Genomic DNA, 56,385 nt, shown 5'->3' with positions numbered 1-56,385 from the left:
TCACCCAGTCGCCCGGATACATCAGGTTGAAGCCGATCAGCCAGTACATGATGGCCGCGATCGAGAACAGCGCGATGTTCTTGGTCAGCTGCATGGTCACGTTCTTGGAACGCACCAGGCCCGCTTCCAGCATGGCAAAGCCTGCCGCCATCCAGAACACCAGGAAGCCGCCAATGAGGAACAGCAGGGTGGTGAAGATGTAGGGGTTGATATCCGGGGCTGCCGCAGCCGTGTCCTGGGCCAGCGCCAGGCCCGGCAGGGCGGCAAAGCCTGCAGCGGCAAGTGAGAGTTTCAGTTTACGCATCTGTATTTTCCTCCGAAACGGACGCTTAAAGCGCCTCGAGGTTGGTTTCGCCGGTGCGCACCCGCACGGCCTGTGCCACATCCAGGACAAAGATCTTCCCATCGCCGATCTTGCCCGTGCGCGCGGTCGAGGAGATGGTGTCCACCACCTGGTCGGCCAGTTCGCCCGGCACCACGATTTCCAGTTTGACCTTGGGGACGAAGTTCACTTCGTATTCCGCGCCACGGTAGATTTCCGTGTGGCCTGCCTGGGCTCCAAAGCCCTTGATTTCCGTTACCATCAGACCTGAAACGCCGATTTTGGTCAGCGCTTCGCGGACCTCCTCGAGTTTGAAGGGTTTGATGGCTGCTATGATCATTTTCATCTCGACACCCTTTCCTGGACCGTCTGTTCCGCTCCATTCGCACCTGCAGAAAAGCGGCGCCCCCGAGTCGGGGGAACCGGAGGGGCTGGTTTTGAAGGGGGGTGGAGCGGTCTCGGCCTAAATATTTTGCTTAAAAAGTGGTCAATGCCCGCTTTTTGTGCGCTGTGAGGAGGGAGTTTGCAGCAAAACTGCCCCTCAACAAAGCAGGGGCAAGGGACTATTGTGTCCAAAACGGGCAGATTGCGCAGCATCGGGTGGCATCGGGCCGCCGGGTGACAAGGCGCCGAGCAGGATACGGATATGGCACAAGGATCAGGGCGCAGGCCACTGGTGGCGGATAAACGCTATCCCAAGGGTGGATCCCGAAAGGGGGGCGGCTCGACGCGCCGCGCCTCTGCCAAGGCGAAGAAGCCGGAGGCGGGCGGTCTGCTGGCGCGTTTGTTTGGTGGCGGCAAGAAGCCTCCCTCCCAGAAACGGGCAGCTCCGCGCAAGCCGAAACCCGCGCCCAGGCGCTCTGGGCGCGCGAAGCGCGGTGTCCTGGGGGTAATGCTGGCGCCGTTCCGCTGGGCCTTCCGGCTGGTCTGGGGGTTTGCCTGGCGGGTCGGGCTGGTCTGTACCGGCATTGTCGTCCTGGCGGTCGGCTATCAATACGCAAAGCTGCCGGAGGTTGCCGAGCTTCTGGATGGCCGCGCCCGCGGATCGGTGACCTTGCTGGATGAAAAGGGCGAAGTCTTTGCCTGGCGCGGGGATCAGTTCGGCGGTGTCGTCACCACTGAAACCGTCTCGAAACACCTGAAGAACGCGGTGGTCGCCACCGAGGACAAGCGGTTTTACCGCCATTTCGGCATCTCCCCGCGCGGGATTGCCAGCGCCGTGCGCATCAACCTCAGCGAAGGGCGCGGTCCTCTGTCTGGCCATGGCGGTTCCACCATCACCCAGCAGACGGCGAAACTGCTGTGCCTCGGCCAGGTCTATGACCCGGACGTCTGGGAGAGCGAACGCGCCTATGAGGCCGACTGCCGCAAGGGGTCCCTGTGGCGCAAGGCGACCGAGGCCGTCTATGCCATGGCGATGGAGGCCAAATACTCCAAGGACGAGATCCTCTCGATCTATATGAACCGCGCCTATATGGGCGGTGGCGCCTATGGCGCCGAGGCCGCCGCGCAGCGCTATTTCGGCAAATCCGCAAACCAGCTGAGCGCGGCCGAGGGCGCGATGATCGCGGGTCTTCTGACCGCGCCGTCTTCCCTGGCGCCGACGAACAACCTCAAACGCTCGCAGGATCGCGCCGCCACGGTTCTGCGCCTGATGCATGAGCAGGGGTATCTGACGGCCGAGGAAACCCGCCTGGGTCAGACCAACCCGGCCGAGCTGAGCGAGGCGGCAGACGCGCGCGCGGGTGGCTATTTTGCCGATTGGGTGATGGATACGGTGCCGAGCTACTTTGGCGATCAGACCTCCGAGGACGTGGTGATCCGCACGACGCTGGATCAACGCCTGCAGACAGCGGTCGAGGAGGCGATGAAACATGTCTTCTCCACCAAGGTGCGCGAAGGCTCCAAGGCCCAGGCCGCCATCGTGGTGATGAGTGCCGATGGTGCCGTACGTGCCATGGTGGGCGGGCGCAAGACGCGGGTGTCGGGGGTCTTCAACCGGGCCACCCAGGCAAAACGGCAGACCGGGTCGGCCTTCAAGCCCTTTGTCTATGCCACCGCGCTGGAGCTGGGCTATTCGCCGCTCGATAAGGTGCTGGACGCGCCCTATTGCCTGGATATCCCCGGTTCGGGGGAATGGTGTCCGCAGAATTACACCCGCAAATACTATGGCGAAATCACCCTGACGCAGGCCTTGCGGGATTCGCTCAATGTCCCGGCGGTAAAGATCTCCGAAGCCGTTGGCCGTGATCTGGTGCGCCGTGTGGCGGGCGATTTCGGCATCGACAACGAGATGGCCGAGGGGCCGGCGCTGGCGCTTGGGGCCTCGGAAAGCACGCTTTTGGAGATGACAGGCGCCTATGCGGGGATCCTGAACGGTGGCTCTTCGGTGACGCCCTACGGGCTGACCTCGCTCAGCCTGGTGGGGGATAGCGAGCCTTTGATGGGATCCAGCGGCGGCATGGGGGAACGGGTGATCCGCCCCGAAGCGGCGCGACAACTGGTCTGGATGATGGAGAAGGTGATTGCCGAAGGCACCGGCCAACGCGCGCAGATCCCCGGTTGGCAGGCGGCGGGCAAGTCCGGCACCACCCAGGCGGCGCGGGATGCCTGGTTCATCGGGTTCACCGCCGATTATGTGGCGGGTGTCTGGATGGGCTATGATGACAATACGCCGCTGACCGGGGTGACGGGCGGCGGTCTTCCGGCCGAGATCTGGCACGAGGCCATGGTGCGGGTGCATGCGGGTCTGGAGCCGAAACCCTTGCCGTTGCAGGAGCCGGTACCGGTTGCGGTGCCGCAGCAGCCTACTTCGGAGCGGGGCAACAGGCCGCGCCTGGGGCAGGAGTTGGGCCGGGCCGTGGACGGCATCTTACGTGACCTCTTCGGGAATTGATCCCGGCTAAGGGGAGGGGGATCTCCCGCCCACCTCAGTTGTCCTGACGGACCACAGATGCGGTTGGGCCCGGCGCCGCGCTACGCACGGCGCTCCCGCTCTCCCAATTCAAGCAAAGCGTCCTTTCGCAAGACGGACAGCGCCGCGCGTCGCGCGGCGCCGGGCCCAACGGGAGAGAGGCATTTTCAAATGTCGCTCTCCGGGCGGGAGGCCTTCGGCCTCCAAGTGGGATCTAAGGCAGATCAGCTCAGGCGCTTCAGCTCCGAGATCATCTTGTCGATGTCCCCGCGGTTGCGATCCAGAAGGGCACCGATCTCGGTGCGCTCGGTCAGAAGCAGGTTCACGCCTTCGATGTACATGTTGAAGAACAGATCCTTGCCCGAGCGGTCGGAGACCAGGAAGGTCACCTCGAACGGTGATTGCCCCTGCAGGTAGGCGATGGTCGAAACCTCGTACCACTTCTTGACCCGTTTGACGCCGGTGACCTCCAGCCGACCACCGATGAATTCCCGGAAGCGCTGGCCATATTTGCGGGAGATGTAGCCCTGGAACGCGTCGGAGAAGGCCCGTTTCTGGGCGCTGCTGGCGCGACGTCCGTCCACGCCCATGGCATAGGCGGCGATATAGGAGGTGTCGCTGTAGCGCCCGAAGATACTTTCGAAATCCCGGTACATCGCGGTTTCCGACTTGCCGGAGGCGATCACCTTGTTGATGTCGGTCACCAGGTTGCCGATCAGGCGGCTGGCGGAGTTTTCATCCAGGGCAGACAGTGCCACCGGGGCCGTCAATGTTGCGGCGGCGGCGGCGGCGAGAAACATACGGCGGTGCATCGTTAAAACCCTTCGGTATCCAGTTCAAACGGATCGATCTCGGCAATCTCCGCGCTTTGTCCCAGTTCAAAGCGACGGTTCTGCAGGTAGATCAGGCGCGCCTGCGCATAGCTGTCGGCGCTTTCATAAAGAATGGAGTCGATCGTATCGGAGTATCTGCCACGATCGCCAAGCTGATCAACGATCTTCGCGTAGATCCCGATGTCATCGGCAGGACTATGCTTAGCATATGAGATCGGGTTGGTGAAAAAGTCGACAAAGACGCCGACCGCGTCGCGGGTCGTGGAGGGGCCGAAAACCGGCAGCTCGACATAGGCACCCTCTTTGACACCCCAGACATGCAGGGTTTCCCCGAAATCGGTATCGACCTCGGGGATGTGAAAGGCGCTGGCGGGGTCGGACAGGCCGCCAACCCCCACGACGGTGTTGATTGCAAACCGGGCCAGGGCAGTGCCCGCTTCCTTGAGGTTGCCTTGCAGCAGAGCGTTGACGGCCTGGCCGGGCATCGACAGGTTTTCGGCAAAATACGAGAAGCTGGTCACCATGGGATCGGGGACGATTGCCACATACCCCTTGGAGGCCGGGCGAAAGGCAATCCGGTCGACGCCGCGGTTGAAACTGTGAACGGCGCGGTTGGTGTTCTCATACGGATCGAAGATCTCACCCGCAGCCTTCGCCGCAGGATCCTGCGTTGCACAGCCGGAGACAAGGAGCCCCGAAATCAGCAGGGCGCACACGGAAAAATATGAACGAGAAGACAATGACATCGGATCCGGGTTTTCCTTGGTCCAGAATTGGTGCACACCTTGGGGAAATATTGGGAAAATTTCTGTATCCCACCCGTACAAGGTTTTGATTGAATGACTGTGGCAATTTTGAAACATGTATCCAGCGCACAGCCGCTTCCCCCGCTTTAATATGAACTTTGGCCGTTGAACAGGTATCGGATCCGGACATGAGCGAAAAACACATCAAATCTGGGTTAGATGAGCTGCGTGCCGTGCGGCGGCGCAGCCGTGGGTTGTACTGGTCCACCGGCATTTTCAGCTTTTTCGTGAATATGCTGATGCTGACCGGTCCTCTTTACATGATGCAGGTCTATGACCGGGTCCTGGGCAGCCGCTCCGAGGCCACCCTGGTGGCGCTGTCGCTTCTGGTGGTGTTCCTCTATGGCATGATGGGCCTGTTGGACTACGCCCGGGGCCGGATCCTGGCCCGCGCCGGGGCGCGGTTTCAGGCGGAACTGGATCAGCGGGTGTTCGACGCGATGATTCGTCGCTCGGCGGTGGCGCGCGATCCGGTGGCGCAGACCGGGCTCAATGACCTTGAATCGATCCAGCGGCTGATTTCCTCTCCGGTTCTGGGCGCCGCCTTCGATCTGCCCTGGACGCCGGTGTTCCTTGCGGGCATCGCCCTGTTCCACCCCTGGCTGGGCCTGCTGGCGCTGGGTGGCGGCTCGGTCCTGATCGTCATTGCGCTGCTCAACCAGCTGTTCAGCCGGGCGCCGCAGCAAAAGGCCAGCATGTCGGGTCACAAGGCGAACCTGATGTCCGAGGAAATCCGCACCGAGGCGGAGATGATCCAGGCCATGGGCATGCGCGAGGCTGCCTTTCGCCGCTGGAGCAAGGCGCGTGTGGCCGCCTTGCGCGACACTCTTTTGGCCAATGACACCGGTGGCAGTTTCACCACCCTGACCAAGACCCTGCGCCTGTTCCTGCAATCGGCGATGCTGGGGCTTGGGGCCTATCTGGTGCTGCAGGGCGAAATGACGCCCGGCGCGATGATTGCCGGGTCCATCCTGATGGGCCGTGCCCTGGCGCCGATCGAACTTGGCCTGGGGCAATGGCCGCTGGTGCAGCGCGCCATGAAGGGCTGGGACAACCTGGCAGAGCTGCTGGCCAAGGTCCCGCCCGAGCAGGAGCGCACCGCCCTGCCGCAACCCAAGGCGCTGCTTGAAGTGCAGGGTCTCGCGGTGGTGGCACCCGGCGAAAACCGCGCCTTGCTGCGCAACGTGAGCTTCCGGGTGCAACCGGGGCAGGCCATCGGGGTGATCGGGCCGTCGGGATCGGGCAAGTCCACCCTGGCCAAGGCCCTGACCGGGGCTTGGCGCCCGGCTGCCGGCACGGTGCGGCTGGATGGGGCCTCTATCGATCAATATGCGCCGGATGTCCTGGGGCGGCACATCGGCTACCTGCCGCAGCGGGTGCAGCTGTTCGATGGCACCATCGCCCAGAACATTGCCCGGCTCAGCCCGGAACCGGATTCCGAAAAGGTCGTGGCCGCCGCCAAGAAGGCCGCCGCCCATGACATGATCGTCAAGCTGCCCGAGGGCTATGATACGCCGGTCTCTGCCGGAGGCGGGCGCCTGTCGGGCGGGCAGATGCAGCGCATTGCGCTGGCGCGCGCCCTGTTCGACGATCCGGTGCTGGTGATCCTGGACGAGCCGAATTCCAACCTCGACAACGACGGCTCCGTGGCGCTCAACCAGGCGATCAAGCAGCTCAAGGCCGAGAACAAGGCGGTGATGATCATGGCGCACCGCCCGGCGGCGATCCAGGAGTGTGACCTGTTGCTGGTCGTGGATCAGGGCATGCAGACCGCCTTCGGTCCCAAGGACAAGGTGCTGAAGGAAATGGTGGCCAACCATCAGAACATTCAACAGGCGCGATCCGCCGGAGGTGTGCAATGAGCGTGGAACAGGACTGGTCCGCCCGCCGCCCCCTGATGATCGGCCTGCTGGGCCTTCTGGTCCTGGTCGGCGGTTTTGGAACCTGGGCGGTGATGTCCTCGATTGCGGGGGCGGTGATCGCCACCGGCCGGATCGAGGTGGATCGCAACCGACAGGTGGTACAGCATCTGGATGGCGGTATTGTCGCGGAGATCGGCGTCGACGAGGGCGATACCGTTGCCGCCGGCGATATCCTGTTGCGCCTGGATGCCACCGATCTCACCTCGCAGCTGATCATCACCGAAGGCCAGTTGTTTGAACTGATGGCGCGGCGCGGGCGGCTGGAGGCCGAGCGCGACGAAGCCGATGAGATCACCTTTGATCCCGAGCTTCTGGCGCTTGCCTCAGAGCGGGCCGAAGTGCGCGACCTGATGGACGGGCAGGAGCGGCTGTTTTTCGCCCGCCGCGAATCCACCGCCCGCGAGATCGAGCAGCTGGAAAAGCGCCGCGCACAGATCCAGGATCAGATCGTCGGCATCAAGGCCCAGCAGGATTCGATGCGGGTGCAGCTGGAGCTGATCGGGCAGGAACTGAAGAATCAGGAAACCCTGCTGGAGCGCGGATTGGCTCAGGCGGGCACGGTCCTGAACCTGCGCCGCACCGAGGCGAACCTGGGCGGCTCTTTGGGAGAGCTGTTGGCCAACCAGGCCCAGGCCGAGGGGCGCAGCACCGAGATCGACATCCAGATCCTGACCCTGGGCACCCAGCAGCGCGAAGAGGCGATCACCCGCCTGCGCGACCTGCGCTACCAGGAGCTGGAGCTGGCCGAGACCCGTCGCTCGATCCTGGAGCGGCTGAACCGGCTTCATATCACCGCGCCGGTGTCGGGCGTGGTCTACGGGATGCAGGTGCATACGCCGCGCTCGGTCATCCGCCCGGCGGAGCCGGTGCTGTACCTGGTGCCGCAGGATCGTCCGCTGGTGATCGCTGTGCAGGTGGCGCCGACGGATATCGACCAGATCTTTGTCGGGCAATCGGCGGCGCTGCGGTTCTCGGCGCTGGATCAGCGCCAGACGCCGGAATTGTTCGGCAAGGTCACCCAAGTTTCTGCCGATGCCTTTGAACAGGAGGGCACCGGCCTGTCCTATTACCGGGCCGAGGTGGAGCTGAACGAGGGCGAGCTGGAACGCCTGCCTGAAGGCGCGGTGCTGATCCCGGGCATGCCGGTGGAAAGCTATATCCGCACCAATGACCGCTCTCCCATGGGCTATCTGGTGAAGCCGCTTGCCGACTATTTCGTGAAGGCCTTCCGGGAAAGCTGATGCGTGCCGCTCTGGCGTGATGCCGGGGCGGTTTTGCTCTTTTCGCCCGGGCGCATCGGCGCTAGCGTCGCCTCCAGATACAGATCCGGAGGACATAGATCATGAGCATCGAAGCCAGACTTGCAGAATTGGGCGTCACCCTGCCCGAAGCCCCGGCACCGGCGGCGAACTACGTGCCTTACGTGGTGGCGGGCGATATGGTCTATGTCTCGGGTCAGATCTCGGCCGACGAAAACGGGCTGATCACCGGCACCTTGGGCGATGATATGGACGTAGAGGCCGGGCAGGCGGCGGCGAAACGCTGCGCCATTGCCTTGCTGGCGCAGCTGAAAGCGGCCTGTGGCGGCGATCTGGAACGCTTGGTGCGGGTGGTGAAACTGGGCGCCTTTGTAAACTCCACTGCCGATTTCACCCAGCAGCCGCAGGTGGTCAACGGGGCCTCCGATTTTCTGGTCGAAGCCCTGGGCGATGCAGGGCGTCACGCGCGCTCTGCCGTTAGCAGCCCCTCGCTTCCCTTGGGCGTCGCGGTGGAAATCGACGCGGTGTTCCAGATCAAATGAGGCCGTCCCTGCCGCAGTCCCTGCTGCGCCTGCCGGTGGCCCATCGTGCGCTGCATGACATCGCGAAGGGTCGCCCCGAGAACAGCCGCGCGGCGATCCGCGCGGCGATTGCCGCTGGCTATGCGATCGAGATCGACCTGCAGCTGTCGTCGGATGGCTGCGCGATGGTGTTCCACGACGATGACCTCGACCGGCTGACGGATGAGACCGGCCCGGTGCGCGCCCGCAGCCGGGAGGCGTTGCGCGCCATTGCCCTGAAAGGCGGCGATGGCGAGGGCATCCCGGATCTGGCCGAGGTGCTGGACCTGGTGGCCGGGCAGGTGCCGCTGCTGATCGAGGTGAAGGATCAGGACGGGCAGATGGGGCGCAAGATCGGCCCGCTGGAGGCTGCGGCGGTCAAGGGACTGGAAGGATACAGGGGCGATGTGGCGCTGATGTCCTTCAACCCTCATTCGGTGGAACGGCTGGCAGCGCTGGCGCCGCAGATCCCGCGCGGCATCGTCACCAGCGCCTATGTGCCGGAAGACTGGCCGGAACTGCCCCGCGCCGTGTGCCACGACCTGCGCAACATCCCCGATTTCGAACGCAGTGATGCCTGTTTCATCAGCCATGAGGCCGCGGATCTGGCTCGTCCCCGCGTGCAGGGCCTGCGGGATGCAGGCGTGCCGGTCCTGTGCTGGACGATCACCTCGCCCGCAGAAGAAGCAGCCGCGCGCGGCCTTGCCGACAATGTGACCTTTGAAGGTTATCTTTCCGCCCTGCCGACTTGATCCCTGCCCGCCAGGGGCCAGATACTGAGGCAAAACAGCAAGGGCCAAAACGGGCAGATGGAGCAGGCACAGATTGAAATCCGGGTGTTGGACAGCCTCGCGCAGATCGCGGGCCGCGACTGGGATGCCTGCGCCTGCCCCGAGGCCGCCGATGGCGGGCGGCCGCTCGATCCCTTCACCACCCACCGGTTTCTGCTGGCGCTGGAGCAAAGCGGATCTGTCGGGCGCGGCACCGGCTGGCAGCCGCAGTATCTGGCCGCCTATCAGGACGGGGTACTGATCGCCTGCGCGCCGCTTTTTGCCAAGTCGCACAGCCAGGGCGAATATATCTTCGATCACAACTGGGCCCATGCCTATGAGGGGGCAGGGGGGCGGTACTATCCCAAACTGCAGATCGCGGTGCCCTTCACCCCCGCCACCGGGCGGCGCTTCCTGGTGCGCCCCGGATATGAAGGCATCGGCCATTCCGCACTGGTGCAGGGCGCGGTGCAGCTGGCGGCGGACAATCGGCTGTCGTCGTTGCATGTGACCTTCTGCACGGAAGCGGAGGCTCAGATCGGCGAAGAAATGGGCCTTATGAGCCGCGCCACCCAGCAGTATCACTGGCTGAACGACGGCTATCGCGATTTCGAAGACTTCCTCGCGGCGCTGTCGTCGCGCAAGCGCAAGACCCTGCGCAAGGAACGGCGGGCGGCGCAGGATTTTGGCGGAGAGATCAGCTGTTATACGGGCGCCGATATCCGGGCCGAACACTGGGATGCCTTCTGGGCCTTCTACCAGGACACCGGCAGCCGCAAATGGGGCACGCCCTATCTCACGCGGCAGTTCTTCGATATCGCGCATGAGCTCATGGCCGAGGATATGCTGCTGGTCCTGGCCGAGCGGGACGGGTGCCCCATTGCGGGCGCGCTCAATTTCATCGGGCGCGAGACTCTGTTCGGCCGCTATTGGGGCTGCATCGAACATCACCCCTTCCTGCATTTCGAACTGTGCTACTATCAGGCTATCGAGAGGGCCATCGCCATGGGGTTGTCCCGTGTGGAGGCCGGGGCGCAAGGGGAGCACAAGCTTGCGCGCGGCTACCTGCCGACCCAGACGCATTCCCTGCACTGGATTGGCGATCCGGGCTTTGCCGATGCCGTCAGGCGCTATCTGGAGGCCGAACGCGCCGCCGTGGAAGAGGAGATCGAGATCCTGACGGACTATGGTCCCTTCAGAAAGGCCCAAGTGGAGGAACAGGAATGAGCGAGAAACTGTCAGATGCCGCCCGTGGTCCGCTGCTGGATCCACTGTTTCGGGCGGGCTGGAGCATGGTGGAGGGGCGCGACGCCATCACCAAGACCTATACGTTCTGCAGCTTTGATGCGGCTTTTGGCTGGATGACCCGCGCCGCGATCTGGGCCGAGAAGTGGAACCACCACCCCGAGTGGAGCAATATCTACAACCGGGTCGTGGTGGTGCTGGCCACCCATGATGTGGGCGGGCTGAGCGCGCTGGATGCAAAACTCGCCCGCAAGATGGACGGGCTGGCCGAAGCCTCTACCCGGCAGCCGGAGATGGCCTAGGGTTTGTGGGGCCCGGCCCTGGAACGAGCGGATACCTGCCTGAGACATGATTACCGGTTGAGCGCCACGGGCGTTGGCGACAAGATTGAATCGGTCGCCCGGATCCCCGGTGCCAGCATCTGTCTTGCCGGGGGAGAACTGCCAGCAATTGGAGATGGCAGGGGGCAGACCATATCGACCTGCATGAAGGAGGAATGACACATGAGGGTTTGGGCGACAGCAGCAACGGCTGTTCTGATGGCATCTCAGGCATTCGCAGGCTCATACGAGGTGAGATGCGAGACACGGAAGGTGCCGTATCAGGAAACCGTGAAGGGGGGCAGCCCCGAAAAGATCATCGGCGGCGCGATCGTGGGTGGCGTGATCGGCAGGGTGGTGACCGACAAGAACGCCGGTGCGGCCGTCGGGGCCATCGTTGGCGGCGCCGTGGCCAATGAGACCAGCAAAAGCACCGTCACCAAATACCGGGATGTCGAGACCTGCACCAATGTGTTCATTCCCGATCGCATCACCGATACCGCGCAGCTGCAAAAGGTTTTGGCCGATCTGAACGCGGGCACCCCCGTCAGCAAGGAACTGACTATGGACGCGCAGTATACGATCGGTGTCGCCCATGACGGGCAGTGGGGGCCGAAGTCGCGCCTGGCGGCCGAGAAATACCTGGCAAACCTGGCTCCCGATGCGCCCCTCTATTCGCTGGTGGTCAATGATGTGGTCGTCGTCAGCTCGGCCGACGTCAATGCAATCAATCAGATCAAGGACGCCCTGCTGGAAGCCGGAGTCGCCTCGCAGATCTTCGTCGATCTGGAGTAGCGTCCCGACCTGACCAAGGGGTATCTCTCTGCAGGTTTGGCCCGGTCCGCCTTCGGATGTATGCAGGACAAACAGGTCTATCCCAGCATGGCCGGGATAGGCTGTCAGCCAAACTTCCCCAGGATGAAAGCACGGGCTTTTTCATTTTGGGCAGCGGTGAACAACCTTTCGGTCGGTCCCAGCTCCAACAGTTCCCCCAGGTGGAAATAGGCGACCCGATCGGCAATGCGCCGGGCCTCCATCATCGAATGCGTCACCACGACGATTGAATGATCTCTCCTGAGGCTCAGGAGCAGCTCTTCGATTTTGGCGGTTGCAACCGGATCAATGGACCCCGTTGGTTCATCCATCAGCAGAACGTCGGGCTGCGTCGACAGGGCACGGGCAATGCACAACCGTTGTTGTTGCCCGCCTGACAGGTCGGTGCCGTTTTTCTTGTGCAGATCGTCCTTAACCTCGTCCCACAGATGCGCCCGGCGCAGGCAATCTTCGACATGGGTTTTCATCTCGGCGCGGCTGCGCACCAAGCCGTGGATGCGAGGCCCATAGGCGACGTTTTCCCAGATGGAAGACGGAAATGGGTTCGGTTTTTGTGCCACCCAGCCAAAGCGGCGGCGATGGAGAGGCGGGTCGATCCTGGCACTGTAAATGTCGCTGTCATCCATCACGATGGTGCCTTCGATGCGAACGCCCCGCGTGTCGTCATGCATCCTGTTCAGACATTTCAAGGCCGTGGACTTGCCGCATCCCGATGGGCCGATGAAGGCCAGGATCTCAGAGCGGTAAAGGTCGAAGTTCACCCCTTTCAGCGCATGTGTCTCATCGTACCAGAGGTTCAGATCACGGATCTCCATGATCGGTTCGCTATTAGAGTGGCTCCGCGACTTGTGCGAAACCGGTTTTGGCATGCCGTCCAGCATTCTGGCCTCCTGTTTCGGTGCACTTGAGGTACCAAAATCAGGTTCACCGCCCGGGAAATTGATCTGAACCCAAGGGCGGAGATTCTTCGCAAAAACTTCATCTGGCCGTTACAAACAAGGTCGGCATGCCAAGAAAAAAGGCCGCCCCATCGGAGCGGCCCTTCCTGTCTTTCATCGGAAACCGGATCAGTCGTTCGGACCCAGCGCCGACAGGCCCTTCAGGATGTCGATGGCATAGGCCAGCTGGTAATCCTGTTCGCGCAGCTCGGCGGCTTTTTCGGCCTTTTCGCGATCCTCTTCGATCTGGCGGATCTCGTCCTCGGTCAGGCTGTCATTGTTCAGACGACCGCGCAGATCCGCCTCGGACCGGGAGCGGTTCGCGGCCGAGGCGTCCTCTTCCTCTGCTCCGACGCGGCGGCGGGGCTGTTCCACGACGATATCGGGGCTGACACCCAGCGCCTGGATCGAGCGACCCGAGGGCGTGTAGTAGCGCGCCGTGGTCAGGCGCATGGCGCCATCGCCGCGCAGGGGCATCACGGTCTGCACCGAGCCCTTGCCGAAGCTCTTGGTCCCCACCACGATGGCGCGGCGGTGATCCTGCAGGGCGCCTGCGACGATTTCCGAGGCCGAAGCCGAGCCGCCGTTGATCAGCACCACGATGGGTTTGCCACCCGACAGATCGCCCGGCGTTGCATTGAAGCGTTCGCCATCTTCCGGGTTGCGGCCCCGGGTCGAGACGATCTCGCCACTGTCGAGGAAGCTGTCAGCCACCTGGATCGCCTCGGTCAGAAGGCCACCGGGGTTGTTGCGCAGATCCAGCACGATGCCGTTCACCTTGTCGATGCCGCCCGCGGCCTCGATCTGTTCCTTCAGGCCGCTTTCCAGGTTGGGCGTGGTCTGGCGGTTGAAGGTGGTGATGCGCATCACAACGGTGTCGCCCTCGGTGCGGGCGCGCACGGCAGTGAGCTTGATGGTGTCGCGGATGATGGACACATCAAAGGGCTCCGACTCGCCTTCGCGCACCACGGTGATGATGATCTCCGATCCCACCGGGCCGCGCATCATGTCCACCGCTTCGTCCAGCGACAGGCCAAGCACGCTTTCGCCATCCACATGGGTGATGAAATCGCCCGCCTCGATGCCGGCCTCATCCGCCGGGGTGCCATCGATGGGGGAGACCACCTTGACGAAGCCCTCTTCCTGGGTGACCTCGATCCCCAGGCCGCCGAATTCGCCCTTGGTCTGCACCTGCATGCTGGCCGCATCGTCGGGAGACAGGTAGCTGGAATGGGGATCCAGCGACGACAGCATGCCACCGATGGCCGCCTCGATCAGCTCTTTCTCGTCGACCTCTTCCACACATTGGGCGCGGATCCGCTCGAAGATATCGCCGAATAGATCCAGCTGCTCATAGACTGTCGCCTCGCGGGCGCCTTCCTGGGCCAGAAGAGGGCCTGCCACATATGTGGTTGCCACGATCCCTGCCAGCGTGCCGCCAAATGCGGCCATCGCAAATTTTTTCATGAAACCTTCATCCACCTTTTCCGGCGTCGAACCATGTTTCAGGATCCACCGGACTGTTGTCCATTCTGACTTCTATATAGAGCGTTTCTGTGCGGTCAGTTCCACCCCCTTCACCAATTGGTGACAAAATCGCGCTGACCTGGGGGTTTTGACCGCCCATCAGCCCGACCGGAGTGCCCTCGGGGATGACCTCACCTGCCGCGCCATAGACCTCGGCCAGGCCCGACAGGATGAACAATGTGTCGGGCTGTGGCTCCAGAATCATCACATTGCCGAGGTCCAGCAGAGGCCCGCGATAGCGGATCGTCGCCGCCGTGGGAGAGGTCACCAGAGCCCGTGGACGCGCCGCCACCAGGATGCCGGGGCGGGCAATCCCGGCTGCATCGCGCGCGCCATAGCTGCGCAGCACCAACCCTTCGACCGGCAGCGGCAGCGTGCCGCGCAGGTCGCTGACATCGGCCTGGCTTTCGATCACCTCCCCTTCGGCAATCTCCGCCAGACCGCTGGCAAAGCCGGTCAGCGTCTCGGTCGAGGAAATCAGTACCGCGGTGCGCATCGGGTCCTCGGTAAAGCGTTTCGGCAGATCGGTGCGGTCGGCAATGGCGGTAGAGAGGTCCGTGCGGGCGCTCTGAATGCCGCTGAGGCCCAGTCGCAGCTTGTCCGCCGCTGCCTGTTGCAACAGGCGCAGGGTCTGCACCTCTTCCAGGTCGCCGCGCAGGGCTTCGGCCCGGGCGTTCAATCCCGGTGTCACCTCGGCCAGCATCATCGCCGAGCGCGCCGCCCCCAGCGGCCCCGAGGGGTGTAGCATCAGCACAGGCGCGGAAGAGGTTTCGATGGTCTGGATGATGCCCAGGAGTTCGGCCACCTCATCTTCGCGGGCGCTGAGCTGCGCCAGAAGCTGGGATTCGCGCCGCGCCACGCCGCGCAAGCCGTCGCGCATGGCGGCCAGCCCCGCCTCATAGGCGCGGATGGTCTCGCTCAGCGCCTTGACCCGGTCGCGGGCGCTGCCGGCCTCTTCCAGTTGCAGGGTGGCCGCTTCCAACTGCTCTGCCGCCTGACGCGCCGCGCGCGCAGCCTCCGTTTCGGCCTGCGCCGACACGGCCAGTGCCAGGCAAAGCGCGAGACCACGGATGGGGCCGCGGCAAATGCTGGCGGCGCGCCGGATCATGCGAGCAGGCTCTCGCCGGTCATCTCTTCCGGCTTGGGCAGGCCCATCAGCGCCAGCAGGGTGGGGGCCAGATCCGCGAGGCGGCCATCGCGCAAGGTCGCCCCTTCGGGACCGCCCACCAGCGCCAGCGGCACCAGGTTGGTGGTATGGGCGGTATGGGCGCCGCCGGTGACGGGATCGACCATCACCTCGCAATTGCCGTGATCCGCCGTCACCAGCATGGCGCCGCCCGCCTTTTCCAGCGCGGCGACGACCTGTGTCAGCCCCTGATCCACTGCCTCGCAGGCCTTGATCGCGGCTTTGATGTCTCCGGTGTGGCCGACCATATCGGGGTTGGCGTAATTGGTGACGATCAGGTCATAGCCCTTCTCGATCGCCTCGACGAACTTCTCGGTTACCTCGGGGGCGGACATCTCGGGCTGCAGATCGTAGGTCGCGACCTTTGGCGATTTCGGCATGTAGCGGTCCTCGCCCACCTCCGGCTCTTCCTTGCCGCCGTTGAGGAAGAAGGTCACATGCGGATATTTTTCCGTCTCGGCCAGGCGGAACTGGGTCAGCCCCTGTTTCGCGACCCATTCCCCCAGGGTGTTGACGATGGGCGCCTTGGGATAGCAGGTGGTCATATAGGAGTTGTGACCGTCAGAGTATTCCACCATGCCCAGAAGCGCCGCCAGATCGGGCCGCGCGCCGGTGTCGAAATCGGCAAAGCCCGGCTCCCCGATGGCGCGCAGGATCTCGCGCGCACGATCCGCGCGGAAGTTGAGGCAGAAGAAGCCGTCGCCGTCCTTCACCCCCTCAAAGCCCGCCACCACGCTGGCGCCGATGAATTCATCGGTTTCGGACTGGTTATAGGCATGATCCACCGCGTCATGGGCACCGCGCACCCGGCGGCCCTCGCCCTTGATCATGGCATCATAGGCTTCTTTCACCCGCTCCCAGCGGTTGTCGCGGTCCATGGCGTAATAGCGCCCCGTCACCGTGGCGATGCGGGCGCCCTCGGGCATCTTCTCTTTCAGCTCTTCGAAATAGCCATAGGCGGATTTCGGCGCCACATCGCGCCCGTCGGTGACCGCATGCAGCCAGACCGGCACGCCCGCATCCCGGATCGCTTTGATCGCCGCCAGGATATGGATGATATGCCCGTGTACGCCGCCATCCGAGACCAGCCCCATCAGATGCGCGGCACCGCCTGTTTTCTTCAGCTTGGCGATGAAGTCCTGCAGGGCGCCGTTCTGAAAGAAGGAGCCATCCTCGATGGCAAGGTCGATCTGGCCCAGATCCATCGCCACCACCCGGCCCGCGCCGATATTGGTGTGGCCCACCTCGGAGTTGCCCATCTGCCCCGAGGGCAGCCCCACATCCGGCCCATGGGTGATCAGCCGCGCGGTGGGGCCCTTTTCCATGATCGCATCGAAGGTGGGCGTCTTGGCCATATGGGGCGCATTGGCCACCCCCGGCTCCCCTGTGCCCCAGCCGTCAAGAATGCAAAGAACAACGGGTTTGGGTCTGCTCATCGGTAGGTCTCCGCCATGATCGGGCTGTTTCAGCGTTGAGATGCCTTCTACAGGCTTGCCGCGGATTGGGAAACCGCCGTTAGCGCCAGATGCGGCAAAGCTGCGCTGCGGGAGGCCCCCCTTGGCCGCCTATGTAGGCACGTCTCCGCCCCGTTTCACCCCATGCGCGGCAAAAGCGGCACCCGGCGGGCCAGATCTGAACCCAAGGTTTCTGCCCCGTAAAGGGCCGACAGGGGAGCCGGAGCCAGAAGATCCGCATTGCCGTCCAGAAACGCCTCGGCAGTGTCGTAATTCCCATTGGCCATGCGCTCGGCTGTGAGGCTCAGAAAGCCCAACGTCACGGTGGCGTTGAACTTTTCCGGCACCCCGGCGGCGCTGGCCAGTTGCCGCAGTCCCCGGGCATAGATCGCCATCGCATCAAACACCTCGTGGGCCGACAGGATCTCATAGGCGACACCCAGATGCGCGCGATGGCTGAACCCCTCTGGCCCCAGGCGCCCTTCGGCCAGCTCCCGGGCCATCTGCGGATAATCGGTGCGTTCAAGGCTCATTCCGGATCCTCCGTCAGGCTGTGGCTGTCGGCGGCCGTCAGGTCCAGCTCGTATACTCCGCGCAGCGCGGCGATCTTTTTCAGCGTCGCATCTGAGAAGGGCGCCTTTCCCTCAAAGGCATGCAGCGCCATCCCCTCCACCAGCTCGGCCACCGAGATATCGAGATATTCCGCCAGCGCCTTCATGGTCTTCAAAAGCCGCGCCTCGATCCGCAGGCCGGTTTGTACACGTGTGACTGTCTTCATGGCGCTCTCCTTGCTCCTGAAGGGGGATATAAGAGAATGCATGGATGTTATCAAGGTACCAAGGTGTCAATCTTGGGGCGTCAGGATATGTCGTAGCAGCGCCACCGGATGGGCACGTAAGGAAAGGCGCAGGGCGACGTAATCCTCCACCACTTCTTCGCCGATGCTCATCTGCGGTAGGTGGGCGGCGGGCTCGTCTATCGCTTCGCCCTCCAACTCGCGCTCGAACAGGGGCAGCGGTTTCTTTGCGGTGATCGCCTTGGCCTGCCACAGCGCCTCGCGCCGCGACAGCCCCAACACGGCAAAGGCGTCGGCCTCGGCCAGCCGTTCGATCACCGGCGGCGGCAGGCCCGCCTTGCGCCAGACATCCTGTACCTCGGTGTAGCCATTGCCGCGTGCCGCGGTCAGCCAGCTGATGTCCTCGTCGCTGAGGCCCTTGATCTGTCGGAACCCGAGGCGCAGCGCCAGCCCGCCTTGCCCGTCCGGCTCCATCACATTGTCCCAGTAGCTGGCGTTGATGCAGATCGGGCGCACCTCGACCCCATGGGCGCGGGCGTCCCGCACGATCTGCGCAGGCGCGTAGAAGCCCATCGGCTGGGAGTTCAGGAGCGCGCAAGCAAAGATCCCCGGATGGTGGCATTTGATCCAGGCCGAGGCATAGACCAGAAGTGCGAAGCTGGCCGCGTGGCTTTCGGGAAACCCATAGGCGCCGAAGCCTTCGATCTGGGAAAAGCAGCGTTCGGAGAAATCGGCGTCATAGCCGTTGCGCGCCATGCCGCGCAGGAACAGGCTGCGGAACTCGGACACGTTGCCGTGCTTCTTGAAGGTCGCCAGCGAGCGGCGCAGCCGGTCTGCCTGTTCGGGGCTGAAGCCCGCCCCCACCATGGCGATCTGCATCGCCTGCTCCTGAAACAAAGGCACGCCCAGCGTCTTGCCCAGCACCTCTCCCAGGGCGTCGGAGGGGAACTCCACCGCCTCTTCTCCGTTGCGGCGGCGAATGTAAGGGTGGACCATGTCGCCCTGGATGGGGCCGGGGCGGATGATCGCCACCTCGATCACCAGATCGTAGAAATTGCGCGGCCGCATGCGCGGCAGAAAGTTCATCTGCGCCCGGCTTTCGACCTGAAAGACGCCAATACTGTCGGCGCGGCACAGCATGTCATAAACCGCCGGATCCTCGGGCGGCAGCGTCGCCAGAGTGTAGTCCAGCCGGTGATGCTGGCGCATCAGATCGAAGGCCTTGCGGATGCAGGTCAGCATACCAAGGCTCAGCACATCGACCTTGAGAATGCCCAGCGCGTCGATATCGTCCTTGTCCCATGAGATGACCGTACGCCCCTCCATGGTGGCGTTCTCGATCGGCACCAGCTCATCCAGACGGCCTGCGGTGATGATGAAGCCCCCCACATGTTGCGACAGGTGGCGGGGAAAGCCGATGATCTGCCCCACCAGATCCAGCGTCTGGCGCAGGCGCGGGGCGTTCGGGTCCAGGCCGATCTCGCGCAGGCGGGCGGCACTGGCGCCGCTGCGGTCGAAACTCCCCCAGAGCTGAGAGGACATGGCGGCGATGGTATCCTCGCTCAACCCCATGGCGCGGCCCACCTCGCGGATGGCGCGCTTGCCCCGGTAGTGGATCACCGTCGCACATAGCCCGGCCCGGTGGCGGCCGTAGCGCTCATAGATCCACTGGATCACCTCCTCGCGGCGCTCATGCTCGAAATCCACGTCGATGTCGGGTGGCTCGTCTCGTGCCTCGGAGACGAAGCGTTCAAAGACCATGGTTCCGGTCTCGGGGCTGACCGAGGTAACGCCCAGGCAGTAGCAGACCACCGAATTGGCCGCCGAGCCGCGCCCCTGACATAGGATCCCGCGCGAGCGCGCGAAATCGACGATGTCGTGGACGGTCAGGAAGTAAGGCTCGTATTTCAGCTTGGCGATCAGGGTCAGCTCATGCTCCAGCATGGCACGCACCTTTTTGGGGGCACCCGCCGGATAGCGCCAGATTAGCCCCTGTTCGGCCAGGCGGCGCAGGCGCTGGGGCGGGGTTTCACCTGCAAGCCCCTCATCCGGGTAGTCATAGCGCAGCTCGTCCAGCGAGAAGGTGAGCCGCGCCGCCAGATCCTGCGCGCGCATCAGGGCGTCTTCATGGCCCCGGAATATGCGCGCCATCTCTTCCGGCGCGCGCAGGCGCTGCTCTGCATTGGCAAGGGCGGCGCGGCCCAGATCCTCCACCCGGCAACGTAGGCGGATGGCGCTGAGCACATCCGCAAGGCGGCGGCGTGATCCGTGATGCATGTGCGGGGCGGCGCTGGCCACCGTGGGCAGGTTCAGTTCATCGGCAAGGGCAGCAAGCCGGGCAAAGCGGCGCTCATCCCGCCCGTCATAGGCAGGCGCCATCATCAGATGCATCCGTCCGGCAAAGCGGCGCGTCAGGTCTTCCATATGCGGCTGCCATCCCCCCGCGCCGCCCGGCCAATGCTCCGCCTGTGGCAACAGGAGCAGATGGAGACCTTCGGAAAACGCCAAGAGGTCGGACAGCTGCAGCAGGCAGGTGCCTTTCTCGGCCCGCAGCCGCCCGGTCGACAGCATGCGGCAGAGATTTCCCCAGCCGGTCCGATCCATGGGCAGGGCGATCACTGGCGGTGCATCGGTCAACGCCAGCCGCGCTGCCGGGATCAGACGTGGCACCGCATAGACCGGGAACGAGGGCGCGGGCGGGATATGCGCAGGTCGGGGCGGACCGATGGGGCTGTTGCGTCGGTCCCAGGCCTGCCGCTCAGCCACGCGGCGGGCAATGTCACGCGCCGCGCTATGGGCGCGCACGATCCCGGCGACTGAATTCTCATCCGCGATCGCCAGCGCTTCGATCCCCAGCTCCACCGCACGCGCCACATACTCCTCCGGGTGGGAGGCCCCGGTGAGAAAGGTGAAGTTGGAGAGAATCGCGAGTTCAACAGACATGACCGCATTTATATATTCATGTTTTGTTCTCATTTCGAGTCATCGCGCTCACCATGGAGCCCCCTCCCGCGGATCACGCCCGCAGGGGGATCCGCGCCACGCCCAACCGGGGAAAACCCGGCTCTGCCGGTTTTGACACGGGCGGGAGCTTCCCCCCCAACCAGATGCGCAGGATCCGGGTCGCTCGGCCCTGCCACCGCTGGCAATGTCGCGTCAAAACAGGAGACAGACATGCTGAAGATCACCGCCCTTGCCACCGACACCACCCGCGCCCTGCAGGCTGGAGGTCCGGATGCCAACGGCCAGACACCGGAGCGCAGCCTGTCGGATGGCGGCGGCAACCCCTGCCGCCATTGCCTGCGCTATATCCCCAAGGGCGCGGAGATGCTGATCCTCGCCCATCGTCCTTTTCCCGCGCCGCAGCCCTATGCGGAACTCGGCCCCATCTTCCTATGCGCCGAGGGTTGCCCGCGGCACGACGGGGAGGAGATGCCCGAGGTGCTGCAAGGTTCCCCCGACTACCTGATCAAGGGCTACAGTGCAGACGACCGCATCGTTTATGGCACCGGCATGGTGGTGGAGCGGGAGCACATGATGGCGCAGGCCAAGGAGATCTTCACCGATCCCCGCGTCGCCTATATCCACATCCGCTCCGCCCGCAACAACTGCTATCAGGCACGGATCGACCGGGGGTGAATGCAAATGGGGCTGCGCCTGGCCGAGGTGGGGGCGGGCGGGGCTGCCCGGCCTATCGGCCGGACACAGGCCTGTACCTACAGCGCCTTCCCCATGGCAAAGTTGTGCAAGACCACACCCGGCGCGGAAAATCGTGGCGGCCCCGATCGGTGATGCCCTCCCCCCGGGAAGAGGAGCCGTGAAATACTGGGCCTTAGCCTAGATAAACTCGATGGAAATCTCTCCCGGAGACAGGGTCACCCCTTCGAGGCGGATGGTGCCATTTCCATGTTCGATGATGGTGTCACCATCCTCGACGTAGATCGTGGGCGTCGCCTGGATCGGGTCCAGAAACTGCAGGGTGTCCTGGCTCGGGTCAAAGTCGGTGATCACATCCTGACCGGCGTAGGTTGGATCTCCGACATTGGTCCGAAAGACAAAAACATCGGCGCCCGGACCACCCGATAATGTGTCATTGCCCGAACCGCCATTCAGGGTGTCCTTTCCGGGCCCGCCGATCAAGATATCGTCGCCGCCTTTGCCTGACAGCGAGTCATCGCCTTTGTATCCCCAGAACTTGTTATTCTTGCTGTCACCCGTAAAGCTGTCGTCCCCCCCAGAGCCTCGGATGTGTTCAACACCGGAAATGGTGGTAATCTCGATGTAGCTACTCCCTGTCTCAAGCGCGGTCACCGTTGATTCAATGGTAGAGTTTCCCAGGTCCACAACATACTCAAGGCTGTAATACTCACTGTAGAACTGATCGAAATCATCGTTTTCCAAGATCAGCAAATCACGACGCCCGGCACCGCCGATGATGCTGTCGTCTGACGCTTCCTGCCTTGCGGAACTGGCCGTCGCATCGGGCTCCAGAAGGGTCGAGGCGTTGAAAATAAACCGGTCATTCCCCTTGCCACCCTTGAGCACATCCTGCGCCGCGGTGGTTTCCATGATGTCGGTGCCGTTTGAGCCAATGACCTTGTGAACGCCACGCGTCATTTCCGACATGAAGTCCGAGAATGTCCCGTCGCCATAATTGTATGCTGGAAAGAACTCGGAGCCTTCATTTGTGACCGCGCCCGCCGCCGCGATCAGGTTTTCCAGGCGAAACCTGACACCGGTGATTGACGTCAAGGGTGCGGAAAAGCTGGAGTCGTAAATCTCGATCCCGGTGACTTTTCCGGTGACGGCCCCGGTCACGCTATCCCGTTGCAAGTTCCGGCCCAGAAATTTTACGAATACGTCGCCGCCGAAATTGTCGCCGCGTGTCACGCTCTGCTGGTCAAACGAAAATGTCCAACTGTTGCTAGAGCCGTTCAGAACATCCAGAATAACGCGCTGATAGCTGGAATTGATCGTACCATTACCAAGAACCTTCATACCGTTTTCCTTTAACAAACTGGCGCTAAAGGATGTGTCTAGATGGACAGATATTCCCCTAGCAGATCAACTTGAAACCAATGCTACGCCCGTGTGTTGCTCCAGGCAAGCCTGAGGCCTGCCATCCCGAACCCTGCACGGACATGCGGCCAAGGCAGAGAGAGCCACAGTCGCCACCTATCAGGGTGACTTCTCCATGGCATAGTTGTGCATGGAAACGCCCCGGCGCAGGAAATCGCGGCGGCCCTGATCGGTGAAGCCTTGCCGCAGGAAGAAGCGGCGGGCGGCTTCGCTGGCCTCGACGTAGAGGCGGGCAAGACCAAGCCTGCGGGCCTCTTGTTCCAGCGCGGCATAGAGCGCGGCGCCATTCCCCGTGCCCGCGTGATCCGGTGAAATGTAGAAACAGTCGATATGGCCGTCGGGCTCCAACTCGATAAAGCCCTGCGCCACATCCGCCTGATCCGCCGCGACCCAAGTGGTCCGACCATCGCGGGCGCGCTGTCGGATCACATCGGCGGGGGCTTCCTCCGGGCTCCAGGCGGTGCATTGCGCGGGTGTGTAGTCGCGGGCGCCGATGCCGTGCACGGCGGCATGAAAGATGCGGCCCCACTCAGCCGCATCGCGGTCCTCGAAGGGGCGGATGCGCATCGGGGGTGCCCCTCAGGTGGATTTGGTGAGGGCGAGAAAGACATCCTCCAGATCGGCCTCTTCCGTCTTCACATCGCGGATGGTGATCCCGGCGGCGCGCACGGCGGCAAGCACCTCTTCGGCGCTGGTTTGCTGGCTGTGATAGCGCAGAACCACGGCACCATCGCCGCGCAACTCGGCCTCGATCCCGGCCCCCTGCGGCAGATCCGTCACCGCAGAGGCCGGATGCACCACGATCGCGCGGGCATCCAAGCGACCCAGGAGATTGCTGGTCGAATCCCGTGCCACCACCTCACCCTGGTTGATGATGGCGATCTCGTCGCACATCTCCTCGGCCTCTTCGAGGTAATGGGTGGTCAGGATGATGGTCATGCCCTGCTGGTTCAGCTTGCGCACATTGTCCCACAGCATCTGGCGCAGCTCGATATCCACCCCGGCGGTGGGTTCATCCAGCACCAGGATATTGGGGCGATGCACCAGCGCCTTACCCAAGAGGAGCCGTCGCCGCATGCCGCCCGACAGGGTGCGGGCATAGGCCTCGGCCTTGTCCTTGAGCCCGATCATCGCCAGGATCTCGTCGCTGTAGCGTTCGGATTTCGGCACGCCGTAAAGGCCCGCCTGTACCTCCAGCGCGCCGCGCGGGGTGAAGAAGGGATCCAGGTTCAGCTCCTGCGGCATCACCCCGATCGAGGCGCGGCTCTGGCGCGGGTTCTCGTCCTGATCGAACCCCCAGATGGTCACCTTGCCGCTGGTTTTCACCACCAGCCCGGCCAGGATATTGATCAGCGTGGACTTGCCCGCGCCATTGGGACCCAAGAGGCCAAAGACCGACCCGCGCGGCACCGTCAGGTCGATGCCCTTCAGCGCATGTTTCTCGGGCTGGCCCTTCGACCCTTTGTAGGTTTTGCGCAGGCTTTCGATCCGGATCGCATCATCAGTCATCGCGGCTCTTGCTCCCTTGGCTCTCCTGTCGGATAAAGCCCCTAACCCATCAGCAAGAGGATCGCCAGCCGATGACCATCGAAGCGCCAGAAACCAAGATCGTTGCCAGCTACCGTGTCGCCTGTGACGGCGGCGAAGGCGCGTTGGGGCATCCGCGGGTCTACCTGCAGATCCCCGAGGATACCGGCTGGGTCGAATGCCCCTATTGCGACTGCAAGTACATCCACAAGGACTTCGAGGACAAGGCGGCCTGAACCGCCACCCCGATCCAAATGACAAAGGCGCCCCGGCAATCCGGCGGCGCCTTTGTTGTTCCTGGCCGTGATGTCCGGCCGGATGCGGGGTCAGAGGAGGTCGATATCCTCTTCCTCGGGCATCGGATCATCCTCTGCCGGGCTGTCCGTGCCGGGCTCAAGGCTCAGAGCTGCCATCAGGTCAGACCCGTCGGTCGCGTCAGATGCGAGCGACGACATCCCGTCCTCAATCGCCGCATCATAGGCCGCCAGCAGATCATCCGCGGTTTCAAAGCCGCCCTCAGGCGCATCAAGCCGGAACTCCTCCACAAGGGAGCCATCCTCGGCGGTCTGGTAGAAGACAACGGATTGCAACGCGCTCACATCGCCACCGACCTCTTCGGATGTAAAATAGGACAGGTAGTTCTCGAAGGTCGGTTCGGTGCCTTCGGGCAGGGCCAGATTACCATAAGGGTTCGGGTCGGGTTCTTCACCCAGGATATAGATCCCGCCCAAGGGATCGCCCGCGTCCGAGAACTCCTCACCGAAGAAGACCTTTTCGTAAACGGGATCTTCTTCCGGCTCCTCCGGCTCTTCGGGATCATCGGAAACCGCCTTGATCGACCCCGCATCGGTGGTGGTCGAGGTGGCGCGGATTCCAAAGACGTCGATCTCATCGAGGCTGTCGACATCCAGCGTCAGGGTGAGCGTATCGCCCGCCTCAAGGTAGGTTTCCTTGTCGGCGCCCTCAGGCCCAAGCCCCGGGTCGCTCAACTTTACGGCCTCGTCCCACTGGATCGTCTCACCGTCCAGCCGCGCTCCGTTCATGTTCAGGGGGCCGCCAAGAGATGCGCTTGATCCCGAGAAGTCATCATCGCCGAAATAGATCGCGTTCACATCCATGGCCCCATCGGACACGGAAATATCAGCGAATATCTGTCCGTTCTGTTCATAGAGGGTGACGGTGTAAGACAGCCCCTCGACCGAATATGTGAACGCCTTTGCATGATCAGGCATGGTGCCCCCCTTTACGCAGCAGAATATTGCAGGGGCGCCCCTCTGCAGCTTTCGCCCCGACACGGAATTGGGTGAATTTAGCACAAATTCACGACAAAAGGGGGGCGGATGTGCGCTCAAACGGAAACAGAGCGTTTACGCTTGGGAAAGGGTGAACCCGAAAGAGACAGGTTCAGGTCCGGATCGCACCATCAGTCATCGCGGCTCTTGCTCCCTTGGCTCTCCTGCCGGATAAAGCCCTAACCATCTGCAAGAGGATCGTCAGCCGATGACCATTGAAGCGCCAGAAACCAAGATCGTTGCCAGCTACCGTGTCGCCTGTGACGGCGGCGAAGGCGCGCTGGGGCATCCGCGGGTCTACCTGCAGATCCCCGAGGATAGCGGCTGGGTCGAATGCCCCTATTGCGACTGCAAGTACATCCACAAGGATTTCGACGGCAAGGCGGCCGAGTGATCTGCCACATCTGATCCAGGCACCTGATCCCGGCAAGGTTTGGCAGGGCTGAAAACGCAACCGGGAAGGCGGGCGGCAGCAATGGCACAGCTCTTGATCGTGTATCACTCGCGCACCGGCGGCAGCCGTCAGATGGCAGAGGCGGCCGCCAAGGCTGCGCGCGCTGAGATCTCCACCACGCTGAAGGCGGCGGAGGGGGCCGAGCCCGAGGATCTATTGGCCCATGATGGCTATATCTTCTGCGCGCCCGAGAACCTGGCGGCCTTGTCCGGGATGATGAAGGAATTCTTTGATCGCTGTTACTACCCGGTGCTGGGGCGGATCGAGGGGCGGCCCTATGCGCAGATGATCTGCGCAGGATCTGACGGCGCCAATGCCGCCCGGCAATGCGCGCGGATTGCCACAGGCTGGCGCCTGAAGGAGGTGCAGCCGCCGCTGATCATCTGCACCGATGCCCAGACGCCGGAGGCGATCCTGGCCCCCAAGGCGATCCCGCAGGAGGCGCTGGAGCGCTGTCAGGAGCTGGGCCTGGCGATGGGAGCGGGAATGAGCATGGGGGTGTTTTGACACCTGCCGCCCCCGCATGCGCCTAGCCCGCCTGGTTGCGGATGTGATCGCAGGCTGAGACTCTGCCCTAGAGATTTTCCCCTTGACGATCAGGGGGCGGCTCTGGCTCCCCTATGTCTGGCCGATCCTGCCTTGGTCCAATTGTGTCTGGCCCATGTGCAGCGGAGCGCCTTGGCGGATCCTGTTGCATGTCTGGTCGGCTTTTATCCATTTCACGGTGCCGCAGCTTTGCGCGCCAGGCCGGTTTCATCCGGTTTCATATTGTTTGGGAATGCTATTGTGACGGTGAAGGCGTTGACCAAGACCCAAGGAGAAGAAGACGCCCAGACTGCTTTGATTCAGGCGATCTACGAGGTTGCCATCGATCCCCATGTCTATGACCGAATGGTCGATCTCTGGGGGCGCCATCTGCTGCACACCCTGGGCGAGGATCTGCAAAGCCCGCAGGACCTGTCGCCCGAGGTGGCCGAGCACCTGCTGCGGGCCTTTGAAATCCTGGACCGGCTGGGACGAAAGGAGCAACCCGCGGCAGCGCCCTTGGACCTGCAGCCGTCAAAACGGGCCGAACTGCGGCTGTCGCAAGGCGGAAAGATCCTCGATGCCAGCCCGCTGGCGGTCGAAAACCTGGGGGCGACGGTCGGCCAATCGGTTTTTGATCTGGCCCTGTCACCGGAAAGCGCCACGCGCCTGAACCAGCAGCTTGGCAGCCCCGCCAGCAATGACATCTACGTCTTCTTCGCCAAGGGGGACAAACACCCGTTTCCGATGGTGCGGCAGATCCCTTCGGACGCGGCGGGTGCCTGTGATGTCATCCTGACCGCGCTGCACAATACATGGACGGAGGCCCATGATCAGACCCTGCGCCAGATGTTCGGACTGACGGTGGCCGAAACCCGTGTGGCGCGTGAGCTGCTGACCGGCGCCACCCTGCCAGAGATCGCCTCCGTCACCGGGCGGTCGGTCGATACGCTCAGGACCCAGCTCAAATCGATCCGCCGCAAGACCTATACCTCCAACCAGCAGCAGCTGGTGCGCATCATGACGGGGCTGGAGGCGCTGATCGCACCGGAGAGCAGCGCCTGCGAAAACACCGGTCGGACGGATCACGTCTTTCTTCTGCCGGATGGCCGCAAGATGGCCTATCGCTGCTTCGGCCCGGACCGGGGCCTGCCCTGCCTGTTCATCCACAACATGCTGAACGGACCGAATTTCCCCGCCGCCCTTGTGCGTGACATTCACCGGCTGGGGATCCGCCTGATCTGCCCCATTCGCCCCGGCTTTGGCAGCAGTGACCCTGATCCCGTCACCAAGGCCCACCCCAAGGAGGCGCCGGATCGCTTCTGCGCCGATGTGACGGCCTTTCTGAAGCACCTGGGCCATGCCCGTGTCGTGGCCGTCGGCCATATGTCCGGCGCGCTCTATGCCTACCGGCTGGCGCAGCTGCATCCCGATCTGGTTGCCGGTGTCTTCAACATCTCCGGCGCGGTGCCGATCACCGACATGCGCCAGATCCGCGCCATGCATTATCGCCAGCAGGTGATGGCCCTGACCGCCCGCTTCACGCCGCGCATGCTGCCCACCCTGCTGCGGGCGGGAATTTCCCAGATTGATTCCGGCGGGGTGGAGGCCTTCCTGAATGCGCTTTACCGCCGGGGAACCCCGGACCGGGCCATCGCGGAACGGGTGGAAAACCGCGACATGCTGTTCACCGGGTTTCGCCAGATCATCCAGCAGGGGCACCATAGCTTTGCCATCGATTCCTACCATGTGGTGCGCGACTGGTCGCGCTATTGCGACGGCCTGCAGCAGCCGGTGACGCTCATTCACGGGGCGACGGATCCGGTCGTCACCGAGGACAGCGTAGGGCAGTTCGCCGCCCGCATGGGGTTTGATGCAGAGATCCATTCGAATGTCGGCCAACTGGTGCTCTACCACAAAGGCCGTGAGGTTCTGCAGGGTCTCAAAGAGCTTGCGGGTAAAACGCTGGGATAATTCCCCGCCAATCCCAGCGTCAAAATCAGCGGCCTTACCCCATCCGGGGTATGACGGCGGAATGCGGCTTTGAATAACTCCTCGCAAGATTTGCGGAGTGCGTTATGAAAGATCTTATTTCGGTTTTGCAGGGCCATCCGGAAACGCTACAAGCAATTGGTGTATTTGGATTTTCCCTGTATATTACCGCCTTTACCCTGCTGCAGACCGGCAGGATCTGCGGCAATAGCGCTGCCTATACCTGTTTCGTGGTCGTGGCGGCCTCTTGCGTGTTGATCAGCCTGGTCAGCGCCTTCAACCTGGCCGCCTTTCTGATCCAGTCCAGCTATGTCTGCATCGGTCTTTTTGGTCTTGGGCGGCGTCTGCTGATCCACCGCATGAAGCAAGACCGCTACCGCTCGCCCCCGCTGAGACAGTCCTTCGCCGCCGCCATGCGCAAGTCACACTGAGCGATCCCGCGGCTCCGGCTCGCAGGGGCACTCTCCCACAAGGCACCTTGCTTCCTGCCCCTGCATCCTGCCCCGGCGGTCTTACCTCCTGCCGGGGCAGGCATTTCCCGCACCCCGCCCCAGGGACGGCGAAAGGACAATTGCCCTCCCCGGCCCGATCACCGATAACGGGGCCAAAGGGGAGTATCGGCCATGAGCGAGACGCAATTCGGCAAGGGATGCCATCTTCATCTGATTGATGGGTCTGCCTTCATCTTTCGCGCCTATCACGCGCTGCCACCGCTGACACGCAAGTCGGACGGTCTGCCGATCGGTGCCGTCGCGGGGTTCTGCAACATGCTGGTCAAATATATCGAGACCAGCACCGGCTCCGATGCACCCACCCATGTGGCGGTGATCTTCGATCACTCCGGCAAGAGCTTCCGCAACGATCTTTATGATCTATACAAGGCCAACCGTCCGCCCGCGCCGGAAGACCTGCGTCCGCAGTTCCCGCTGACCCGCGATGCCACCCGCGCCTTCAACATCGCCTGCAAGGAGATCGAGGGTTTCGAGGCCGATGACATCATCGCCACCCTTGCTCATCAGGCGCGCGATGCGGGCGGGCGCTGCACCATCATTTCCTCGGACAAGGACCTGATGCAGCTGGTCGGCGGCGGCGTCGAAATGCTGGATGCGATGAAGAACAAGCGCATCGACAGCGCCGGCGTGGTGGAAAAATTCGGCGTCGGCCCCGAGCGTGTCGTCGATGTGCAGGCCCTGGCCGGCGACAGCGTCGACAACGTGCCCGGCGCGCCGGGGATCGGGATCAAGACGGCGGCCCTGCTGATCAACGAATATGGCTCGCTCGAGGATCTTCTGGACCGCGCAGAAGAGATCAAACAGCCCAAGCGCCGCCAGACCCTGATCGAGATGCGCGACCAGATCGAACTGTCGAAAAAGCTGGTGCAGCTTGATTGCGACATGACCCTCGATTTCACGCTGGAAGACCTGGAACTGCGCGAGCCGGATCCCGATACGCTGCTGGATTTCCTGACGCAGATGGAGTTCCGCACCCTCAGCACCCGCATGGCCAAGCAGATGGGCCGCGAGGCGCCGGTGATCCCAGAGGTGAAAGCCCCCGCAGGCTCTCCGGTCGAGGACACCCCGGCAGAGGCGGTGCCCTTTGACGCCGAAAAATATGAATGCGTGCGCGATGCGGAAGCCCTGCAACAGTGGATCGACCGCATTCGCAATCGCGGCTGGGTCGCCTTTGATACCGAAACCACCGGGCTCAATGAAATGACCGCCGATCTGGTGGGTGTCTCCTTGAGCGTTGAGCCGGGCGAGGCCTGCTATATCCCGCTCACCCACAAGGCGGAGGCGAGCAAGGATGATCTCTTCGGCTCTGACGCCCTGGCCGAGGGGCAGATGGATTTCGACACCGCCCTGTCGATGCTGAAGCCGGTGCTGGAGGATCCTGCGATCCTGAAGATCGGCCAGAACATGAAATACGACGCCAAGATCATGGTGCGCCAGCGCGGGTCTGGCTTTGAAGATGGCATCGTGGTCGCGCCCTATGACGACACCATGCTGCTGTCCTATTCCCTTCATGGCGGTGAGCACGGTCACGGCATGGACACGCTGTCCGAACGCTACCTCGATCACACGCCGATCCCGATCAAATCGCTGCTGGGCACCGGCAAATCCGCCATCACATTCGACCGGGTGCCGGTTGCGGACGCGGTGCCCTATGCGGCCGAGGATGCCGATATCACCCTGCGCCTGTGGAAGCTGTTCAAACCGCAGCTGCACCGCGAGAAGGTCACCACCGTCTATGAAACGCTGGAACGCCCGCTGTCACCGGTTCTGGCCCGGATGGAGCGTCAGGGCATCAAGGTGGACCGCGACACGCTCAGCCGCATGTCCAACGCCTTTGCCCAGAAGATGGCAGCCCTTGAGGATGAGATCCACACACTTGCGGGCGAAAGCTTCAACGTCGGCAGCCCGAAACAGCTGGGCGAGATCCTGTTCGACAAGATGGCACTGCCAGGCGGCAAGAAGGGCAAGACCGGCGCCTATGCCACCGGCGCCGATATCCTGGAAGAGCTGGCAACCGAACACGAGTTGCCCGCCCGCGTGCTGGACTGGCGGCAGCTGTCAAAGCTGAAGTCCACCTATACCGACGCCCTGCAGGATCACATCAACCCCGAAACGGGGCGGGTGCATACTTCCTATGTGCAGACCGGCGCCAACACCGGGCGGCTGGCTTCGGCCGATCCGAACCTGCAGAATATCCCGGTGCGATCCGAAGAAGGTCGCCGCATCCGCGAGGCCTTTGTGGCGGAGGAGGGCAACAAGCTCCTGTCGCTCGACTACAGCCAGATCGAGCTGCGCATCCTGGCCCATGTGGCCGATATCGGCACCCTGAAACAGGCCTTTGCCGATGGGCTGGATATTCACGCCATGACCGCGTCTGAGGTGTTCGACGTACCGCTGGATGAGATGACGCCGGACATTCGCCGCAAGGCCAAGGCGATCAACTTCGGTGTGATCTACGGCATCTCGGGCTTTGGTCTGGCGCGCAACCTGCGCATCCCGCGGGCAGAGGCGCAGGGCTTTATCGACCGATACTTCGAACGCTTCCCCGGCATCCGCAAATATATGGACAGCACCGTGGAATTCGCCAAGGAACACGGCCATGTGCAGACCCTGTTCGGGCGCAAGATCCACACGCCCGAGATCAACGCCAAGGGGCCGCGCGCGGGATTTGCCAAACGGGCGGCGATCAACGCGCCCATCCAAGGCACCGCCGCCGATGTGATCCGCCGCGCCATGATCCGTATGCCCGATGCCATCGCCCACCTGCCCGCCAAGATGCTGCTGCAGGTGCATGACGAACTGATTTTTGAGGTGCCCGAGGCAGCGGTCGGGGAAACCATCGAAACCGCCCGCCGGGTGATGGAAGGCGCTGCCGATCCGGCGGTGCATCTGGATGTCAAACTGACCGTGGATGCAGGGCAGGGGGATAACTGGGCCGAGGCGCACTGACCCCTTCCGAAAAGGCCGACGCACCGGTTCAGCAATTGGTCATTATCTCGGTTGTTTCGGTTTCCATGCGGTTTGGGCTGTCAGCCGTGTTGCCAGAATGGCGACCGGCTTCTAACCTGAGCCCGGCTTCCGGTGGGCGGGGCATTTCAGGTGAGGATGTGCATTGGACCGGCTTGGGCGTTACTTTCTGGACCGGCCCTCGTGGCTGATCGTGCTGGTGACCGTGGCGCTGGTGGCCTTGCCGCTGGCGGTCTGGCTGGATCTGCGGGCGCTGTCGGATGAAACCCTGCGGCGCCAGGCGACAAGCCTCAACGGTATCGTTTCCTCGGTGCGCTCTTACTATGCACGCAATGTGGTGCAGCGGGTGGTGACCTCCGATGTCGAAACCCAGGCCCTGCACAACTACCTGGATGTGGAAGGCGCCATTCCGATCCCCGCCACCCTGTCCTTGGAACTGGGAGAGGCGATTGGCGAAGCCGAGGGCGATGTGCGCTACCGCTTTGTCTCGGACTACAGTTTTGCCGATCGCCCGCCGCATGTCCTGAGCCCGTTTGAACGATCCGCGCTGGAGCAGTTCCGCTCCAACCCGGACGGAGAGCCCTTCCTGGTCCATTCCACCGGCAATATCCGCAATCGCGAGATCACCCTGGCCACGCCGGTGGTGATGGCGGGCGCCTGCGTGGAATGCCACAACGCCCATCCCAAAAGCCCGAAACAGGACTGGAAGGTGGGCGATGTGCGCGCCGTGCAGACCGTCACCGTGCGCCAGCCGGTGGCGCTCAATCTCTGGTCCTTCAAGTGGCTCTTGCTCTATTTCGCGGTTGCCGGCTCCATCGGCCTGCTGTTTGCCATGGTACAATTCCGCCTTGCGGGGCGGTTCAGCCGCATGAATGCGGAACTGGCGGCCAACAACGCCTTTCTGGCGGATATCTCGCTGAAGATCTCCAAGTACCTGTCGCCGCAGGTCTATAAATCGATCTTCTCGGGCGAAAAGGATGCGTCGATCTCGACCGAGCGCAAGAAGCTGACGGTGTTCTTTTCGGATATCAAGGATTTCACCGCCACCACCGAGCAGATGCAGCCCGAGGAGCTGACAGCGCTTCTGAACCAGTATTTCTCGGAGATGGCCAAGATTGCCGAGGCGCATGGTGCCACCATCGACAAGTTCATCGGCGATGCCATCGTCGCCTTCTTTGGCGATCCCGAAACCCGCGGCGCGCGCGAGGATGCCCGGGCCTGCGTGAAGATGGCGCTGGCCATGCAGCGGCGACTGGCAGAGCTGGAAGCGGACTGGAGCCGCCAGGGGCTGGAACACCCCTTCAAGGCGCGCATGGGGATCAATACCGGCTATTGCAACGTGGGCAACTTCGGTTCGGAAGAGCGGATGGATTACACCATCATCGGCGCCGAGGCGAACCTGGCGGCGCGGCTGGAAAACATCGCAGAGCCGGGCGGCATCGTGATGAGCTACGAGACCTACGCCCATGTGCGCGATATCGTCGAGGCCACACCCGGCGAGCCGGTGCAGATGAAGGGGATCGCCCGCAGCATCGTGCCCTATCACATCAAGAGCGTGACGCCCGATCCGGTTGCTGCCCCCGTCGCTGCGGTGGAAGAGGGCGATACGCTGACCCTGGATCTGAAGGCACTGGATGAGGCAACGCGGGACATCCTGCGCTGCGCCGTTCACGAGGCGCTGCGCAAGGCGCTGGATGGAAAGACAGCGGGCTGAAGCTCCTACGCCATTTTTTGAAATCAACGCCCGGAAACCGGCGGCACCAGCTAGCGCGCTGGGCTAGGGTGGCCCCATGATGTTCGACCTGCCTGATTCCAAAACCCTCTATGCGGCGCTCTTGGCGCGCGATGAGGCTTACGAGGGGCGCGCCTATGTGGGGGTGAGCTCGACCGGGATCTTCTGCCGCCTGACCTGCCCCGCGCGCAAACCGAAGTTCGAGAACTGCCACTTCTTTGCCACGCCCGGCGCCTGTATCGAGGCGGGCTTTCGCGCCTGCAAACGCTGCACGCCCCTGGCGGCGGCCGCCAGGGAGGACCCCATGGTGCAGCGTCTGCTTACGGCGCTGGACAAGCGGCCCGCTTATCGCTGGGGAGAGGCGGATCTGGTGGCCATGGGGCTGGACCCGTCTACGGTGCGGCGCAGTTTCCGGCGCCACTTCGGCATGACCTTTCTCGACATGGCCCGGCAGCGGCGCCTGCGCGAGGGTTTCACCACGCTGAAGGCGGGCGAGCCGGTGATTGCCGCGCAGATCGAGGCGGGGTTTGACTCTCCGTCTGCGTTTCGTGCGGCCTTTGCCCGTCTGACCGGGCTGGCGCCGGGGAGTTTCCGCTCGGATGCGCTCTTGCTGGCCGATTGGATCGACACGCCATTGGGAGCGATGATCGCGGTCAGCTGTGCACATCGGCTGCACCTTCTGGAGTTTGCCGACCGCAAGGCCCTGCCGCGGGAAATGGCGCGGCTGCAGGCCTCGCAGCCCGGCGGCATCGGCTTTGGCCGCCCCGCGCCCACCGATCAGGTGGCCGAGGAGTTGCGGCTCTATTTCAGCGGAAAAAGCGCCCACTTCAAAACCCCGCTGGCGCTGCATGGCACGGCGTTTCAACGCGCGGTCTGGACCTATCTGCAGGGCATTCCCGCCGGAGAGACCCGCAGCTATTCGCAGATCGCAACAGATCTGGGGCGTCCTTCCGCGACCCGCGCGGTGGCGCGGGCCAATGGGGCGAACCAATTGGCCGTGGTGGTGCCCTGTCACCGGGTTCTGTCGGCGGATGGCAGCCTCACGGGGTATGGCGGCGGCCTATGGCGCAAGCAACGCCTGATCGAGATCGAGGCCCAACTGGCGCGCAGCAGGGGCACGGCGGCCTGAGCGGGCGTTCAGGCGGTTTCCACGCAGTGGCGGCGGAAGGCCCGTTTCAGCATGTCGAGTTCCGCGCGCAACAGGTCCACCTCGGTGCGCAGGTCCTCGGCCTCCACATCGCCGCCGATCAGGGTGAAATGGGCCAGCTTTTCGTCCTCGGCTGCGGTCGCGATCACGAAACTATGCACCCCGTCGGCGATGGCCTCCTGCGGGACGGGGATGGTCAGCTCCCATTCGCCAGCGGTCTGCGCCGTAGCAAGGCTGATTCCTTCGACAGGCTGGTCGAGGTAGAGCACCTTGATGTCTGGCGCCGTGTCGGCGCCGGTCACGCGGCCTTCCCAGGTGCCATTGCGAAACCGGATTTTGGTGACGGTCAGATCGCTCATGTCACGTTTCCTAAAGGTTGGCGCGGCGGTGGCGCGCAAAGGTCAGATCCCGCAGGATCACCTGGTTCATTTCAGGGGCTTCGAAAATCAGATCAAGCCAGGCGGACTGGATGCGCTTTTCGTTGAGATTGGAGTAGGCCAGATCGAATTCCACCGCCACGCGGCGTTCGCCCAAGGGCAGCTCGCGCACGATCTGTTCGGTGTTGGGGCCGTGGCTGATGTTCAGCCGGGCAAAGATCTCCAGCGGTTTTTCGGTTTCCACGATGGTGTCAAAGCGGATCAGGTGCTGGCGAGTCAGGCCATGGACCGCCTCCTGCGGCAGGGCAATCACCAGCGACAGGAAAGAGCCGTCGAAGTTGAACACATCCATGCGCAGCCCGAAGGGGGCAAGATCCTCTTCCCGGCTGTTGCGCAGCTGGCGCAGAGTCAGTTCCGAATAGGCGCAGTCGTGGAACATCTGCACCTCTTCACCCAGCTTGGCCTTGGAGGGCACCGAGGATCGCCCCGGCACCGGCAGCGGGCCGCGCCAGGCTTCCGGGCGCCAGGACCAATCGGTGCCATGGGGCGTCGGAAAGGTATTGGCTCCGATATGCGGCAGTGCCAGCCGACCGTCGGCGACATGGATGAGCTGGTCCAGGTGCGTTTTCAACTGCCGCGCCTCGCCGCGGGTGTTGCGCAATGCCGACAGCGTCGCGGTCGGCGCCTCTGCGGCGGCGCGACGCCAGTGGCGCAGGGATCTGCGGTGCAGCAGTTTGTCCAGGATCCTGCTCATATCTCGTCTTCTGACCGTTCGTGTCGTGCCGGTTTCACCGGTTTACTTCGGGGCGATCAAAAAAGAGCTCGGCCCAAAGCGGCAATCCTCTGCAATCTAGCCTTTGAACGTCAGTCAAATAAACCTGCAATCCGCTTGGCAAGGGAGAGTTTTTTTCCCGGTGCGGTTTGATCCGCCGTCGTTGCGCCGGTCTTCGATGTCGGGCGCGCCAGCGGACGCAAGGCGCCACCAGCCGTGCGTCGGGGTGCGCCTAGGGTCGCAGGCGTGGCCGCGGGTTTGGGGGCTGTCGCCTGTTTGACAGTTGTCGGCGCAGAGGCGGCACGGGTCAGCCGTGTCATCTGCTCCAGCACCTCGGCGCCGCGAGGGCCCAGAAGGGGGCTGTCCTCCGGCGCGTAGAGCGCCAGCAGGATCACGTGATCCTCCAGCAGAAAGGCGCCGCGCCAATGTTGCGAGCTGGCGCCCTTGGCGCCATGGCCTGCCATATCCAGCTTGACCAGCGGCAGCGCCCCGTCCTCGCGCTGGTCCAGAACTTGGGCGCCGGGCACGCTTGCGGCCAGATCCGATAGCTTAGGGGCTGGAACGCCTGCGGGTGCCGCTCCCAAGGTGGCGGTGATGATGGCGCCGCCGCCAAGGGAGGAGAACAGATTGCCCCCGCCCAGCCGGTCGCAGCGGGGCAGCAGCGCAAAGCCATTGGCGGCGTCGCGTCTGAGCATTTTCTTGTCAAAGCAATAGCCCCGTGGCGCTGCCAGGGTGATTTCGGCGCCATTCATGCGGGCTTCGGTCGGTTTTGCGCCAGTGCCGGGGTTGCCCGCAGCGGCAAAGGAGAAGCCGCCCTGCGGCAGGTCCGAACAGGCAGAGACAAGGAGGGACATAAGCAGGCAGGAGGCCGCCATGGCATAGGCGCGGCCCGGGCGTCGGCTTCGCTTGCCTGCCCATGTTTGGTCAAGGGCCCTGGCCCCTATGGTCGCTCTGTTGCCCAGCTGTGCTGCTCCCCCGGCGTCAGACTTTTTCGCGCGCCCCAACAGGAATAAGTGCCCGAGCCGTTCAGGACAAGAATTAAGACGGCCTTTTGCCCCGTGACCCTGCGCCCTGTGACCCCGCGCATTGGTGCCGCGAAATACAGGGGGGGATCGAAAGCGATGTCAACGCCGCCCTGCGCCTGCTAGAGACGATGGCAGGCCATCTGGCCCATGCCGAGGGCAGGAGGCTGTCGATGGCACAGCAAGGAGCCCGGGGGTGCAGCCGGACCCCGAACGGGACCGGGACAAGACGGAGGATCGAGGTCCGCATGCAGGGACGACAGGATTACACAGCCCATGAAGCCCTGGTGCGCGCGGCACGGGCAAAGCCCGAGCTGTGGCGGTTGGGGCTTGGCTTGATTCTGATCTACCTGGTGGGGTTTGCCCTGTCTTCCCTCACGCTGCCGCTGCTGGCGACGCTGTTTCCCGGCGATTGGATCGAGGGGCTGCAGAGTGGCACAACACCGGGGGCGATGCTAGTGCTTCTGGGGGGCTTTGCCTTCATGACCTTTGGCGTGGCGCTGACAGCGCGCGTGTTGCAGGACCGCTCCTTCTGGTCGGTCATCGGCCATCCGCGCCCCCTGATCCACCAATTCCTGCGGGTGAGCCTGTACCTGATCGCGCTGGGCATCACCCTGTCGCTGCTGCCGCCCTATGATATGGGGGCGCCGCTGACGCCCAACCTGTCCTTCGGGCTTTGGCTGTCGCTGCTGCCCTTTTCCCTGTTGGTGGTGCTGATTCAGACCAGCGCCGAGGAGATCGTCTTTCGCGGCTATATCCAGCAGGGTCTGGCGGCCCGGTTCAAAAACCCTCTGGTCTGGCTCTTGGCGCCCTCGGCCCTGTTTGCGCTGGGCCACTACCTGCCGAATGAGGCCGGAGAAAACGCCGTACTGATCGCGCTTTGGGCCGGGGTCTTTGGCCTGTTGATGGCGGATCTGACAGCGCGCTCGGGCACGCTGGGGCCTGCGATCGCGGTGCATTTCTTCAACAATGTCACGGCGCTCTTGCTGTTTGCCTCACCCACCAGCCTCTATGGGCTGTCGCTCTACCTGATGCCCTACGAGATGTCGGATGCACAGGCCCTGCGTCCCTGGCTCGCGGTGGACTTTGCGCTGATGCTGGTCACCTGGCTGGCGGCGCGCCTTGCGATACGCCGCTGATTGCAATTGATCGCGATGGGGCTTATCTGAGGGGCCAAACAGCCCCTACAGAGGCATGATATGAACTGGATCACCAACTACGTCCGCCCGCGGATCAACTCGATCTTCTCGCGCCGTGAAGTCCCGGAGAACCTGTGGACCAAATGCGACGAGTGCGGCACCATGCTGTTTCACCGCGAGTTGAAGGACAATCTGAACGTCTGCACCAACTGCGGCCATCACATGCACATCACGCCGCGCGATCGGTTCAATGCCCTGTTCGACGGCGGCATCTTCACCGAGATTGCGGTGCCGGAACCTTTGGCCGACCCGCTGAAGTTCCGCGACCAGAAGAAATATCCCGACCGCATGAAGGCGGCGCAGAAGAAAACCGGCGAAAAAGAAGCCATGCTGGTTGCTGCCGGTGAAATGGGCCGCACGCCCATCGTTGCCGTCGGGCAGGATTTCTCCTTCATGGGGGGCTCCATGGGGATGTATGTGGGCAATGCGATCATCGCCGCCGCCGAAGAGGCGGTGAAACTGAAACGCCCGCTGATCCTGTTCTCGGCTGCCGGCGGCGCGCGCATGCAGGAAGGCATCCTGTCGCTGATGCAGATGCCGCGCACCACCGTGGCGGTGCAGATGCTGAAAGAGGCCGGCCTTCCCTATATCGTGGTTCTGACCCATCCCACCACCGGGGGTGTGACCGCTTCTTACGCGATGCTGGGGGATGTGCAGATCTCGGAACCCAATGCGCTGATCTGCTTTGCCGGTCCCCGCGTGATCGAACAGACCATCCGCGAGAAGCTGCCCGACGGTTTCCAGCGCGCCGAATACCTGCTGGATCATGGCATGCTGGACCGGGTGACCCCGCGCACCGAGCTGCGCGAGGAGCTGATCACCATCCTGCGCATGCTGATGGGCCTGCCGCCGCAGGTGGTGGGCGATCTGCCCGCGCCTTCGGAGACGGCGGAGATTGCGCCGCCCAAGGTCGAAAAGAGCGGCAAACCTGCCGCGGATGCAGGGGCGAAAGCCAAGTAAGTCTTGCACAACAAGATGTGCTCGCGCCGACAGCGGCGCTGCGCCCGTCTGCCAGATCCGGCGGGCGGGCTTTTTCAAAAGATCCTGTTCGGGAGCCTCCCATGACCAAAGCGCGTTCCGATGCCATCCTTGACCGCATGATGGCGCTGCATCCCAAGATCATCGATCTGACGCTGGATCGGGTCTGGCGGCTGCTCGCGGCGCTGGACGATCCGCAGGACCGCCTGCCGCCGGTCATTCATATCGCGGGCACCAATGGCAAGGGATCGACCCAGGCGATGATCCGGGCCGGGCTCGAAGGGGCGGGGAAGGCGGTGCATGCCTATACCTCGCCGCATCTGGCGCGGTTTCATGAACGCATCCGCCTGGCCGGGGAGCTGATCTCTGAGGATCATCTGACCGAGGTGCTGGACGAGTGCTATGCCAGGAATGGCGGCGTTAATATCACCTATTTCGAGATCACCACCTGTGCCGCATTGCTGGCCTTTGCCCGCACGCCTGCGGATTTCACGCTGCTGGAAGTCGGGCTTGGCGGGCGGCTGGACGCCACCAACGTGATCGCCAAACCCGCCCTTTCGGTGATCACTCCGGTGTCGATCGACCACGAACAGTTTCTCGGCAATACCCTGGCAAAGATCGCAGGCGAAAAGGCCGGGATCATCAAGCGCGGCGTGCCTGTCGTTGTCGGCCCGCAGGAGGATGAGGCGATGGAGGTGATCGAAGCTGTCGCCGCCCGCCATGGCGCGCCGCTGATTGCCCATGGCCAGCACTGGCACGTCTACGAGGAACGCGGGCGGCTGATCTTCCAGGATGAAACCGGCCTTCTGGACCTGCCGATGCCCGCGCTGATCGGCGCCCATCAGGTGCAGAACGCAGGCGCCGCTCTGGCCGCCCTGCGTCACCTGGGGATGGATGAGGCAGCCTGCGAGGCGGCGATGACACGGGCGCAGTGGCCCGCCCGGATGCAGCGGCTGAAGACCGGTCCGCTGGTGGAGGCTGCTGCGGGCGCCGAACTGTGGCTCGATGGCGGGCACAACGCGGCGGCAGGGGTGGCTCTGGCAGAGGTGCTGAAGGGGCTGCCAAAGCGGCCGACGCATCTCATTTGCGGGATGCTGAACACCAAGGATGTGAGGGGCTATATGGCGCCGCTGGCGCCCCATGTGGAGAGCCTGACGGCCATCTCGATCCCCGGCGAGGCGGCGACGCTGAGCGCCGAAGAGACAGAAGCTGCTGCGAAATCCGTGGGTGTCAACGCCAGCCGTGCCGAAGATGCCCTGTCGGCGCTGGAGGCGATCGTTGCCGAAGATGCGAGCGCACGGGTGCTGATCTGCGGTTCGCTCTATCTTGCGGGCAATATCCTGCGCGAGAACGGTTGAACGACACGGGCAGGGCGGGGCGCTCCCGCCCGTCTTCGATCTTGCGATCTCATCCCGTTGGGCCGAGCGCCGCTGACGCGGCGCGGGCTGTTTTCAGCCGTCCTGGCCCCAGTCCTTGTCCTGCATCTCGCGCAGGCGGCTTGCCGTGCGTTCAAATTCGAATGCGCCGTCACCTTCGACGTAGAGGAATTCCGGTTCCGCCGCCGCGGTGCAGATCAGTCGCACCTGTGCTTCGTACAATGCATCGATCAGGGTGACGAAGCGCTTCGCCTCGTTGAAGTTGCTGCGCGACAGGCGGGGGATGTCCTCAAGCACCAGCACCTTCACCTCTTCGGCGATGGCGAGGTAATCACCCGGCCCCAGCATCTTGCCGCACAAGTCATAGAAGGTGGCCCGTGCCACCCCGTTGCGGAAGCCCGGCAGCACCACCTCGCGACCCTTCACTTCCAGCGTCAGCGGCTGGGCATCGCCGCCCGAAAGATCCTCCCAGATGGCCCGTATCTGGGCGCGGGAGTCGGCATTCACCGGCGAGAAATAGACCGGCGACCCCTTGAGACGGTCCTGCCGGTAATCCACCGGGCTGACCATCTCCCAGACCTGCATCTTCTCCTTGATCAGGTCGATGAAGGGCAGGAACAGCTGGCGGTTGAGACCGTTCTTGTAAAGATCATCCGGCACCCGGTTCGAGGTGGTGACCACGGTGACGCCCGCCTCGAACAGCGCCTCGAACAGGCGACCCACGATCATCGCATCGGTGATGTCGGTGATCTGCATCTCGTCAAAGGCGAGAAGGCGCACCGACTCGGCGACCTCCTTTGCCACCGGCGCCAGGGTATCCTGCACACCGCTTTGACGCGCCTCGTGCATCTTGGCGTGGATCTCCTGCATGAAGGCATGGAAGTGCACCCGCCGCGCGGGGATATCACCAAGGCTATCGACAAAGAGATCCATCAGCATGGATTTACCACGCCCAACCCCGCCCCAGAGGTAGAGCCCCTTGACCTCTTCGCGCGTGGCCTTGCGGAACAGGCCGCGTTTCACCGGCGGCGCCATCAGCCCCTGGGCAATACGGTCAAATTCCGGCAATACCGCCTGCTGCGCCGGATCCGGGCGGATCTGGCCTGTCTCGCTGCGGGTCTGATAGAGCGCGGTTACCTGGGTCATGGCGTCAGCCATAGCGCGCAGTGCAGAGGATGGGAAGGCGCAGCATTGTTTTCCAATCGCGAGTGACCGGGTTCATGCCGACAAATGGCAGAGCAAAAGGTGGATCGGCGTGATGCGAAGACGCCATGGGAGCTTTCGGTGGCTTTGTCGTAGCGGGGTGCAACATGGCCCAGGCTGGGGGCGCGCGAGGCCGGTGCCAAAGCAAACCACCCCACGTCAATTTGCCTCATGGCATCACGTTGACCGATTTTGGCAAACCTGTAATGAACACCCCGAACATAAGACGATGGACCGCGCGTGAAACGCAGACTGCTTCATAAATTGGGTTTGCTGTTTCCGGCGCTTACATGGCTGTTCATCCAGTTTTCCATGACTGGGATGATGATCGGCACCTCTGCTGACGCGATGCAGATTACAATCTGCTCAGCTGACGGTCTTCAGCAAATCAGCGTCAACCCCGAGACCGGTGAGCCGGTCGAACCTGCGGTGGGCGGGGAGGGGTGCGAATGGTGCCAGTCCTTTGGCTCGGTCACCGATTGCGCGGATCGCGGCGAGGTGAGGTGGATCGCAATAGCCAGATCCTTTCAGCAAAAGCTGGTTCTGGCCCCACCGCCACACAAGCCGCTGCGCTTCGTGGCGGATTACGACAGCAGGGCACCCCCCTTCGTTTGAGCTTTCACACCTTCAAGGAAAACCCGGACCGCCATTGTGGCGGGGTCCGGAGCGTTTTGTGAACTCAAAGGAAAACCTATGTTCAAAGCACTTGTCCGCGGCGCCGCCGCAGCCGTTCTTGCGGCCTCCCTTGCCATGCCTGCCTGGGCTGGCAACATCACCCTGACCGATACCATGGGCCGGACCGTCGAGGTGCCCGAAGACCCGCAGCGGATTCTGCTGGGCTTCTACTTCGAAGACTTCATGGCCGTTGCTGGCCCTGAGGGCTATGACCGTGTTGTCGCCATTTCCAAGGACACCTGGGAAGGCTGGCGAAACCTGCAATGGCAGACCTATACGGCGGCGATTCCGCGTCTGACGGAACTGGCAGACGTCGGGGAGGTCGATTCCGGCACCTTCTCCCTGGAAGCCGCAGTCGCGGCACAGCCCGATGTCGCGGTTCTGGCCGCATGGCAGTTCAAGGCGCTGGGCGATGTTGCCGACCGTCTGCAAGACGCAGGGGTGCCGATCGTGGTGCTCGATTACAATGCGCAGACCGTCGACATGCATGTGAAATCGACCGAGATTCTGGGGCAGCTCATGGGAGCGGAAGACCGCGCCAAGGCACTGGCTGACGAATATGCGGCTGCGGTGGCCGAGGTCGAGGCCCGCTTGGCCGGGCTGCCCGAGGGCGCGCGTCCCAAGGTCTATGTGGAACTGGCGCGCAAGGGCAAGGACACGGTCGACAACTCCTACTCCGGCACGCAATGGGGCAGCGTGATCGACCAGTTGCAGGCGAAGAATATCGCCAATGGTCAAATCAGCAACTGGGGCAAGCTGAGCCCGGAATATGTCCTGGCGCAGAACCCTCAGGTGATCCTGCTGGCCGGCTCTGGCTGGGCGGGGCGTGACGAGGCCGTGATCATGGGGCCGGGTGTCGATAGCGCCCTGACCCATGCACGCATGCAGGCCTATATGGCGCGTCCGGGTTGGGCGGATCTGGATGCGGTCAAGGGCGGCCGGGTCTTCGGCATCTATCATGGCGGCAACCGCACGCTCTATGACTATGCGTTCCTGCAGTTCCTCGCCAAGGCCATGTATCCCGAGCATTTTGCGGATCTGGATCCGCAAGCGGCCTTGGACAGGTTCTTTGCCACCTACATGCCGGTCGCCTTCAAGGGCACCTACATAACCCAACTGCCGGGCGGAGAGGGATAATGACTGCCTCGCGCGAGGCAGGGTCTCCGCAAAGCCCGGGGGCGGTGCAAACCGCCCCCGATGGCGCCCGGCTGGCTGTGTATCGCAGCGGGGCGCTGCGGCGCCTGGCCCGACTGGCCGCTGCCGCTGCCGTTCTGGCGGCCCTGATGGTGGCCGACATTCTGACCGGGCCTGCAATGCTGGGCCTCGGGGACGTTCTGAGGGGGCTTTTTGTCCCGGCCCATGCCGACAATATGACCCTGATCATCGTCCGGGATATTCGCCTGCCCAGCACGCTGATGGCGACGCTGGTGGGCATGTCTCTTGGGGTGGCGGGGGTGCATATGCAGACCATCCTCGGCAATCCGCTGGCCAGCCCCTATACGCTTGGGTTTTCCGCGGCGGCAGGGTTTGGCGCGGCTCTGGCTATTCTGACAGGATTCAGCCTGCCCTTTCTGCCGTGGCTTACCGTTCCGTTGTCCGCCTTTGTGATGTGCGTTCTTGCCGCCGCCCTTGTCTTTGCCTTTTCAAACATCCGCGGAATGCGCCCCGAGATCATGGTGCTGGCGGGCATTGCCACACTGTTTATGTTCCAATCGGCGCAATCCCTGGTCCAGTACCTGGCTGCGCCCGAAGTGCTTCAGGCCATCGTGTTCTGGCTGTTCGGCTCCCTGCTCAAGGCCAGCTGGAACAATGTGCCGATTGTCGCCGTGGTCTTTGCCCTGACCAGCCTCGCGGTGTTGCCCCACCTCTGGCAGCTGACGGCCCTGCGGTTGGGCGATGCGCGCGCCGCGGCCATCGGAGTGGATGTGCGGCGGCTGCGGGTGAAGATGTTCGCACTGGTGGCTTTGCTGACGGCGGCTGCCGTCGCCTTTGTCGGCACGATCGGATTTGTCGGTCTGGTGGCGCCGCATATCGCCCGCATGCTTGTGGGGGAGGACCAGCGGGTGCTTTTGCCCATGGCGGCGCTGATGGGGGCGATCACCATGGCCGGATCTTCCGTCCTGTCCAAACTGGTTTCGCCCGGCGGCGTGATCCCGATCGGGATCGTTACCGCCCTGATCGGCGTGCCGTTCCTGTTCTTTCTGATCCTGCGCGGGCAAAGGAGGCATTGGTGAGCTTTCAGATCCAGGACCTGAGCGTTTCTTATGGTAAAACAGCGATCATCCGCGCGCTCGATGATCACTGGCCGAAAGGGCAGCTGACCGCCCTGATCGGCTGCAATGGCGCAGGTAAATCAACCCTGCTGCGCGCCCTGGCCGGTCTGTCCCCGATGCAGGGGCGCCTGTTCTTTTCGGGGCGCCCCCTTTCACCCGAGGATCAGCGCCGACAGGTTGCCTACATGCCGCAGGACACAAGCGCTCAGTCCTCTTTGACGGTGCTGGAGGTTGTGCTTCTGGGGCGGCTGGGGAACCTTGGTCTGCGGCTGCCCTCCGGTATGGCCGATGCGGCGATGACGGCGCTGGATACCTTCGGGCTGACCCAGCTGCATGACCGCCAGTTGGATGAGATCAGCGGCGGGCAGCGTCAGCTGGTGTTCCTGACGCAGGCCCTGTTTCGGCGTCCCAAGGTGCTGTTGTTGGACGAACCCACTGCTGCGCTTGACCTGCGCCATCAATTGCTGGTGCTTGAACGGCTGCGCCAGATCGCAAGCCAGAACGGAACCGTCATCGGCCTGGCCATGCACGACCTGAACATGGCTGCGCAATATGCCGATCGCTTCATTGGCCTGAGCGGCGGAGAGAAGATCGCCTCTGGCGCCGCGACGGATGTGCTGACCTCGGACAACCTGCGCAGGATGTATGGAATTGAAGCCAGGGTGACCCGGGACACCGCAGACAACGTACAGGTGCTGCCTTTGCGGGCTGTCTAGCAACTGTATTTTTCAGGCGGCCTGAAAAATACAGTTGCTAGGATCAACGGATCCCGAGACCAGGGATCAGTCCTGGAATACGGCCAGGCCCAGCCATTCAGCGACGAGCGCGGGCGTTTCTTCGCCCTCGATTTCGATTGTCAGAATATTGGTCCGCAGGAGTTCCCGCTCGTTTCGGGCTTTGATCTCTTTCAGGACAAATCGCCCACGGACCCGTGATCCGGCTTTGACCGGGTTCAGAAACCGCAGCTTGTTCAGCCCGTAGTTGACGCTCATCACCTGCCCTTCGAGCGTTTCAAAGCAGTCGTAGGCAAAACGGCTGGCAAGCGAGAGGGTCAGAAAGCCATGGGCGATGGTGGTGCCGAACGGCGATTCTGCGGCTGCGCGCTCCGGGTCGGTGTGAATCCATTGTTGATCATGCGTCGCATCGGCGAAGCTGTCGATCATGGCTTGATCCACGGTAATCCAGTTGGATACGCCGACTTCACGGCCAATCTGGGCTTCGGCGTTTGCCAGGGCGTTTTGCAGGGCGGTCATTCAAGGGCCTCCTTGTATCTGAATGCGAAACGGTCGGGCCGATCCAACTGGTCGAGATCGCCAATGATCTGGATGTCGCAAATGCTCAGGTCGACGGCTCGAATGTGGACCGGTTGAATGCTGACTGGGATTTCGCGCTCGGTAAGTTCAGGTGATGGGAATTTGATCCTTTTGAAGAGGGACCAGCGGGGATGATGCGCGGCATGGCTTTCATTTGAGACACTCAAGCGTTGGCATGACATGCCTTGGATGCGGTCACGAGGTCAGACAATACGGCTTGTCAGCCGAATAGCGAGATGTAATTTTACATAGCGGAACAAAAACCTGCAGGACAGCGGCAAGGTACTCAGTAGCACTTCGCGTTTTTGGGTGGACGATCGCCGACTAAAGACCTGACATTCAAGTGGGTTGGACCGGAAGGATGAGGCGCAGGTGCTTTGCTTTCTGAGGAAATCCCGAAACGCCACGGCATCAATGAGTTGAGCATGCCAAACAATTTCGAAAGAGCGATGAAACCATGACAAGCAAAGACATCAGATTTGACGGCCGCGTGGCCATCGTAACAGGCGCGGGCACGGGGCTGGGCCGCTCCCACGCGCTGGGGCTGGCTGCACGTGGCGCAAAGGTGATGGTGAATGATCTGGGCGTGGGCCGCGACGGGCAGGGCGCCTCCTCCGAGGCGGCCGAGGCCGTGGTCGCGGAGATCCGCGCCGCCGGTGGCGAGGCGCTATCGCATGGCACGGACGTGTCCGACGCGGCGGGCGTCACAGATATGGTGGCCAAGGTCATGGACGCCTGGGGGCGCATCGACATCCTTGTGAACAATGCCGGCATCCTGCGCGACAAGACCTTTGCCAAGATGGAGATGGACGATTTCCGCAAGGTGGTGGATGTGCATCTGATCGGGTCGACCCTTGTCACCCAGGCCTGTTGGCCGATCATGCGCGAGCAGAATTACGGGCGGGTGGTTCTGACATCCTCGGCATCGGGGATCTTTGGCAACTTTGGTCAGTCAAACTACGGCGCGGCCAAGGCGGCGATGGTCGGGCTGATGAACGTGTTGCACCTGGAAGGCGCCCGCAACAACATCCGTGTGAACACCCTGGCTCCGACGGCCGCGACGCGCATGACCGCAGAGTTGATGCCCGCAGATGCGCAGGCCCTGCTGGCGCCTGAAACCATCACGCCCGGTCTGCTCTACCTGGTCAGCGAAGACGCCCCGAGCAAGATGATCCTGGGGGCCGGTGCTGGGAGCTACGCGCAGATCCGGGTCTACGAGACGCCGGGGATTACTCTGCAGGACGCCGAGAATACGCCGGAAGCGGTGGCGGCGCAGCTTGGCCAGATCAGCGACCCGGCAGGGCAGGAAGAATTGGGTGATGCATTCAGCCAGACCAAGAAATACGTCTCCAATGCTGCGCAGGCCCGGGGGCTGAAGCTGGATTGGTCCTGACCCCGACGGGAGATGGCCCGGGCGCGACGCTCTTGTCGCCGCCCGTGCCCATGGACACTGGCGGGCGCAGGCAACTGGGCTTTTGGGCTCCGCTATTTTGCCTCCTGTGGCATGAATGAGTCCTGAGCCTAGGCGTGACGGGTCTTGAGAAAAGAGAAACAGCCCCCAGAATTTCCGTGCGGCGTGCTGGTCGCTGCGGTCAAGAGATTAAGTATTCGTACATTTGAATGGCAGCAGTGCCGTCAGGCAGAATCGCGGAAATCGGTTCTGCACAGTGGAATTCGATTTTCACCCTAAAAGCGCTTCAGAGCGCGCTTGCGGCCTTCATACAGGCCGACCGACGATCGCCATCATGAAACCCGCACGGGGTGGAGCATTTTGGGGAGGGTGTGAAAGCCGAGACGAAACATGCCGTAAAAAACCCAAGATGCTCCAAAGATACATTTAATAACAATAAGGTATATTTCTTTTGGCCTGTTGCCATTCTTGCCTTCACAGGGCTGCGCACAGGAAGGCTGCACGCGGGCCAGTGCGCAAAATGACGTTACGACATTTGGGGCCTGAGCGGCTGCGCCAGACAAGACTGGAGCGGCAAACGCTTGACTTTAATTGGGGCTATGCAACGCTGAGCGGGCAGAGTTCGAACAATAAGGCACAAGTTCAACTTTTTCGAACTCTCATTGGGAGGAAGAAAAATGAAAACAATTATGAAACTCGGCGCCACGGCAGCCTTGTCGCTGGCGCTTGGCACAACGGCTGCGCTTGCTGAAAACGTGAAGATCGCCTTTATCGATCCGCTGTCGGGCCCCTTTGCCTCGACAGGGATTAACGGGCTGCATCAGTATGAATTCGCGGCTGAAGCACTGGTCAATGCCAATGGCGGGGTTCTGGGAGGACAGAACTTCGAGATCGTGGCATTTGACAACAAGATCAGCCCGAAAGAATCCCTGATCCAGTTGCAGGTCGCGATCGACCAGGGGATCCGCTTCATTGCACAGGGCAACAGTTCCGGTGTGGCAAACGCGCTGACCGAAGCGATCAACAAGCACAACCGTCGCAACCCCGACGACCGGGTTCTGTTCCTGAACTATTCCGCGGTCGACCCGGCACTGACAAACGACAAGTGCAACTTCTGGCACTTCCGTTTCGACGCCAATGCCGACATCAAGATGGACGCTCTGACCGACGTGATCGCGGCCAGCCAGGACATCAACAAGGTCTACATCATCGGCCAGGACTACAGCTTCGGCAAAGCGGTTGCCGCCGCCGCGGTGCGTTTCCTCACCGAGAAGCGCCCCGACATCGAGATCGTCGGCAACGAATTGCACCCGATCGGCAAGGTGAAGGACTTCACCCCCTATGCCCGCAAGATCGTCGCCTCCGAAGCGGATGCGGTCATCACCGGCAACTGGGGCTCTGACATGCTGAACCTCGGCAAGTCGGTCATCGAGAACGGCTTCGAAGGCCCGATCTTCACCTACTACGCTGCTGCTGACGGCATCACCGCCGCCTTTGGCGAAACCGGCAAGGGCTCGCTGCGCCTGGTCTCCGAAGGCCCGCTGAACCCGATCGCGTCCGATCGTGCGGCGGCCTATGTCGATGCCTTCAAGGCCAAGTACCCTGATGGCAACGTCAGCCAGGCCCGTATCACCAACGTGATCGAGATGCTGGCAAAAGCCATCAACGAAGCAGGCAGCGCCACCGACGTGGTTGCCATCGGCACCGCGCTGGAAGGCATGGAGCACGAAAGCCTCTGGGGTGGCACCATCAAGATGCGTCCTCAGGATCACCAGGCGATCCAGGACGTGCATATCTTCGCGCATACCGACGAGAACGTGAAGTTCGACTACGACAACTCGGGCTACGGCATGGTTGTCGAGAACACCGTCGCCATGGCGTCGGCCGACTCGCCAACGAGCTGCAAGATGGAACGGCCGTAAGGCCCCTGTTCCCGCCCTCCGCGCCTGAAACCCGGCGCGGAGGGATTTTCTTGCCAAAAAAATACAATACCTGACTGCGGGGAGATTGAGGCATGGACCTCATATTGGTGAATCTTATCGACGGGTTGGTGACGGGGCTATTGCTGTTCATGCTCTCGGCCGGCCTGACGCTGATCTTTTCGATGATGGGCGTGCTGAATTTTGCCCATGCCAGCTTTTACATGCTGGGCGCATATTTCGCTTATCAGATAAGCACTTACGTCGGTTTCTGGATGGGGCTTCTGATTGCTCCGCCGATTGTAGGATTGGTGGGGGCAGCGGTGGAACGCTACGGCTTGCGCCGGGTCCACCAATATGGCCACGTTCCGGAGTTGATCTTCACCTTCGGCCTGGCGCTGCTCATCGAGGAACTGGTCAAATTCATCTGGGGCAATGACCAGATTCCGTATCAGATTCCGGAGATCCTGGAAGGCGCGGCCTTCTCGATCTCGAGCTATGACATCCCGGCCTACAAGGTCTTCATGATCTTCCTGTCGCTGGCGATTTTCCTGGGTCTTCTCTACGTGCTGACCCGGACGCGCGTCGGCATGATCATCCAGGCCGCGCTGAGCTATCCGCGCACGGTCGAGGCGCTCGGCCACAACGTGCCGCTGGTTTTTATGGGTGTTTTCGGCGTCGGCACGGCGCTGGCAGGCGTGGCCGGTGTGATCGCCGGTCCGGTGCTGTCAACCTTCCCCGGCATGGCCGTGGTTCTTGGTTCGATCGTCTTCGTGACCATCGTCATCGGTGGCCTGGGCAGCCTGGGCGGTGCCTTGGTCGCGGCCTTGATCATCGGCTGGCTGACCACCTTCGCCAAGGCCTACAACGTCCGGATGGAGGACATCCTGACCGGGCTTGGCTTTAACAAGCCCGATCCGATCTGGGACAGCGCCTGGCGCGATCTCTGGACCCTCACCTCGCCGCAGATTGCCGACATCCTGCCGTACCTTCTGATGGTGCTGATCCTGGTGTTCCGGCCCTACGGCCTGTTCGGAAAGCGTGACGTATGACCGATACTGCACAGACTTCTCAGGCGCGCGCCCAGGGCGGCGTGACCCTCTCTGCGGCGCTGCCGTGGATCATCGCGGGGCTGTTCCTTCTGGTGATGCCCTTCATCTTTCAATCCAACAGCGCCATCACCATCATGAACCAGATGGCGATCACCATCATCTTCGCGCTCAGCTACAACATGTTGCTGGGACAGGGCGGGATGCTGTCCTTTGGCCATGCCGTTTACATGGGCGTGGGCGGTTTCCTCTGTGTTCACATCATGAACTGGGAGATCTTCGGTTCGCTGCCCCTGCCGATCCTGCCGATTTTCGGAGGCATTTTCGGGCTGATCCTGGCGCTGATCGTCGGCTCCTTCTCGACCCGCAAGGCGGGCACGGTCTTTGCCATGATCTCGCTCGGTGTCGGTGAGCTGATCGCCGCCTGTTCCGTCATCATCGTCGTCTTCTTCGGCGGTGAGGAGGGCATTTCAGGCGACCGGACCTATGGTCTGCCCTTCTTCGGCATCGAGTTCCTCACTCAGATCGAGGTCTACTACCTGATCGCCTTCTGGCTGCTGGTGTCGGCGCTGTTGATGTACCTGTTTTCGCGCACCCCGATCGGTCGCATGGCCAACGCGGTGCGGGACAATCCCGAACGGGCCGAATTCCTCGGCTACTCGGCGCGCTGGGTGCGGTTCTACTCGTTCATTGCCGCGGGCTTTTTCGCGGGCATTGCAGGTGGATTGTTTGCCATCAACTACGAGATCCTGACCGAGGAGAACCTGAACCTGCATACTTCGGGCTCGATCCTCTTGGTGACGTTCCTGGGTGGGGTGGGCTTCTTCTTCGGGCCGATCATCGGCGCGATCGTCTTTACCTTGCTGCAGACCGTTCTCAGCCTCGAAACCGAGCTTTGGGCCCTTTATGTCGGCGCCCTGTTCGTGGCCACGGTGATGTTCTTCCCCGGCGGCCTGTCCGGAGTGCTGATGATGCATGGGACGCCGATCAAGCTGGGCAAATGGCGCATGCTCGTGAAACCCTACATCAAGGTCCTGGTCCCCGCGGTGCTCTGCATCCTCGGTCTGGCCGGTTTCATCGAGCTGATGTTCCATGCCCGCCACGCAGCCATCGGTGAAAGCGAGATGACCCTGTTCTGGACCACCTTTGACCATAGTAACCCGATGCCCTGGATTGTTTTTGCCGTCCTGGCCCTGGGGGGCTTCTGGCTTGCCCGCAAGGGAAGCCCGGAACTGACCGGGGCCTGGCATGAGGCAAACACCCCCGATGAGGTGAGCGAATGACCACTGCCCTTGAAATTACCAACCTTCGCAAGAGCTTCGGTCAGACCGAGATCATTCGTGGCGTTAATCTTGAAATCAAGGATGACGAACGCCACGCGGTGATCGGCCCCAACGGGGCCGGCAAGTCCACGCTGTTCAACCTGATCACCGGACGGTTTCCGCAGACCGCAGGCGTCATCCAGCTGCACGGTCAGGATCTGTCGGGCAAAGCCCCTTATGAGATCAACCGCATGGGGCTCAGCCGGTCGTTCCAGATCACCAACATCTTTCCCAAGATGACGGTGTTCGAGAACGTGCGCTGTTCGCTTCTGTGGTCGCTGGGCTACAAGTACTCGTTCTGGAACATGGTTTCCAAGTCGCGGGCCCTGAACGAGGGAGCCGAGGCGATCCTTGAACAGATCAACCTGACGGCGCGGCGTGATCTGCCCGCGGGGCTCTTGTCCTATGCAGAGCAGCGTGCGCTGGAAATCGGGATCACCATTGCCGGTGGCGCCGACGTGATCCTGCTGGACGAACCCACCGCCGGCATGAGCCACTCGGAAACCGACTATATCGTTGAGCTGATCCGGAAGGTGACCGTGGGCAAGACCCTGGTCATGGTGGAGCATGACATGGGCGTGGTCTTCGGGCTTGCCGATAAGATCTCGGTGCTCGTCTACGGTGAAATCATCGCAACCGGCGCCCCGGAAGAGGTGCGCGCCAACCCACGCGTGCAGGAGGCCTACCTGGGCGAGGCAATGGAGGCAGGGCACTGATGCTGGAAGTCAATGACATGCACGCCTATTACGGCAAGTCGCATATCCTTCAGGGCGTGAACATGAACATCCGGGAGGGCGAGATCGTCGCCCTTCTGGGCCGCAATGGCGTGGGGCGCTCGACCACCTGCAAGGCCATCATGGGCGAGGTGGAACCTTCGGGTTCCGTCAAGTTCAAGGGCCAAGAAATCGCCGGTAGGAAGGCCTATGAGGTTGCCAACCTCGGTATCGGATACGTCCCCGAGAACCGGGACATCTTTCCCGGTCTGACGACCCGGCAGAACCTCACCCTGGGGCTGAAGCCTGGTCAGAAGGACGGGCAGGGGCGTTGGTCAATGCAGAACATGTTCGACATGTTCGAGAACCTCGCGAACCGCGCCGATGTCGAGGCTTCGGTGCTTTCGGGCGGGGAACAGCAGATGCTGACCATGTGCCGCACGCTGATGGGCGATCCGGACCTGGTGATGATCGACGAGCCGACCGAAGGTCTGTCGCCGCAGATGGTGCAGCGGGTGGCAAGCCTGCTGCAGGAAATCGCCAAGCGTGGCATTGCCACCCTTCTGGTCGAGCAGAAGCTCTCCATCGCGCTTGATATCGCGCATCGGGTCTATGTCATGGGACATGGCCAGATGGTTTTCGAGGGCACGCCGGAAGAACTGCGGCAACGCGATGATGTGCGCAAGGAGTGGCTGGAAGTTTGATCCTTGCTGCGGCAGCGCCAACGATAGGCTGGCGCTGCCGCAAAGATCATCCACATCGCAAGTCGTTATGACTCGCGCTTGAAAGAGCCGCCGAACATGCGGTTCAGCTTGCGCATGCCGCCGATCCAGCGGTCGTAATTCTCGGTCTTCTTGCGCATGTAGCCGAGCACCTCTGGGTGGGGCAGGACCAGAAAGCTCTCTTCCCGGATCGTCTGCACGCAGGCTTCGGCAACCGGTTCCGGTTCAAGCATGCCGTCCATCGCGGCAACGCCCTCTTCATGGCCGCGCGTCATCTCGCTGCGCACGGCCTGCGGGCACAGCACCGAGACCTTGATCCCCTGATCGCCATAGGTCAGGGCCAGCCATTCGGCCAAGCCGACGGCGGCGTGTTTGGTAACGCCGTAGGGCGCAGATCCGACCTGGTTGAGCAGCCCCGCGGCCGAGGCGGTGTTCAGCAGATAGCCACCGCCGCGCGCGCTCATGCGCGGCACAAGGTGCCGTGCGGCCCAGACATGGGCCATGACGTTGATGTCCCAGATGCGCTGCCAGTCCGCATCGGGAACCTCGACGCCGCCAGCCATCAGGATACCGGCGTTCGAGCAGAACAGGTCGATCGGTCCGATCTCGGTTTCCACCCGCTCGATCAGACCGGCGATTTCAGCCTCGACAGCGACGTTGACCGCATGGGCGACGCCATTGACCTGATCCGCGGTCGCCTGGGCGCCTTCGAGGTTGATGTCTGCGCAAACGATCTTTTTCGCGCCTTCCTCGGCAAAGCGCAGCGCCATGGCCCGCCCGATGCCGCTGGCGGCACCGGTTACCACGATGATCTTGTCCTTGAGTTCCATGTGCTCAGCCCCTCATGTCCACATGTTCGAACCGCCGCAGACGGTCAGGGCCTGCCCGGTCATGTATTTGCTGGCGTCCGATGCCAGATAGACCGCGACACCCGCGAAATCCTCCGGCTCCCCCAGGCGGCGCAGGGGAATGTCCTTGCGGATGCGTTCCTCGACCTCGGGATTGTCCCACAGTTCGCGGGCGAAATCGGTGCGGACCAGCCCGGGGCAGATGGCATTGAAACGCAGCCCCTTGGGGCCGAATTCCGCCGCCAGATTGCGCACCAGCCCGATCAGGGCGAGCTTGGACATGCCGTAGGTACCCAGCATCACCGAGGGCTTGAAGGCGCCGATGGAGGAGGTGAACATCATCGAGCCGCTGCCCTTGGCAACCATGTCGGGGGCGACCAGCTGGGCCAGCCAGAGGTTGGATTGCACATTGGCCTGCATGGTTTTCTCATAGGCGTCGTCGGGAATTTCCGAGGTCACCCCGTAATAGGGGTTCACCCCGGCATTGCCGACAACGACGTCGATCGCACCCAGCTTCTCGCGCGTCTGCGTCACCAGGGCTTCGAGCTGCTCCTTGTAGCCGATATTGCAGGCGATCCCGATGGCGCGCTCGGCGCCAACGGTTTCATTGATTTGCGCGGCGGCAGCATCCAGCTGATCCTGCTTGCGCGCGGAGATGACGACCTTGGCACCATGTTCGGCCAGGCCGGTGGCCATCGCCAGCCCCATCCCCTTGGAGGCCCCGGTCAGCACCGCGACCTTGCCGGTCAGATCAAACAGCTTGCTCATGATCACGGACCCGAGAAGACCTTGCCGTGCATCTCGGGCGATGCATTGGCCTGGCGTTCGTTGGAGTTGAGATAGGACTGGACCTCGGCGCGGGCGACCACGTGATGGTGTACCTCATCGGGACCATCGGCAAACCGCAGGGTGCGCTGACCGGTGTACATGCCCGACAGCGGCGACCATTGCGACAGCCCCGTCGCGCCATGCACCTGCATCGCCTTGTCGATGATCTCGCAGGCCTTTTCGGGCACCATGGCCTTGATCATGCTGACCCAGATGCGGGCTTCCTTGTTGCCAAGCGTATCCATCGCCTTGGCCGCCTTCAGCACCATCAGGCGCATTGCCTCGATGTCGATTCGCATCCGGCTGACGGTTTCCATGTTCTTGCCCAGATCGACGATGCGCTTGCCAAAGGCCTCGCGGTTGATGGCGCGCTCCAGCAGCAGATCAAGGGCTTTTTCCGCCTGCCCGATAGAGCGCATGCAGTGGTGAATCCGCCCCGGCCCAAGCCGCAGCTGCGAGATTTCAAAGCCCTTGCCCTCGGCCCACAGGATGTTTTCCTCCGGCACGCGGACATTGTTGAAGCGGATATGCATATGCCCGTGCGGCGCGTCGTCATGGCCAAAGACATGCATCGGGCCAAGGATCTCGACGCCGGGGGCATCCATCGGCACCAGGATCTGGCTCTGCTGGCGGAATGTTTCGGCATCGGGCGAGGTCTTGACCATCACGATCATGATCTTGCAGCGGGGATCGCCGGCACCGGAAATGTAGTATTTCTCGCCATTGATGACCCATTCACCGTTTTCCAGAACCGCGCTGGTCGAGATGTTCTTGGCATCCGAGGAGGCGACATTCGGTTCGGTCATGGCAAAGGCCGAGCGGATCTCCCCGGCGAGCAGTGGCTTCAGCCAGCGGTCCTTCTGTTCGCGCGTGCCGATCCGTTCCAGCACCTCCATGTTGCCGGTGTCCGGCGCCGAACAGTTCAGGCTTTCGGGGGCCAGCGGGCTCTTGCCCAGTTCGGCAGCAATATAGGCGTAGTCCAGGTTGGCCAGGCCCTCGCCGGTTTCCGCGTTGGGCAGGAAGAAGTTCCAGAGCCCGGCCTCGCGGGCTTTCTGCTTTGCCCCTTCCAGCAGTTCAAGCTGGCCCGGTGCATAGGACCAGCGATCCTTGCGTCCCTCGCCCAGGGCAAAGAACTCTGCCGTGATCGGATCCACGTTTTCGCGGATATGCTTGACCACCGCCTCGTAGAGCGGCTTGGCCTTGTCGGACATTTCCAGGTTGTTCATGTCCAGTTTTGCAGTGTTATCAGTCATAAATCGGCCTCCCGGACCAGTGTATCAAATCAGCGGTTCACCCAGTTGGGCTTGCGTTTTTCCACGAAGGCCTGCACGCCTTCCTTGAAATCTTCGGTCTTTGCCAGATCGGCCTGTACCACGCGGGAATAGTTCAGGCTTTCCGGCAGGCCTTCGGCCACAGCCATGCTGTTCAGGATCCGCTTGGTGGCCTTCACCGATGAGGGCGAGACAGAACAG

Annotated in this window: 54 protein-coding genes (2 of these 54 cut by a window edge); 30 read left to right on the top strand and 24 right to left on the bottom strand. The window is 62.7% G+C overall.

Annotated features, from left to right (window positions below):
• Both amt and PXK01_RS08925 read right to left on the bottom strand, forming a co-directional pair.
• Positions 1–304: the beginning of an ammonium transporter gene (amt, locus tag PXK01_RS08930; protein WP_274847539.1), read on the bottom strand. The gene continues 1,016 nt to the left of window position 1, outside the view; 304 of the gene's 1,320 nt are visible here — the first part of the coding sequence; its start codon is at positions 302–304; its stop codon lies off the left edge, out of view.
• Between the two features lie 25 nt (positions 305–329).
• Positions 330–668, bottom strand: a complete 339-nt coding sequence (locus PXK01_RS08925) for a P-II family nitrogen regulator (protein ID WP_274847540.1) — start codon at positions 666–668, stop codon at positions 330–332.
• 300 nt (positions 669–968) lie between these two features.
• Between PXK01_RS08925 and PXK01_RS08920 the strand changes: the two genes are divergently transcribed.
• Positions 969–3,218, top strand: a complete 2,250-nt coding sequence (locus PXK01_RS08920; RefSeq protein WP_274859715.1) for a transglycosylase domain-containing protein — start codon at positions 969–971, stop codon at positions 3,216–3,218.
• Between the two features lie 242 nt (positions 3,219–3,460).
• Here PXK01_RS08920 and PXK01_RS08915 read toward each other — a convergent pair whose 3' ends face one another.
• Together PXK01_RS08915 and PXK01_RS08910 are read right to left on the bottom strand one after the other, a co-directional pair.
• Positions 3,461–4,048 (bottom strand): MlaC/ttg2D family ABC transporter substrate-binding protein, encoded by a 588-nt coding sequence (locus tag PXK01_RS08915; RefSeq protein WP_274859714.1) that lies wholly within the window; start codon positions 4,046–4,048, stop codon positions 3,461–3,463.
• A 2-nt stretch (positions 4,049–4,050) separates the two neighbouring features.
• A complete protein-coding gene (locus PXK01_RS08910) occupies positions 4,051–4,815 on the bottom strand; it encodes an MlaA family lipoprotein (protein WP_274859712.1) in 765 nt (254 codons plus the stop codon).
• Between the two features lie 188 nt (positions 4,816–5,003).
• Between PXK01_RS08910 and PXK01_RS08905 the strand changes: the two genes are divergently transcribed.
• From PXK01_RS08905 to PXK01_RS08875, 7 genes are all read left to right on the top strand, one after another.
• The gene (locus PXK01_RS08905) at positions 5,004–6,737 is read left to right on the top strand and encodes a type I secretion system permease/ATPase (protein WP_274859711.1); all 1,734 of its coding nucleotides are present in this window, start codon (positions 5,004–5,006) and stop codon (positions 6,735–6,737) included.
• Complete coding sequence (locus tag PXK01_RS08900) at positions 6,734–8,038, top strand: HlyD family type I secretion periplasmic adaptor subunit (RefSeq protein WP_274847544.1); 1,305 nt, start codon at positions 6,734–6,736, stop codon at positions 8,036–8,038. The genes PXK01_RS08905 and PXK01_RS08900 overlap by 4 nt, the downstream gene beginning before the upstream one ends.
• Before the next feature lie 101 nt (positions 8,039–8,139).
• A complete protein-coding gene (locus PXK01_RS08895) occupies positions 8,140–8,598 on the top strand; it encodes a RidA family protein (protein ID WP_274847545.1) in 459 nt (152 codons plus the stop codon).
• Entirely contained in the window at positions 8,595–9,368 is a 774-nt protein-coding gene (locus PXK01_RS08890) for a glycerophosphodiester phosphodiesterase family protein (protein WP_274847546.1), read from the top strand. Before PXK01_RS08895 ends, PXK01_RS08890 begins: the two co-directional genes overlap by 4 nt.
• A 57-nt stretch (positions 9,369–9,425) precedes the next feature.
• A complete protein-coding gene (locus PXK01_RS08885) occupies positions 9,426–10,613 on the top strand; it encodes a GNAT family N-acetyltransferase (RefSeq protein ID WP_274859710.1) in 1,188 nt (395 codons plus the stop codon).
• Complete coding sequence (locus PXK01_RS08880; protein ID WP_274859709.1) at positions 10,610–10,933, top strand: 4a-hydroxytetrahydrobiopterin dehydratase; 324 nt, start codon at positions 10,610–10,612, stop codon at positions 10,931–10,933. Before PXK01_RS08885 ends, PXK01_RS08880 begins: the two co-directional genes overlap by 4 nt.
• Positions 10,934–11,224: 291 nt before the next feature.
• On the top strand, positions 11,225–11,746 hold the full coding sequence (locus PXK01_RS08875; protein ID WP_274847550.1) for a hypothetical protein: 522 nt from the start codon (positions 11,225–11,227) through the stop codon (positions 11,744–11,746).
• 104 nt (positions 11,747–11,850) lie between these two features.
• On the opposite strand, the gene PXK01_RS08870 is transcribed toward PXK01_RS08875, so the two are convergent.
• From PXK01_RS08870 to PXK01_RS08840, 7 genes are all read right to left on the bottom strand, one after another.
• On the bottom strand, positions 11,851–12,600 hold the full coding sequence (locus tag PXK01_RS08870) for a phosphate ABC transporter ATP-binding protein (RefSeq protein WP_274859708.1): 750 nt from the start codon (positions 12,598–12,600) through the stop codon (positions 11,851–11,853).
• Between the two features lie 252 nt (positions 12,601–12,852).
• The gene (locus PXK01_RS08865; protein WP_274859707.1) at positions 12,853–14,190 is read right to left on the bottom strand and encodes a S41 family peptidase; all 1,338 of its coding nucleotides are present in this window, start codon (positions 14,188–14,190) and stop codon (positions 12,853–12,855) included.
• 7 nt (positions 14,191–14,197) lie between these two features.
• Positions 14,198–15,358, bottom strand: a complete 1,161-nt coding sequence (locus PXK01_RS08860) for a murein hydrolase activator EnvC family protein (RefSeq protein WP_274847552.1) — start codon at positions 15,356–15,358, stop codon at positions 14,198–14,200.
• Positions 15,355–16,872, bottom strand: coding sequence for a 2,3-bisphosphoglycerate-independent phosphoglycerate mutase (gene gpmI, locus PXK01_RS08855; RefSeq protein ID WP_274859705.1), 1,518 nt, complete (start codon positions 16,870–16,872; stop codon positions 15,355–15,357). The genes PXK01_RS08860 and gpmI overlap by 4 nt, the downstream gene beginning before the upstream one ends.
• Before the next feature lie 155 nt (positions 16,873–17,027).
• The gene (locus PXK01_RS08850) at positions 17,028–17,423 is read right to left on the bottom strand and encodes a hypothetical protein (RefSeq protein WP_274859703.1); all 396 of its coding nucleotides are present in this window, start codon (positions 17,421–17,423) and stop codon (positions 17,028–17,030) included.
• A complete protein-coding gene (locus PXK01_RS08845) occupies positions 17,420–17,668 on the bottom strand; it encodes a hypothetical protein (protein WP_274847555.1) in 249 nt (82 codons plus the stop codon). Before PXK01_RS08845 ends, PXK01_RS08850 begins: the two co-directional genes overlap by 4 nt.
• 66 nt (positions 17,669–17,734) lie before the next feature.
• Positions 17,735–20,629 carry an error-prone DNA polymerase gene (locus tag PXK01_RS08840; RefSeq protein WP_274859701.1) on the bottom strand — a complete coding sequence of 965 codons (2,895 nt, stop codon included), beginning with the start codon at positions 20,627–20,629 and terminating at the stop codon, positions 17,735–17,737.
• A gap of 231 nt (positions 20,630–20,860) precedes the next feature.
• Between PXK01_RS08840 and PXK01_RS08835 the strand changes: the two genes are divergently transcribed.
• On the top strand, positions 20,861–21,325 hold the full coding sequence (locus PXK01_RS08835; protein ID WP_274847557.1) for a DUF1203 domain-containing protein: 465 nt from the start codon (positions 20,861–20,863) through the stop codon (positions 21,323–21,325).
• 198 nt (positions 21,326–21,523) lie between these two features.
• Here the strand turns inward: PXK01_RS08835 and PXK01_RS08830 are convergent, their stop codons facing one another.
• The 3 genes from PXK01_RS08830 to PXK01_RS08820 all read right to left on the bottom strand — a co-directional run bounded on the left by PXK01_RS08830 (position 21,524) and on the right by PXK01_RS08820 (position 24,274).
• Positions 21,524–22,684, bottom strand: coding sequence for a calcium-binding protein (locus PXK01_RS08830; RefSeq protein WP_274847558.1), 1,161 nt, complete (start codon positions 22,682–22,684; stop codon positions 21,524–21,526).
• Positions 22,685–22,864: 180 nt separating this feature from the next.
• Positions 22,865–23,332 carry a GNAT family N-acetyltransferase gene (locus tag PXK01_RS08825; protein WP_274859700.1) on the bottom strand — a complete coding sequence of 156 codons (468 nt, stop codon included), beginning with the start codon at positions 23,330–23,332 and terminating at the stop codon, positions 22,865–22,867.
• 12 nt (positions 23,333–23,344) lie between these two features.
• The gene (locus tag PXK01_RS08820) at positions 23,345–24,274 is read right to left on the bottom strand and encodes an ABC transporter ATP-binding protein (protein WP_274859699.1); all 930 of its coding nucleotides are present in this window, start codon (positions 24,272–24,274) and stop codon (positions 23,345–23,347) included.
• Between the two features lie 71 nt (positions 24,275–24,345).
• On the opposite strand from PXK01_RS08820, the gene PXK01_RS08815 reads away from it, so the two are divergent.
• Positions 24,346–24,528, top strand: coding sequence for a zinc-finger domain-containing protein (locus PXK01_RS08815; protein ID WP_274847561.1), 183 nt, complete (start codon positions 24,346–24,348; stop codon positions 24,526–24,528).
• A gap of 90 nt (positions 24,529–24,618) precedes the next feature.
• On the opposite strand, the gene PXK01_RS08810 is transcribed toward PXK01_RS08815, so the two are convergent.
• Positions 24,619–25,524, bottom strand: a complete 906-nt coding sequence (locus PXK01_RS08810; RefSeq protein ID WP_274859698.1) for a hypothetical protein — start codon at positions 25,522–25,524, stop codon at positions 24,619–24,621.
• A 268-nt stretch (positions 25,525–25,792) separates the two neighbouring features.
• Here PXK01_RS08810 and PXK01_RS08805 point away from each other — a divergent pair, with 268 nt between their 5' ends.
• From PXK01_RS08805 to PXK01_RS08775, 7 genes are all read left to right on the top strand, one after another.
• Positions 25,793–25,978 carry a zinc-finger domain-containing protein gene (locus PXK01_RS08805; RefSeq protein ID WP_274847563.1) on the top strand — a complete coding sequence of 62 codons (186 nt, stop codon included), beginning with the start codon at positions 25,793–25,795 and terminating at the stop codon, positions 25,976–25,978.
• 81 nt (positions 25,979–26,059) lie between these two features.
• The gene (locus PXK01_RS08800; RefSeq protein WP_274859697.1) at positions 26,060–26,545 is read left to right on the top strand and encodes a flavodoxin family protein; all 486 of its coding nucleotides are present in this window, start codon (positions 26,060–26,062) and stop codon (positions 26,543–26,545) included.
• A gap of 294 nt (positions 26,546–26,839) precedes the next feature.
• Positions 26,840–28,537: an alpha/beta fold hydrolase gene (locus PXK01_RS08795; RefSeq protein WP_274859696.1), complete on the top strand. Its 1,698-nt coding sequence runs from the start codon at positions 26,840–26,842 to the stop codon at positions 28,535–28,537.
• A 104-nt stretch (positions 28,538–28,641) separates the two neighbouring features.
• Positions 28,642–28,986, top strand: coding sequence for a CBU_0592 family membrane protein (locus tag PXK01_RS08790; protein WP_274847566.1), 345 nt, complete (start codon positions 28,642–28,644; stop codon positions 28,984–28,986).
• 192 nt (positions 28,987–29,178) lie between these two features.
• Positions 29,179–32,016 (top strand): DNA polymerase I, encoded by a 2,838-nt coding sequence (gene polA / locus PXK01_RS08785; RefSeq protein WP_274859695.1) that lies wholly within the window; start codon positions 29,179–29,181, stop codon positions 32,014–32,016.
• 163 nt (positions 32,017–32,179) lie between these two features.
• Complete coding sequence (locus PXK01_RS08780; RefSeq protein WP_274859685.1) at positions 32,180–33,748, top strand: adenylate/guanylate cyclase domain-containing protein; 1,569 nt, start codon at positions 32,180–32,182, stop codon at positions 33,746–33,748.
• Between the two features lie 76 nt (positions 33,749–33,824).
• On the top strand, positions 33,825–34,895 hold the full coding sequence (locus PXK01_RS08775) for a bifunctional transcriptional activator/DNA repair enzyme AdaA (RefSeq protein ID WP_274859683.1): 1,071 nt from the start codon (positions 33,825–33,827) through the stop codon (positions 34,893–34,895).
• Between the two features lie 8 nt (positions 34,896–34,903).
• On the opposite strand, the gene PXK01_RS08770 is transcribed toward PXK01_RS08775, so the two are convergent.
• The 3 genes from PXK01_RS08770 to PXK01_RS08760 all read right to left on the bottom strand — a co-directional run bounded on the left by PXK01_RS08770 (position 34,904) and on the right by PXK01_RS08760 (position 36,916).
• Positions 34,904–35,272 carry a hypothetical protein gene (locus tag PXK01_RS08770; RefSeq protein ID WP_274859682.1) on the bottom strand — a complete coding sequence of 123 codons (369 nt, stop codon included), beginning with the start codon at positions 35,270–35,272 and terminating at the stop codon, positions 34,904–34,906.
• Positions 35,273–35,282: 10 nt separating this feature from the next.
• On the bottom strand, positions 35,283–36,044 hold the full coding sequence (locus PXK01_RS08765) for a DUF6478 family protein (protein ID WP_274859680.1): 762 nt from the start codon (positions 36,042–36,044) through the stop codon (positions 35,283–35,285).
• 110 nt (positions 36,045–36,154) lie between these two features.
• Positions 36,155–36,916: a hypothetical protein gene (locus PXK01_RS08760; protein ID WP_274859679.1), complete on the bottom strand. Its 762-nt coding sequence runs from the start codon at positions 36,914–36,916 to the stop codon at positions 36,155–36,157.
• A gap of 416 nt (positions 36,917–37,332) precedes the next feature.
• Between PXK01_RS08760 and PXK01_RS08755 the strand changes: the two genes are divergently transcribed.
• From PXK01_RS08755 to PXK01_RS08745, 3 genes are all read left to right on the top strand, one after another.
• A complete protein-coding gene (locus PXK01_RS08755) occupies positions 37,333–38,223 on the top strand; it encodes a CPBP family intramembrane glutamic endopeptidase (RefSeq protein ID WP_274859678.1) in 891 nt (296 codons plus the stop codon).
• Between the two features lie 60 nt (positions 38,224–38,283).
• Entirely contained in the window at positions 38,284–39,243 is a 960-nt protein-coding gene (accD, locus tag PXK01_RS08750; RefSeq protein WP_274859676.1) for an acetyl-CoA carboxylase, carboxyltransferase subunit beta, read from the top strand.
• Positions 39,244–39,344: 101 nt separating this feature from the next.
• Positions 39,345–40,619, top strand: a complete 1,275-nt coding sequence (locus tag PXK01_RS08745) for a bifunctional folylpolyglutamate synthase/dihydrofolate synthase (protein ID WP_274859675.1) — start codon at positions 39,345–39,347, stop codon at positions 40,617–40,619.
• 93 nt (positions 40,620–40,712) lie between these two features.
• On the opposite strand, the gene zapE is transcribed toward PXK01_RS08745, so the two are convergent.
• On the bottom strand, positions 40,713–41,783 hold the full coding sequence (zapE, locus tag PXK01_RS08740; RefSeq protein WP_274859674.1) for a cell division protein ZapE: 1,071 nt from the start codon (positions 41,781–41,783) through the stop codon (positions 40,713–40,715).
• Between the two features lie 297 nt (positions 41,784–42,080).
• Here zapE and PXK01_RS08735 point away from each other — a divergent pair, with 297 nt between their 5' ends.
• The 4 genes from PXK01_RS08735 (at position 42,081) to PXK01_RS08720 (ending at position 45,504) form a co-directional block, all read left to right on the top strand.
• Positions 42,081–42,455 carry a DUF2946 family protein gene (locus tag PXK01_RS08735; RefSeq protein WP_274859672.1) on the top strand — a complete coding sequence of 125 codons (375 nt, stop codon included), beginning with the start codon at positions 42,081–42,083 and terminating at the stop codon, positions 42,453–42,455.
• A 78-nt stretch (positions 42,456–42,533) separates the two neighbouring features.
• Entirely contained in the window at positions 42,534–43,652 is a 1,119-nt protein-coding gene (locus PXK01_RS08730; protein ID WP_274859671.1) for an ABC transporter substrate-binding protein, read from the top strand.
• A complete protein-coding gene (locus PXK01_RS08725; RefSeq protein ID WP_274859670.1) occupies positions 43,652–44,749 on the top strand; it encodes a FecCD family ABC transporter permease in 1,098 nt (365 codons plus the stop codon). Before PXK01_RS08730 ends, PXK01_RS08725 begins: the two co-directional genes overlap by 1 nt.
• Positions 44,746–45,504 carry an ABC transporter ATP-binding protein gene (locus PXK01_RS08720; RefSeq protein ID WP_274859669.1) on the top strand — a complete coding sequence of 253 codons (759 nt, stop codon included), beginning with the start codon at positions 44,746–44,748 and terminating at the stop codon, positions 45,502–45,504. Before PXK01_RS08725 ends, PXK01_RS08720 begins: the two co-directional genes overlap by 4 nt.
• A gap of 66 nt (positions 45,505–45,570) precedes the next feature.
• On the opposite strand, the gene PXK01_RS08715 is transcribed toward PXK01_RS08720, so the two are convergent.
• Positions 45,571–46,041, bottom strand: a complete 471-nt coding sequence (locus tag PXK01_RS08715) for a MaoC family dehydratase (protein WP_274859668.1) — start codon at positions 46,039–46,041, stop codon at positions 45,571–45,573.
• Between the two features lie 517 nt (positions 46,042–46,558).
• Between PXK01_RS08715 and PXK01_RS08710 the strand changes: the two genes are divergently transcribed.
• From PXK01_RS08710 to PXK01_RS08685, 6 genes are all read left to right on the top strand, one after another.
• A complete protein-coding gene (locus tag PXK01_RS08710) occupies positions 46,559–47,494 on the top strand; it encodes an SDR family NAD(P)-dependent oxidoreductase (RefSeq protein WP_274859667.1) in 936 nt (311 codons plus the stop codon).
• A 695-nt stretch (positions 47,495–48,189) separates the two neighbouring features.
• Positions 48,190–49,434, top strand: coding sequence for a branched-chain amino acid ABC transporter substrate-binding protein (locus tag PXK01_RS08705; protein WP_274847585.1), 1,245 nt, complete (start codon positions 48,190–48,192; stop codon positions 49,432–49,434).
• 92 nt (positions 49,435–49,526) lie between these two features.
• Positions 49,527–50,483 carry a branched-chain amino acid ABC transporter permease gene (locus PXK01_RS08700; RefSeq protein ID WP_274847586.1) on the top strand — a complete coding sequence of 319 codons (957 nt, stop codon included), beginning with the start codon at positions 49,527–49,529 and terminating at the stop codon, positions 50,481–50,483.
• Positions 50,480–51,763: a branched-chain amino acid ABC transporter permease gene (locus PXK01_RS08695; protein WP_274847587.1), complete on the top strand. Its 1,284-nt coding sequence runs from the start codon at positions 50,480–50,482 to the stop codon at positions 51,761–51,763. Before PXK01_RS08700 ends, PXK01_RS08695 begins: the two co-directional genes overlap by 4 nt.
• Positions 51,760–52,518 carry an ABC transporter ATP-binding protein gene (locus PXK01_RS08690; RefSeq protein WP_274859666.1) on the top strand — a complete coding sequence of 253 codons (759 nt, stop codon included), beginning with the start codon at positions 51,760–51,762 and terminating at the stop codon, positions 52,516–52,518. The genes PXK01_RS08695 and PXK01_RS08690 overlap by 4 nt, the downstream gene beginning before the upstream one ends.
• Positions 52,515–53,219, top strand: coding sequence for an ABC transporter ATP-binding protein (locus PXK01_RS08685; RefSeq protein ID WP_342455862.1), 705 nt, complete (start codon positions 52,515–52,517; stop codon positions 53,217–53,219). Before PXK01_RS08690 ends, PXK01_RS08685 begins: the two co-directional genes overlap by 4 nt.
• 65 nt (positions 53,220–53,284) lie before the next feature.
• On the opposite strand, the gene PXK01_RS08680 is transcribed toward PXK01_RS08685, so the two are convergent.
• The 4 genes in view from PXK01_RS08680 to PXK01_RS08665 are tightly spaced (at most 56 nt apart) and all read right to left on the bottom strand, a layout consistent with a single transcriptional unit that may run on beyond the window.
• Entirely contained in the window at positions 53,285–54,067 is a 783-nt protein-coding gene (locus tag PXK01_RS08680) for an SDR family oxidoreductase (protein WP_274859665.1), read from the bottom strand.
• 12 nt (positions 54,068–54,079) lie between these two features.
• A complete protein-coding gene (locus PXK01_RS08675; RefSeq protein WP_274847591.1) occupies positions 54,080–54,853 on the bottom strand; it encodes an SDR family NAD(P)-dependent oxidoreductase in 774 nt (257 codons plus the stop codon).
• A 2-nt stretch (positions 54,854–54,855) separates the two neighbouring features.
• Positions 54,856–56,139, bottom strand: coding sequence for an acyl-CoA dehydrogenase family protein (locus tag PXK01_RS08670; RefSeq protein WP_274847709.1), 1,284 nt, complete (start codon positions 56,137–56,139; stop codon positions 54,856–54,858).
• Positions 56,140–56,195: 56 nt separating this feature from the next.
• A protein-coding gene (locus PXK01_RS08665) for an enoyl-CoA hydratase-related protein (RefSeq protein ID WP_274859663.1) crosses the window boundary here: on the bottom strand, positions 56,196–56,385 show its 3' end. The gene runs 590 nt beyond the window's last position; 190 of the gene's 780 nt are visible here — the last part of the coding sequence; its start codon lies beyond the right edge, outside the window; its stop codon occupies positions 56,196–56,198.

Origin of the sequence: Phaeobacter sp. PT47_59 (assembly GCF_028890025.1) — a bacterium.
Classification (GTDB): domain Bacteria; phylum Pseudomonadota; class Alphaproteobacteria; order Rhodobacterales; family Rhodobacteraceae; genus Phycobacter.
This window is presented reverse-complemented; position numbering and strand designations above follow the sequence as displayed.

Coding starts and splice junctions, on each gene's coding strand:
- PXK01_RS08725 (WP_274859670.1), top strand. CDS start 43,652: ATGACTGCCTCGCGCGAGGCAGGGTCTCCGCAAAGCCCGGGGGCGGTG.
- PXK01_RS08800 (WP_274859697.1), top strand. CDS start 26,060: ATGGCACAGCTCTTGATCGTGTATCACTCGCGCACCGGCGGCAGCCGT.
- PXK01_RS08675 (WP_274847591.1), bottom strand. CDS start 54,853: ATGAGCAAGCTGTTTGATCTGACCGGCAAGGTCGCGGTGCTGACCGGG.
- accD (WP_274859676.1), top strand. CDS start 38,284: ATGAACTGGATCACCAACTACGTCCGCCCGCGGATCAACTCGATCTTC.
- PXK01_RS08920 (WP_274859715.1), top strand. CDS start 969: ATGGCACAAGGATCAGGGCGCAGGCCACTGGTGGCGGATAAACGCTAT.
- PXK01_RS08745 (WP_274859675.1), top strand. CDS start 39,345: ATGACCAAAGCGCGTTCCGATGCCATCCTTGACCGCATGATGGCGCTG.
- PXK01_RS08885 (WP_274859710.1), top strand. CDS start 9,426: ATGGAGCAGGCACAGATTGAAATCCGGGTGTTGGACAGCCTCGCGCAG.
- PXK01_RS08915 (WP_274859714.1), bottom strand. CDS start 4,048: ATGCACCGCCGTATGTTTCTCGCCGCCGCCGCCGCCGCAACATTGACG.
- PXK01_RS08815 (WP_274847561.1), top strand. CDS start 24,346: ATGACCATCGAAGCGCCAGAAACCAAGATCGTTGCCAGCTACCGTGTC.
- PXK01_RS08850 (WP_274859703.1), bottom strand. CDS start 17,423: ATGAGCCTTGAACGCACCGATTATCCGCAGATGGCCCGGGAGCTGGCC.
- PXK01_RS08905 (WP_274859711.1), top strand. CDS start 5,004: ATGAGCGAAAAACACATCAAATCTGGGTTAGATGAGCTGCGTGCCGTG.
- PXK01_RS08880 (WP_274859709.1), top strand. CDS start 10,610: ATGAGCGAGAAACTGTCAGATGCCGCCCGTGGTCCGCTGCTGGATCCA.
- PXK01_RS08895 (WP_274847545.1), top strand. CDS start 8,140: ATGAGCATCGAAGCCAGACTTGCAGAATTGGGCGTCACCCTGCCCGAA.
- PXK01_RS08810 (WP_274859698.1), bottom strand. CDS start 25,524: ATGCCTGATCATGCAAAGGCGTTCACATATTCGGTCGAGGGGCTGTCT.
- PXK01_RS08865 (WP_274859707.1), bottom strand. CDS start 14,190: ATGAAAAAATTTGCGATGGCCGCATTTGGCGGCACGCTGGCAGGGATC.
- PXK01_RS08890 (WP_274847546.1), top strand. CDS start 8,595: ATGAGGCCGTCCCTGCCGCAGTCCCTGCTGCGCCTGCCGGTGGCCCAT.
- PXK01_RS08705 (WP_274847585.1), top strand. CDS start 48,190: ATGAAAACAATTATGAAACTCGGCGCCACGGCAGCCTTGTCGCTGGCG.
- PXK01_RS08910 (WP_274859712.1), bottom strand. CDS start 4,815: ATGTCATTGTCTTCTCGTTCATATTTTTCCGTGTGCGCCCTGCTGATT.
- PXK01_RS08860 (WP_274847552.1), bottom strand. CDS start 15,358: ATGATCCGGCGCGCCGCCAGCATTTGCCGCGGCCCCATCCGTGGTCTC.
- polA (WP_274859695.1), top strand. CDS start 29,179: ATGAGCGAGACGCAATTCGGCAAGGGATGCCATCTTCATCTGATTGAT.
- PXK01_RS08770 (WP_274859682.1), bottom strand. CDS start 35,272: ATGAGCGATCTGACCGTCACCAAAATCCGGTTTCGCAATGGCACCTGG.
- PXK01_RS08730 (WP_274859671.1), top strand. CDS start 42,534: ATGTTCAAAGCACTTGTCCGCGGCGCCGCCGCAGCCGTTCTTGCGGCC.
- PXK01_RS08900 (WP_274847544.1), top strand. CDS start 6,734: ATGAGCGTGGAACAGGACTGGTCCGCCCGCCGCCCCCTGATGATCGGC.
- PXK01_RS08695 (WP_274847587.1), top strand. CDS start 50,480: ATGACCGATACTGCACAGACTTCTCAGGCGCGCGCCCAGGGCGGCGTG.
- PXK01_RS08755 (WP_274859678.1), top strand. CDS start 37,333: ATGCAGGGACGACAGGATTACACAGCCCATGAAGCCCTGGTGCGCGCG.
- PXK01_RS08840 (WP_274859701.1), bottom strand. CDS start 20,629: ATGTCTGTTGAACTCGCGATTCTCTCCAACTTCACCTTTCTCACCGGG.
- PXK01_RS08820 (WP_274859699.1), bottom strand. CDS start 24,274: ATGACTGATGATGCGATCCGGATCGAAAGCCTGCGCAAAACCTACAAA.
- PXK01_RS08765 (WP_274859680.1), bottom strand. CDS start 36,044: ATGAGCAGGATCCTGGACAAACTGCTGCACCGCAGATCCCTGCGCCAC.
- PXK01_RS08870 (WP_274859708.1), bottom strand. CDS start 12,600: ATGGAGATCCGTGATCTGAACCTCTGGTACGATGAGACACATGCGCTG.
- PXK01_RS08775 (WP_274859683.1), top strand. CDS start 33,825: ATGATGTTCGACCTGCCTGATTCCAAAACCCTCTATGCGGCGCTCTTG.
- gpmI (WP_274859705.1), bottom strand. CDS start 16,872: ATGAGCAGACCCAAACCCGTTGTTCTTTGCATTCTTGACGGCTGGGGC.
- PXK01_RS08845 (WP_274847555.1), bottom strand. CDS start 17,668: ATGAAGACAGTCACACGTGTACAAACCGGCCTGCGGATCGAGGCGCGG.
- PXK01_RS08825 (WP_274859700.1), bottom strand. CDS start 23,332: ATGCGCATCCGCCCCTTCGAGGACCGCGATGCGGCTGAGTGGGGCCGC.
- PXK01_RS08760 (WP_274859679.1), bottom strand. CDS start 36,916: ATGTCCCTCCTTGTCTCTGCCTGTTCGGACCTGCCGCAGGGCGGCTTC.
- PXK01_RS08670 (WP_274847709.1), bottom strand. CDS start 56,139: ATGAACAACCTGGAAATGTCCGACAAGGCCAAGCCGCTCTACGAGGCG.
- PXK01_RS08715 (WP_274859668.1), bottom strand. CDS start 46,041: ATGACCGCCCTGCAAAACGCCCTGGCAAACGCCGAAGCCCAGATTGGC.
- PXK01_RS08680 (WP_274859665.1), bottom strand. CDS start 54,067: ATGGAACTCAAGGACAAGATCATCGTGGTAACCGGTGCCGCCAGCGGC.
- zapE (WP_274859674.1), bottom strand. CDS start 41,783: ATGACCCAGGTAACCGCGCTCTATCAGACCCGCAGCGAGACAGGCCAG.
- PXK01_RS08700 (WP_274847586.1), top strand. CDS start 49,527: ATGGACCTCATATTGGTGAATCTTATCGACGGGTTGGTGACGGGGCTA.
- PXK01_RS08925 (WP_274847540.1), bottom strand. CDS start 668: ATGAAAATGATCATAGCAGCCATCAAACCCTTCAAACTCGAGGAGGTC.
- PXK01_RS08830 (WP_274847558.1), bottom strand. CDS start 22,684: ATGAAGGTTCTTGGTAATGGTACGATCAATTCCAGCTATCAGCGCGTT.
- PXK01_RS08805 (WP_274847563.1), top strand. CDS start 25,793: ATGACCATTGAAGCGCCAGAAACCAAGATCGTTGCCAGCTACCGTGTC.
- PXK01_RS08710 (WP_274859667.1), top strand. CDS start 46,559: ATGACAAGCAAAGACATCAGATTTGACGGCCGCGTGGCCATCGTAACA.
- PXK01_RS08690 (WP_274859666.1), top strand. CDS start 51,760: ATGACCACTGCCCTTGAAATTACCAACCTTCGCAAGAGCTTCGGTCAG.
- PXK01_RS08790 (WP_274847566.1), top strand. CDS start 28,642: ATGAAAGATCTTATTTCGGTTTTGCAGGGCCATCCGGAAACGCTACAA.
- PXK01_RS08835 (WP_274847557.1), top strand. CDS start 20,861: ATGCTGAAGATCACCGCCCTTGCCACCGACACCACCCGCGCCCTGCAG.